The sequence below is a fragment of the Paraburkholderia sp. CNPSo 3274 genome (assembly GCF_024206475.1).
Classification (GTDB): domain Bacteria; phylum Pseudomonadota; class Gammaproteobacteria; order Burkholderiales; family Burkholderiaceae; genus Paraburkholderia.
In genome coordinates, this window is the sequence record NZ_JAMBPR010000057.1 from 1 (window position 1) to 56,123 (window position 56,123).

55 protein-coding genes and 3 pseudogenes (1 of these 58 running past the window's edge) are annotated in these 56,123 nt (G+C 62.9%); 36 read left to right on the forward strand and 22 right to left on the reverse strand.

The genetic code is table 11. The features are described 5' to 3' along the window. Together M3I54_RS30900 and M3I54_RS30905 are read right to left on the reverse strand one after the other, a co-directional pair. Positions 1–158 (reverse strand): annotated as a pseudogene (locus tag M3I54_RS30900) (IS5/IS1182 family transposase); the annotation flags it as partial. Between the two features lie 87 nt (positions 159–245). Next, positions 246–1,031: a GntR family transcriptional regulator gene (locus M3I54_RS30905; RefSeq protein ID WP_254342818.1), complete on the reverse strand. Its 786-nt coding sequence runs from the start codon at positions 1,029–1,031 to the stop codon at positions 246–248. Between the two features lie 167 nt (positions 1,032–1,198). Here M3I54_RS30905 and M3I54_RS30910 point away from each other — a divergent pair, with 167 nt between their 5' ends. The 5 genes from M3I54_RS30910 (at position 1,199) to M3I54_RS30930 (ending at position 6,283) form a co-directional block, all read left to right on the forward strand. Further along, entirely contained in the window at positions 1,199–1,549 is a 351-nt protein-coding gene (locus tag M3I54_RS30910) for a UxaA family hydrolase (protein ID WP_375542244.1), read from the forward strand. Between the two features lie 50 nt (positions 1,550–1,599). After that, entirely contained in the window at positions 1,600–2,775 is a 1,176-nt protein-coding gene (locus M3I54_RS30915; RefSeq protein ID WP_254342819.1) for a UxaA family hydrolase, read from the forward strand. 193 nt (positions 2,776–2,968) lie between these two features. After that, positions 2,969–4,309: a C4-dicarboxylate transporter DctA gene (dctA, locus tag M3I54_RS30920; protein ID WP_302059208.1), complete on the forward strand. Its 1,341-nt coding sequence runs from the start codon at positions 2,969–2,971 to the stop codon at positions 4,307–4,309. Next, positions 4,306–5,280, forward strand: coding sequence for a hydroxyacid dehydrogenase (locus tag M3I54_RS30925; RefSeq protein WP_302059209.1), 975 nt, complete (start codon positions 4,306–4,308; stop codon positions 5,278–5,280). The genes dctA (M3I54_RS30920) and M3I54_RS30925 overlap by 4 nt, the downstream gene beginning before the upstream one ends. A 1-nt stretch (position 5,281) precedes the next feature. Next, on the forward strand, positions 5,282–6,283 hold the full coding sequence (locus M3I54_RS30930) for an Ldh family oxidoreductase (RefSeq protein WP_254342821.1): 1,002 nt from the start codon (positions 5,282–5,284) through the stop codon (positions 6,281–6,283). Positions 6,284–6,308: 25 nt separating this feature from the next. Here the strand turns inward: M3I54_RS30930 and M3I54_RS30935 are convergent, their stop codons facing one another. Beyond that, positions 6,309–7,547 carry a LysR family transcriptional regulator gene (locus M3I54_RS30935; protein WP_254342823.1) on the reverse strand — a complete coding sequence of 413 codons (1,239 nt, stop codon included), beginning with the start codon at positions 7,545–7,547 and terminating at the stop codon, positions 6,309–6,311. Between M3I54_RS30935 and M3I54_RS30940 the strand changes: the two genes are divergently transcribed. The 10 genes from M3I54_RS30940 to M3I54_RS30985 all read left to right on the forward strand — a co-directional run bounded on the left by M3I54_RS30940 (position 7,489) and on the right by M3I54_RS30985 (position 15,893). Continuing rightward, the gene (locus M3I54_RS30940; protein ID WP_254342825.1) at positions 7,489–8,199 is read left to right on the forward strand and encodes a sulfite exporter TauE/SafE family protein; all 711 of its coding nucleotides are present in this window, start codon (positions 7,489–7,491) and stop codon (positions 8,197–8,199) included. The two genes, M3I54_RS30935 and M3I54_RS30940, sit on opposite strands and share 59 nt — an antisense overlap. A 59-nt stretch (positions 8,200–8,258) precedes the next feature. Next, a complete protein-coding gene (locus M3I54_RS30945) occupies positions 8,259–8,540 on the forward strand; it encodes a UxaA family hydrolase (protein ID WP_254342827.1) in 282 nt (93 codons plus the stop codon). A gap of 166 nt (positions 8,541–8,706) precedes the next feature. Further along, positions 8,707–9,981 (forward strand): C4-dicarboxylate transporter DctA, encoded by a 1,275-nt coding sequence (gene dctA, locus M3I54_RS30950; protein WP_254342836.1) that lies wholly within the window; start codon positions 8,707–8,709, stop codon positions 9,979–9,981. Between the two features lie 115 nt (positions 9,982–10,096). Beyond that, complete coding sequence (locus M3I54_RS30955) at positions 10,097–10,813, forward strand: 2Fe-2S iron-sulfur cluster-binding protein (RefSeq protein ID WP_254342838.1); 717 nt, start codon at positions 10,097–10,099, stop codon at positions 10,811–10,813. Then, positions 10,813–11,160, forward strand: a complete 348-nt coding sequence (locus M3I54_RS30960) for a succinate dehydrogenase (protein WP_254342840.1) — start codon at positions 10,813–10,815, stop codon at positions 11,158–11,160. Before M3I54_RS30955 ends, M3I54_RS30960 begins: the two co-directional genes overlap by 1 nt. Continuing rightward, positions 11,160–11,513 carry a succinate dehydrogenase, cytochrome b556 subunit gene (sdhC, locus tag M3I54_RS30965; protein WP_254342842.1) on the forward strand — a complete coding sequence of 118 codons (354 nt, stop codon included), beginning with the start codon at positions 11,160–11,162 and terminating at the stop codon, positions 11,511–11,513. Before M3I54_RS30960 ends, sdhC begins: the two co-directional genes overlap by 1 nt. 67 nt (positions 11,514–11,580) lie before the next feature. Beyond that, positions 11,581–12,456, forward strand: a complete 876-nt coding sequence (locus M3I54_RS30970) for a fumarate hydratase (RefSeq protein WP_254342844.1) — start codon at positions 11,581–11,583, stop codon at positions 12,454–12,456. Between the two features lies 1 nt (position 12,457). Continuing rightward, positions 12,458–13,072: a fumarate hydratase C-terminal domain-containing protein gene (locus M3I54_RS30975; protein WP_254342852.1), complete on the forward strand. Its 615-nt coding sequence runs from the start codon at positions 12,458–12,460 to the stop codon at positions 13,070–13,072. Next, positions 13,069–14,799 (forward strand): L-aspartate oxidase, encoded by a 1,731-nt coding sequence (locus tag M3I54_RS30980; protein WP_254342854.1) that lies wholly within the window; start codon positions 13,069–13,071, stop codon positions 14,797–14,799. Before M3I54_RS30975 ends, M3I54_RS30980 begins: the two co-directional genes overlap by 4 nt. A 98-nt stretch (positions 14,800–14,897) precedes the next feature. Continuing rightward, positions 14,898–15,893, forward strand: coding sequence for a tripartite tricarboxylate transporter substrate binding protein (locus M3I54_RS30985; RefSeq protein WP_254342856.1), 996 nt, complete (start codon positions 14,898–14,900; stop codon positions 15,891–15,893). A gap of 141 nt (positions 15,894–16,034) precedes the next feature. Here M3I54_RS30985 and M3I54_RS30990 read toward each other — a convergent pair whose 3' ends face one another. From M3I54_RS30990 to M3I54_RS31000, 3 genes are all read right to left on the reverse strand, one after another. Next, the gene (locus tag M3I54_RS30990) at positions 16,035–16,193 is read right to left on the reverse strand and encodes a hypothetical protein (protein WP_254342858.1); all 159 of its coding nucleotides are present in this window, start codon (positions 16,191–16,193) and stop codon (positions 16,035–16,037) included. A gap of 174 nt (positions 16,194–16,367) precedes the next feature. Next, positions 16,368–17,927, reverse strand: coding sequence for a tripartite tricarboxylate transporter permease (locus tag M3I54_RS30995; RefSeq protein ID WP_254342860.1), 1,560 nt, complete (start codon positions 17,925–17,927; stop codon positions 16,368–16,370). An 8-nt stretch (positions 17,928–17,935) separates the two neighbouring features. Continuing rightward, positions 17,936–18,361, reverse strand: coding sequence for a tripartite tricarboxylate transporter TctB family protein (locus M3I54_RS31000; protein WP_254342951.1), 426 nt, complete (start codon positions 18,359–18,361; stop codon positions 17,936–17,938). Positions 18,362–18,812: 451 nt separating this feature from the next. On the opposite strand from M3I54_RS31000, the gene M3I54_RS31005 reads away from it, so the two are divergent. Further along, on the forward strand, positions 18,813–20,483 hold the full coding sequence (locus tag M3I54_RS31005; RefSeq protein ID WP_254342862.1) for a thiamine pyrophosphate-binding protein: 1,671 nt from the start codon (positions 18,813–18,815) through the stop codon (positions 20,481–20,483). Between the two features lie 47 nt (positions 20,484–20,530). Here the strand turns inward: M3I54_RS31005 and M3I54_RS31010 are convergent, their stop codons facing one another. Next, the gene (locus M3I54_RS31010) at positions 20,531–21,409 is read right to left on the reverse strand and encodes a hypothetical protein (protein ID WP_375542245.1); all 879 of its coding nucleotides are present in this window, start codon (positions 21,407–21,409) and stop codon (positions 20,531–20,533) included. A gap of 169 nt (positions 21,410–21,578) precedes the next feature. On the opposite strand from M3I54_RS31010, the gene M3I54_RS31015 reads away from it, so the two are divergent. From M3I54_RS31015 to yfcF, 4 genes are all read left to right on the forward strand, one after another. Beyond that, positions 21,579–22,517 (forward strand): S1C family serine protease, encoded by a 939-nt coding sequence (locus tag M3I54_RS31015; RefSeq protein WP_254342870.1) that lies wholly within the window; start codon positions 21,579–21,581, stop codon positions 22,515–22,517. Between the two features lie 42 nt (positions 22,518–22,559). Beyond that, entirely contained in the window at positions 22,560–23,204 is a 645-nt protein-coding gene (locus M3I54_RS31020) for a response regulator transcription factor (RefSeq protein WP_375542246.1), read from the forward strand. A 187-nt stretch (positions 23,205–23,391) separates the two neighbouring features. Beyond that, a complete protein-coding gene (locus tag M3I54_RS31025; protein WP_254342874.1) occupies positions 23,392–23,562 on the forward strand; it encodes a hypothetical protein in 171 nt (56 codons plus the stop codon). 64 nt (positions 23,563–23,626) lie between these two features. Next, positions 23,627–24,271 carry a glutathione transferase gene (gene yfcF / locus M3I54_RS31030; protein WP_302059210.1) on the forward strand — a complete coding sequence of 215 codons (645 nt, stop codon included), beginning with the start codon at positions 23,627–23,629 and terminating at the stop codon, positions 24,269–24,271. Between the two features lie 104 nt (positions 24,272–24,375). On the opposite strand, the gene M3I54_RS31035 is transcribed toward yfcF, so the two are convergent. Beyond that, positions 24,376–25,302, reverse strand: a complete 927-nt coding sequence (locus M3I54_RS31035; protein ID WP_254342878.1) for a glutaminase — start codon at positions 25,300–25,302, stop codon at positions 24,376–24,378. Positions 25,303–25,410: 108 nt separating this feature from the next. Then, positions 25,411–26,979, reverse strand: coding sequence for a DHA2 family efflux MFS transporter permease subunit (locus M3I54_RS31040; protein WP_254342879.1), 1,569 nt, complete (start codon positions 26,977–26,979; stop codon positions 25,411–25,413). A gap of 276 nt (positions 26,980–27,255) precedes the next feature. Here M3I54_RS31040 and M3I54_RS31045 point away from each other — a divergent pair, with 276 nt between their 5' ends. The 3 genes from M3I54_RS31045 (at position 27,256) to M3I54_RS31055 (ending at position 30,323) form a co-directional block, all read left to right on the forward strand. After that, positions 27,256–27,906 (forward strand): alpha/beta hydrolase, encoded by a 651-nt coding sequence (locus M3I54_RS31045; protein ID WP_254342881.1) that lies wholly within the window; start codon positions 27,256–27,258, stop codon positions 27,904–27,906. 339 nt (positions 27,907–28,245) lie between these two features. Continuing rightward, the gene (locus tag M3I54_RS31050; protein ID WP_254342883.1) at positions 28,246–29,301 is read left to right on the forward strand and encodes a rod shape-determining protein; all 1,056 of its coding nucleotides are present in this window, start codon (positions 28,246–28,248) and stop codon (positions 29,299–29,301) included. 236 nt (positions 29,302–29,537) lie between these two features. After that, positions 29,538–30,323, forward strand: a complete 786-nt coding sequence (locus tag M3I54_RS31055; RefSeq protein ID WP_254342955.1) for an alpha/beta fold hydrolase — start codon at positions 29,538–29,540, stop codon at positions 30,321–30,323. Positions 30,324–30,409: 86 nt separating this feature from the next. Here M3I54_RS31055 and M3I54_RS31060 read toward each other — a convergent pair whose 3' ends face one another. After that, positions 30,410–30,811, reverse strand: coding sequence for a hypothetical protein (locus M3I54_RS31060; RefSeq protein ID WP_254342885.1), 402 nt, complete (start codon positions 30,809–30,811; stop codon positions 30,410–30,412). A gap of 361 nt (positions 30,812–31,172) precedes the next feature. On the opposite strand from M3I54_RS31060, the gene gltA reads away from it, so the two are divergent. Together gltA and M3I54_RS31070 are read left to right on the forward strand one after the other, a co-directional pair. Then, a complete protein-coding gene (gltA, locus tag M3I54_RS31065) occupies positions 31,173–32,474 on the forward strand; it encodes a citrate synthase (RefSeq protein WP_254342887.1) in 1,302 nt (433 codons plus the stop codon). 250 nt (positions 32,475–32,724) lie between these two features. Beyond that, positions 32,725–35,004: an amylo-alpha-1,6-glucosidase gene (locus tag M3I54_RS31070; protein ID WP_254342889.1), complete on the forward strand. Its 2,280-nt coding sequence runs from the start codon at positions 32,725–32,727 to the stop codon at positions 35,002–35,004. A 45-nt stretch (positions 35,005–35,049) separates the two neighbouring features. Here the strand turns inward: M3I54_RS31070 and M3I54_RS31075 are convergent. The 4 genes and pseudogenes from M3I54_RS31075 to M3I54_RS31090 all read right to left on the reverse strand — a co-directional run bounded on the left by M3I54_RS31075 (position 35,050) and on the right by M3I54_RS31090 (position 39,247). Beyond that, positions 35,050–35,957: pseudogene (locus M3I54_RS31075) on the reverse strand (asparaginase). Between the two features lie 73 nt (positions 35,958–36,030). Beyond that, positions 36,031–36,945: a bifunctional Delta(1)-pyrroline-2-carboxylate/Delta(1)-piperideine-2-carboxylate reductase gene (lhpI, locus tag M3I54_RS31080; protein ID WP_254342891.1), complete on the reverse strand. Its 915-nt coding sequence runs from the start codon at positions 36,943–36,945 to the stop codon at positions 36,031–36,033. A gap of 46 nt (positions 36,946–36,991) precedes the next feature. Further along, the gene (locus tag M3I54_RS31085; RefSeq protein WP_254342893.1) at positions 36,992–38,233 is read right to left on the reverse strand and encodes an FAD-binding oxidoreductase; all 1,242 of its coding nucleotides are present in this window, start codon (positions 38,231–38,233) and stop codon (positions 36,992–36,994) included. A gap of 102 nt (positions 38,234–38,335) precedes the next feature. Continuing rightward, complete coding sequence (locus tag M3I54_RS31090) at positions 38,336–39,247, reverse strand: LysR family transcriptional regulator (protein ID WP_254342895.1); 912 nt, start codon at positions 39,245–39,247, stop codon at positions 38,336–38,338. A 155-nt stretch (positions 39,248–39,402) separates the two neighbouring features. Here M3I54_RS31090 and M3I54_RS31095 point away from each other — a divergent pair, with 155 nt between their 5' ends. Continuing rightward, entirely contained in the window at positions 39,403–40,428 is a 1,026-nt protein-coding gene (locus M3I54_RS31095) for a DUF1338 domain-containing protein (RefSeq protein WP_254342897.1), read from the forward strand. Positions 40,429–40,438: 10 nt separating this feature from the next. Here M3I54_RS31095 and M3I54_RS31100 read toward each other — a convergent pair whose 3' ends face one another. Further along, entirely contained in the window at positions 40,439–41,062 is a 624-nt protein-coding gene (locus M3I54_RS31100; protein ID WP_254317529.1) for a helix-turn-helix domain-containing protein, read from the reverse strand. 493 nt (positions 41,063–41,555) lie between these two features. On the opposite strand from M3I54_RS31100, the gene M3I54_RS31105 reads away from it, so the two are divergent. The 4 genes from M3I54_RS31105 to M3I54_RS31120 all read left to right on the forward strand — a co-directional run bounded on the left by M3I54_RS31105 (position 41,556) and on the right by M3I54_RS31120 (position 47,138). After that, the gene (locus M3I54_RS31105) at positions 41,556–42,707 is read left to right on the forward strand and encodes a branched-chain amino acid ABC transporter substrate-binding protein (protein ID WP_254342899.1); all 1,152 of its coding nucleotides are present in this window, start codon (positions 41,556–41,558) and stop codon (positions 42,705–42,707) included. A gap of 250 nt (positions 42,708–42,957) precedes the next feature. Then, a complete protein-coding gene (locus M3I54_RS31110) occupies positions 42,958–44,457 on the forward strand; it encodes an aldehyde dehydrogenase family protein (RefSeq protein WP_254342900.1) in 1,500 nt (499 codons plus the stop codon). Between the two features lie 105 nt (positions 44,458–44,562). Beyond that, positions 44,563–45,735, forward strand: a complete 1,173-nt coding sequence (locus M3I54_RS31115) for an FAD-binding oxidoreductase (protein ID WP_254342902.1) — start codon at positions 44,563–44,565, stop codon at positions 45,733–45,735. Positions 45,736–45,917: 182 nt separating this feature from the next. Further along, entirely contained in the window at positions 45,918–47,138 is a 1,221-nt protein-coding gene (locus M3I54_RS31120) for a PLP-dependent aminotransferase family protein (RefSeq protein ID WP_254342957.1), read from the forward strand. A gap of 12 nt (positions 47,139–47,150) precedes the next feature. On the opposite strand, the gene M3I54_RS31125 is transcribed toward M3I54_RS31120, so the two are convergent. After that, entirely contained in the window at positions 47,151–48,059 is a 909-nt protein-coding gene (locus M3I54_RS31125) for a LysR substrate-binding domain-containing protein (protein WP_254342904.1), read from the reverse strand. Between the two features lie 95 nt (positions 48,060–48,154). Between M3I54_RS31125 and M3I54_RS31130 the strand changes: the two genes are divergently transcribed. The 5 genes from M3I54_RS31130 (at position 48,155) to M3I54_RS31150 (ending at position 51,586) form a co-directional block, all read left to right on the forward strand. Continuing rightward, positions 48,155–49,351: an MFS transporter gene (locus tag M3I54_RS31130; protein WP_254342906.1), complete on the forward strand. Its 1,197-nt coding sequence runs from the start codon at positions 48,155–48,157 to the stop codon at positions 49,349–49,351. Between the two features lie 108 nt (positions 49,352–49,459). Next, entirely contained in the window at positions 49,460–49,675 is a 216-nt protein-coding gene (locus M3I54_RS31135; protein ID WP_254342921.1) for a GntR family transcriptional regulator, read from the forward strand. Continuing rightward, complete coding sequence (locus M3I54_RS31140; RefSeq protein WP_254342923.1) at positions 49,672–50,148, forward strand: FCD domain-containing protein; 477 nt, start codon at positions 49,672–49,674, stop codon at positions 50,146–50,148. The genes M3I54_RS31135 and M3I54_RS31140 overlap by 4 nt, the downstream gene beginning before the upstream one ends. A 63-nt stretch (positions 50,149–50,211) precedes the next feature. Next, entirely contained in the window at positions 50,212–50,937 is a 726-nt protein-coding gene (locus M3I54_RS31145; protein WP_254342925.1) for a haloacid dehalogenase type II, read from the forward strand. Positions 50,938–50,947: 10 nt separating this feature from the next. Continuing rightward, positions 50,948–51,586 (forward strand): NUDIX hydrolase N-terminal domain-containing protein, encoded by a 639-nt coding sequence (locus M3I54_RS31150; RefSeq protein WP_254342927.1) that lies wholly within the window; start codon positions 50,948–50,950, stop codon positions 51,584–51,586. A 42-nt stretch (positions 51,587–51,628) separates the two neighbouring features. On the opposite strand, the gene M3I54_RS31155 is transcribed toward M3I54_RS31150, so the two are convergent. The 6 genes and pseudogenes from M3I54_RS31155 to M3I54_RS31180 form a co-directional block, all read right to left on the reverse strand. Beyond that, positions 51,629–52,021: an H-NS family nucleoid-associated regulatory protein gene (locus M3I54_RS31155; RefSeq protein ID WP_309249654.1), complete on the reverse strand. Its 393-nt coding sequence runs from the start codon at positions 52,019–52,021 to the stop codon at positions 51,629–51,631. 71 nt (positions 52,022–52,092) lie between these two features. After that, on the reverse strand, positions 52,093–52,344 hold the full coding sequence (locus M3I54_RS31160; RefSeq protein WP_375542247.1) for a hypothetical protein: 252 nt from the start codon (positions 52,342–52,344) through the stop codon (positions 52,093–52,095). A 37-nt stretch (positions 52,345–52,381) separates the two neighbouring features. Next, complete coding sequence (locus tag M3I54_RS31165; protein ID WP_254342929.1) at positions 52,382–52,684, reverse strand: hypothetical protein; 303 nt, start codon at positions 52,682–52,684, stop codon at positions 52,382–52,384. Positions 52,685–52,872: 188 nt separating this feature from the next. Then, positions 52,873–53,880, reverse strand: coding sequence for a trans-3-hydroxy-L-proline dehydratase (gene lhpH / locus M3I54_RS31170; protein WP_254342931.1), 1,008 nt, complete (start codon positions 53,878–53,880; stop codon positions 52,873–52,875). Positions 53,881–53,898: 18 nt separating this feature from the next. After that, positions 53,899–55,020: a branched-chain amino acid ABC transporter substrate-binding protein gene (locus tag M3I54_RS31175; RefSeq protein ID WP_254342932.1), complete on the reverse strand. Its 1,122-nt coding sequence runs from the start codon at positions 55,018–55,020 to the stop codon at positions 53,899–53,901. 82 nt (positions 55,021–55,102) lie between these two features. Further along, positions 55,103–55,453: pseudogene (locus M3I54_RS31180) on the reverse strand (delta(1)-pyrroline-2-carboxylate reductase family protein); the annotation flags it as partial. Positions 55,454–55,783: 330 nt separating this feature from the next. On the opposite strand from M3I54_RS31180, the gene M3I54_RS31185 reads away from it, so the two are divergent. Beyond that, on the forward strand, positions 55,784–56,123 hold the 5' portion of the coding sequence (locus tag M3I54_RS31185; protein WP_254342942.1) for a FadR/GntR family transcriptional regulator. Its footprint extends 404 nt past the window's final position; the window shows 340 of its 744 coding nt (coding positions 1–340); the start codon lies at positions 55,784–55,786; its stop codon lies beyond the right edge, outside the window.

The following is a 56,123-nucleotide window of genomic DNA, read 5'->3' on the forward strand; positions in this document are numbered from 1 at the left end:
ATGTCCGCTTCGTACATCTCGGCGAACAGTCGATCCATCTTCGCCAGCGCTTCGTTCGCCATTACGCGGATCGAACGCAACGGATGCGACTTGGGGACGAAGTCGTCCAGCTTGCGCACGGAAAACAAACTCTCGGTGAAAGTGTCGGCGCCGCGCATGATCTCCAGTGGGTAAGTGGTGGTTCATCTATCAACGCTTCACGAACTCTGCGCGATGACATGTTTCAGCGGTACTTCAGCAACCTGCTAGAGCGGTTCTTCGTGTGAAGCGGAAGGACCGACGTATTCGTAGCGCGCGGTGTTCACGTGCGAGATGCGAAGCTCGACAGGTTCCTGATGATACGAGTACGCAATCCGCCGGACTTCGAGCAACGGTGTACCGGGCGCCACTTCAAGGAGCTCACTCTCGATCTCGTTGGCCGTCGCGACGCGCAGCCGTTCTTCGGTGCCGACCACGTTGATGTGGAACGCGTCCTGGTAAAAGTTGTAAAGCGTGCTGGGCCGCTCGCGCAATGCGGTTTCGGTCAGTCCCGCGAAACGCTCTTCGGCAACGGTGATGCTGTCGATCATGACTGTCTCGCCATGCAGCGCCAGGCGGTTCACGAACGAGTAGACTCGCGCGTTCGGTTCGATGCCGAGAATCGCGGCGACTTCCCGCGTCGCCTTGGCCTTCGTGAACGACACGAGGCTCACCGTGGGATAGCTCTTCTCGCCGTCCTGGCGCACGACACGGAAAAAACGGAAGAAATAGCGATCGCGCTGGTGTTGCGCGACGAACGTGCCGAGTCCCTGATGGCGCACGAGAATGTTGTCCGCCACGAGTTCGTCGATCGCCTTGCGCAGCGTCCCGATCGACACGCCAAAGCGCTCGGACAGGCGCTTCTCTGAAGGTATCGCCTCGCCGCCTTTCCATTCCTTCGCCGACAGCGCGGCGAGGATCCCGTTTTTCACTTCCTTGTATCGCGTGCCCCCGATGACGGGCGTGCTCGCCGCGCCTGCCGCGTGGGCGGCGCCGTTCTTCAGCGTGTTCATAGCGGTGTTCCCCCTTCCTTGTACTTTCCGGACTTTGACGCGATTTTACTTCATCTGGCTCATTCAACACATATAGATGATATGGTTGACATGGATGAATGAGCTGTCTATGATGCGCAGCATGGCCACGCGCCAGACCCCCCGTGAACAAAACTGGAGACACTCAGATGAGCCAGGCAGCTCAAGCAGCACAGCAGGCTGATTCAACGGCGGCCCATGCCGATCCGGCGCGCAGGACGATTCACATCGTGCTGCACGAGGCGAAGGACACGGTTGGTGTCGCGGTCGTCGAGGGCATCAAGGCGGGCACGCAACTGAACGCGTGGATCATGGACGAGGACGAAATCGTCACCGTCGCGGCGAAGCAGGACATTCCGATCGGTCACAAGGTGGCGCTCAAGGACATGGCCGTGGGCGACACCGTCTACAAATACGGCGTCGATATCGGCAAGGTCGTGGCGCCCATCAAGGCGGGTGAGCACGCTCACGTTCACAACATCAAGACGAAGCGCTGGTAAGGCGCGGGCAAGCCTGCCAGTCGAACCCCTCCCATTCAGAGAGAGACACCATGAGCGTGATTGACCAGAACACCATTTTCCGCGGCTATCGCCGCACGAACGGCCGCGTGGGCGTGCGCAACCACGTCATCATCCTGCCCGTCGACGACCTTTCGAACGCCGCCGCGCAAGCGGTCGAGCACAACATCAAGGGCACCATGGCGCTGCCGCATCCGTACGGCCGCCTCCAGTTCGGCGCGGACCTCGACCTGCATTTCCGTACGCTGATCGGCGCGGGCTGCAACCCGAACGTCGCCGGCGTGATCGTCATCGGGATCGAGGAAGGCTGGACCAAGCGCGTGGTGGACGGCATCGCGAAGTCGGGCAAGCCGGTGATGGGCTTCGGCATCGAACTGCACGGCGACCATGACACGATCATGCGCGCCTCGAAGGCCGCCAAGGAAATGGTGCAGTGGGCGACGACGCTCGAGCGCGAGGAATGCCCGATTTCCGAACTGTGGGTGTCGACCAAGTGCGGCGAGTCGGATACGACGTCGGGCTGCGGCGCGAACCCGACGGTCGGCAATGCGTTCGACAAGCTCTACGGACTCGGCACGACGCTCGTGTTCGGCGAGACCTCGGAGCTGACGGGCGGCGAGCAGATCGTCGCGGCGCGCTGCGCGAACGACCAGGTGCGCGAGCGCTTCCAGTTCATGTTCGACCGCTATCAGGACATGATCAACCGCTGGAAGACCGACGATCTCTCCGAGTCGCAGCCGACGAAGGGCAACATCGCAGGCGGCCTGACCACGATCGAGGAAAAGGCGCTCGGCAATATCCAGAAGATCGGCAAGAAGTGCCGCGTGGACGGCGTGCTCGACAAGGCCGAGGAGCCGACGCATGCGGGCCTGTGGTTCATGGACTCGTCGTCGGCGGCGGCGGAGATGGTGACGCTGTGCGCGGCCTCGGGTTTCGCCGTGCACTTTTTCCCGACGGGGCAGGGCAACGTGATCGGCAATCCGATCGTACCGGTCATCAAGATCTGCGCGAATCCGCGCACGGTGCGCACGATGAGCGAGCACGTCGACGTCGATGTGTCGGGCCTGCTGCAGCGTGAGCAGAACCTCGATCAGGCGGGCGACAAGCTGCTCGAATCGATGCTCGCAACGGCGAACGGCCGCTGGACCGCGGCGGAAACGTTGGGCCATCGCGAGTTCGTGCTCACGCGTCTGTTCGAAAGCGCCTGATCGGCGTAAGCAACGCCCCGCAAGCCCGCCCGCGCGGCGGGCTTTGCGAACGCAGTTCCGCCGCAGTTTCGTCACAGCGCGCACCGCTGCGCAAAGGGCCGTGCACGCACGGCCGCAAAACCGGACCACGGAAGTCCGCGCGCGGTGCGCGAAGCTGTTTCACCAGGCAGCAGCGAGTGGAGGAGACACCACCTTGCGCGTGCTCAGACATCTCTATGCCCAGGTCCTGTTCGGACTTGTGGCCGGTATTCTCGTCGGCTATTTCTGGCCTCACTTCGGCGTTGAAATGAAACCATTGGGCGACACGTTCATTCGCCTGATCAAGATGCTCATTACGCTGGTGATTTTCTGCACCGTGTCGCTCGGTATTGCACGGATGGAAAATCTCAAGCATGTCGGGCGAGTGGGCGTCAAAACGATCGTGTATTTCGAAGCGGTGACGACGCTTGCGCTGGTCATTGGCCTGGTGGTGGCGAACGTGCTGCATCCGGGCGAAGGACTCAATATCGACCCGGCTACGCTCGACACGCAGGCCGTGAGCCACTACGTGAGCGAAGCGCATGCCGCGGCGTCGCAAAGCATCCTCGAAGAGATCGTGCCGAACTCGGTGGTCGGTGCGTTCGCGCACGGCAACCTGTTGCAGGTGCTGCTGTTCTCGGTGCTGTTCGGCGTGGCATTGTCGATCATGTCGCGCCGCAGCCGTTTCCTGTCACGCGTGATCGAGCAGAGCGGCGAGGCGCTCATGCGTATCGTCGAGATGATCATGCGACTTGCGCCGCTCGGTGCGTTCGGCGCCATGGCGTTCACGGTGGGCAAGTACGGCATCGGCACGCTGCAGCAGCTCGGTCTGCTGATCGTGTGTTTCTATCTCACCAGCATCCTGTTCATCGTCCTGGTGCTCGGCACGATCTGCCGCTGGGCTGGCGTCGGCTTGTGGCCGCTGCTCAACTATCTGCGCGAGGAACTGCTCATCGTGCTCGGCACGTCGACCACGGAATCGGTGCTGCCGCGCCTGATGGACAAACTCGAGCGCCTGGGCTGCCCGAAGCCCATCGTCGGTCTTGTGCTGCCAACTGGCTATTCGTTCAATCTCGACGGCGCGGCCATCTATCTCACGATGACGTCGCTTTTCATCGCGCAGGCCACCAATACGCATTTGTCGCTGCTGCAACAGCTCGGCCTGCTCGCCATCCTGCTGCTGACGTCCAAGGGCGGCGCGGGCGTTGCAGGCGCGGCGCTGGTGGCGCTCACGGCCACGCTCTCCACACACAACATCATTCCTGTTGCCGGCATTACGCTGATCATCGGCATCGACCGCGTGCTCAACGAGATTCGCGCGATCGTCAACATGATCGGCAACGCGGTGGCGACGATCGTGGTCGCGCGCTGGGAGGGCGTGTTCGACGCCGAGACGGCGCGCAAGGTGCTGGCGGCGCCACGTGCCGTTCAAGGCGTGAGTGATACGGAATCCGAACTGGTCGAGAGCGTCAACGAAAGAAAGCCAGCCGCGTACGCACAGGAACGCCCGAATTGAAAACCGATCGCAAGAGAATCGTCATCAGCGAGTTCATGGACGCGTCCGCGGTGGCTTCGCTGCGGCGTCATTTCGACGTGCACGCACATGCGTCGCTCGTCGACGAACCCGACCGGCTGCGCAGTCTGCTGGCGGACGCCGACGCGCTGATCGTGCGCAACCGGACACAGGTCACCGCCGCGCTGCTGAACGACGCGCCGCGCTTGTCGGTGGTCGGGCGGCTCGGCGTCGGGCTGGACAATATCGCACTCGGCGCATGCAGGGAACGCGGCGTGCAGGTGTTTCCGGCAACGGGCGCCAACGCGGCAGCCGTGGCCGAGTATGTGATCGCCACGTCGCTGATGCTGCTGCGCGGCGCGTACCTGTCGAGCGCGGCCGTCGCACAGGGGCAGTGGCCGCGCACCGCACTCTCGAACGGGCGCGAAGCGGCGGGCGGCACGATGGCCGTGATCGGTTTTGGCGGCATCGGGCGGCTCGTCGCGCAGCTGGCGCGCGGCATCGGCATGCAGGTCGTGGGCTTCGATCCGCAGCTTCCGGCGGATGCGGCCTGCTGGCAGGAAACGGGCGCTCGAGGCATGTCGTTCGACGACGCGCTGCGCGCCGCCGACGTCGTGACCGTTCACGTGCCGCTCGTCGAGAGCACGCACCATCTGCTCGGCCCGGCGCAGCTGGAGATGCTCAAGCCGCATGCAGTCCTGATCAATACGTCGCGAGGCGGCGTGATCGACGAAAGCGCGCTGGCCGAAGCGCTGACGCAAGGCCGCCTGGGCGGCGCCGCGCTCGATGTGTTCGCCGACGAACCGCTCAAGGCGGGTTCGCCGCTTGCGGGCGTGCCCAACCTGATCCTCACGCCGCACATTGCGGGCTTGACCGTGCAGTCGAACGAGCGCGTCAGCACACTGGTCGCGTCACGCGTGATGGAGGCGTTGCTCGCGGGCGAGCATGACTCAACGAAAACGAAGGAACTCTGATATGACGCGGATATCGTCCGATGATCTTCATGACCTTGCCACGCGCACGATGCTTGCCGCGGGTGCCACGTCGCGCACGGCGGAGGCCACGGCGCGGGCGCTTGTCTACGCCGACGAGCGCGGCCTGTCTTCGCACGGCGTCGCGCGTTTGCCGATGTATGTCGCGCAGTTGCGCAACGGCCGTGTCGATGCGAAGGCAAGCCCGTCAGTGGTCGAATCGCGCAATGCAGCGGTGTTGATCGATGCTGCGGACGGCATGGCGTTTCCCGCTTGCGAACTGGCCGTTGAAACGCTCGTGCACCGCGCGCGGGAACACGGCAGTGCGGTCGCGAGCGTGAAGCGCAGCCACCACCTCGGCGCGGGCGCCTGGCATCTGGAGCCGGTCGGCGCGGCTGGCATGGTGGGGCTTGCATTCAGCAACACGCCCGCTGCGATGCCGGCGTGGGGCGGGCGGCATGCCGTGTTCGGCACCAATCCCGTGGCGGCCGTGTTTCCGCGCCGCGACGGCAAGCCGTTGATGATCGACCTGTCGTTGTCCAATGTCGCGCGCGGCAAGATCATGGTGGCCGCCCGCGAAGGCAAGCCGATCCCCGAGGGGTGGGCGACCTCGCGCGATGGCCGGCCGACGACCGATGCAAAGGCCGCGCTGGAAGGCATGATGCTCCCATTTGGCGGGGCGAAAGGGGCGATGCTCGCGCTCATGGTCGAATTGCTTGCCGCCGCCCTGGCCGGGGCGAACTTCGGCTACGAGGCGGGTTCGTTCCTGACCGAAGAGGGCGAGAAGTCGCGCGTGGGCCACCTGTTCTGGGCGATCGATCCGGGTGCGCTGACGGGCAATGCCGCCTATCTTTCGCGTGTCGAGGCGTTGATCGAAGTGATGTTGCAGGACGCCGATGTGCGGTTGCCGGGGCAACGGCGGGCCGATCTCGCAGATACCGCTGCGCGCGACGGCATCGACATTCCCGAGGCGCTGCTCAATCAGTTGCGAGCGTTGGCAGCGTGAGCGCGTGCGGCGATCGCCAGAGGTGTCAGGCCGCTGTGAAGTAACTTTTGATCGCATCGGTGAATGCCGTACGGCTGTGCCTGGCGCGTTCGAGCAAGCCAACGTGGCGCCGCACGTCGACGCCATCGAGCGACATGACGCGGATTGCGCGATCGTTGTCGAAATCGACATTCGCGAGTTTCGGAACGACCGAAATACCGAAGCCCTGACGCACCAGGGCGACGATCGCCTCGACGGAGTTCAGTTCCATCGCCTCGTTGACTTCGACCTCGCATTGATCGAGCACATTCTGCACGAGGTGTCCGGTCCATGTGCTGCGGTCGAAGCGCATGAACGGCGCATTGCGGAGGATGTCATCCTGCTGCGGCGGCAAATCGAAGTGCGGGGCGCTTGGCATGATGAGAATCATCGGTTCCGAATACAGAGGTGTCCAAAGGAGTGTGGACGCCAGAGGATGCGGAGACTGCGTGACGACCGCCGCATCGAGTTCGCCGACTTCGACCTGGTGCGCGAAATCGCTGGACATGCCTGCGAGCAGATGCACATCGAGGCGAGGATGGTGTTGACGTATTGACCATAAGGCATCCGCGAACGCGCCCATCAGCGCGGAGACGAGTGCGCCGATCACGACCGTCCCCGACATTTCGTCGCCACCGGCGGCGACCTCGAGGAGCTCGTAGCGGCGGACGATTTCTTCGATCTCGGGAATGAGTGCGCGGCCAACCGGATTCAGCACGGCAGCGCGCGCGTTGCGGTCAAAAAGCTGAACATTGAGATCGCTTTCGAGCGCGCGAATCTGCAGGCCGATGGCCGCAGCGGTGAGGCCAACCTTGTTGCCGGCGGCCGCAAAGGTGCCACATCGCGCGACGGAGAGAAATATTTTGAGGGTGCGAATGGATGGCATTGCTCGCGCTTCGCGGAGAAGACATGCTCGCTTCGATCCCCGAAATTTTACGCAACCTAAAGTATTTCCTGGTCTCAGGAAAACCATTACTGCGTTTATCTTTAGCAAGCCGCAAGCGACAATGGACGCAGCAGCGCGGCCAAAATTTCTGGGGCGGTGCAGCTCATGTATCGCCCGCATGCCCCCACAACGCTGAAAGTCGCTCCGGGACTCTTCATCAATGACAGCCTGGTTTAATGCGCAAATCGCCGCCTGCGCCATCGGAATCGGTGTCAGTTCGATCGCGGTGGCAGGAGGTGTCGTGGCGATCGCGTATCTGGTGTACGGGCTGACGGGCTTTGGTTCGTCGATCGTTGCCATACCATTGCTCACGCAACTGGTTCCCCTGCGCACGGCAACCCCCGTGATGCTGGTGCTCGATCTCGTCGCCGGAATGCTCGTGGGCATGCGCAACCTTCAGTTTGTTCAGACACAGGAACTCAAAAGGCTCGGGCCATGGTTGTGCATCGGGCTTCTGCTGGGCGTGAGCGTACTGGTTTGCGTGCCGGAAAAGCCGCTCGAACTCATTCTTGGCGTGTGCCTTTTGACCTACTCGCTCTGGAAGGTCACGTCCCGCGGCGAATTTCGTGAGATTGGCGGACGCTGGGCGGTGCCATTGGGCTTCTTTGGCGGATGCCTCACAGCAGTATTCGGTACCGGCGGCCCGGTCTACACGATTTATCTGGCCGGTCGTCTGCGCGATCCCGACCAGCGGCGCGCAACGATCAGCACACTCACTACCGCCACGGCGGTCGCCCGGCTCGGACTCTTCGCCGTTTCCGGGCTCTATAAAAACCCTGCTGTTCTGCCGCTCGCGAGCTTTCTGTTGCCTTGTGGCGCAGTGGGATTGTTCGCGGGCGCGAGGCTACGCAGCGCCATTTCGGCGTCACGCGTCCTCACGCTTCTCTGGATCGTTCTTATCGTCGCAGCTGTCAATTTGATCATTCGTTCCTTACCCGCTTTGTTCGGCTAGGCCGCTTCCTTGCCAATGCCGGCCCACACATCCGATTCAACTTGAACAAGGAGTAGACGATGATTCACGCGGTGTTGCATGAGTGCGAAGACACGGTTGGCGTCGCCGTGGTTGAGGGTATCAAGGCGGGCCTGGCGTTGAATGCCTGGATCATGGATGACGACAAGGTCGTCGCGATCGTCGCTCAGCAGGACATTCCGATCGGACACAAGGTCGCGCTCAAGGACATGGCCGTGGGCGACACCGTCTACAAATACGGCGTCGATATCGGCAAGGTCGTGGCGCCCATCAAGGCGGGCGAGCACGCTCACGTTCACAACATCAAGACGAAGCGCTGGTAAAACGGCAATCAACATTGAATGCTTGAGACGGCCTGGAAATATTCGCCCGGTAGAGGCGATCTTCAGGTCGTTGCCACAACTGGTCAGAGTGACCGGTCTGCGCGGCCCGGCATCTTTCTCGCCAACGTCGCGTGCACGCGGCGTGGGGCGAGATCAAGGAGACACCATGTTGCGTCGTTTTTGCAGGCATATCTACATCCAGGTCCTGATCGCCATCCTGATCGGGATCGCCGTCGGACACTTCTTCCCGACGTTTGCCCAGTCCCTGAAGCCGTTATCGGATGCGTTCATTCGTCTGATCAAGATGATTACGCCGCCGTTGATCTTCACCACGATCGTATGCGGCGCGTCGCAGATCGGCGAAATGCGCACGCTGGGCCGGATCGCGGGCAAGACCATTATCTATTTCGAGGTGGTGACCACGCTGGCCTTGCTCATCGGCATGTTGATGGTGAACCTGATCGGGCCGGGTGTCGGCATGAATATCGAGCCTGGCACAGCCGATGTGCATGTGCTGGCGCAATATCAAACGGAAGTGCATCACGGCGGCGGCCTCACGGGATTTTTCCTCAACATCATTCCTTCGAGTTTCCTGAGTCCCTTTGCTTCGGGCGACATGCTTCAGATCGTCGTGATTGCCTGCTTGTTCGCGGTGGGATTGTCCTATATCGGCGAGAAGGGGCAGCCGGTCTTGGCGTTCTTCGAAGCAGTGTCGGAGGTGCTCTTCAAGATTGTCGGCTTCATCATGAAGCTCGCACCGCTCGGCGCATTGGGGGCGATGGGCTTTGCAGTCGGGAAATATGGACTGTCGGCGTTGAATTCGCTCGGCATGCTGCTCATCACGATCTATGTCGCAACGATCTTTTTCCTCGTGGTCGTGCTAGGCACCATCTGCCGGATGAGCGGTTTCAGTTTGCTTCGGTTGCTCAATTATTTGAAGGGAGAGATTCTGCTCGTGCTTGCCACGACGTCGTCTGAATCCGTGTTCCCGCAGTTGATCCGCAAGCTCGAAGGCATGGGGTGCCCCAAACAGGTCGTCGGTATCGTGATGCCAATGGGCTATTCATTCAACCTCGACGGGACCTGCGTGGCGCAGGTGATTTGCGCGATGTTCATCGCTCAGGCCTATAACGTACAGCTTTCATGGGGAGATCAGATCGGGCTGATGGTCCTCTCGATGATCAGCTCGAAAGGCGCAGCCGGTGTATCGGGCGCAGGTTTCGTTACGCTGCTCGCGACGCTCACGGCATTCAAGCAGATTCCCATTGAAGGCGCGGCCCTCATTCTCGGCGTGGACCGCTTCATTTCCGAAGTGCGGGCCGTCACCAACATGATCGGGAACGCCGTTGCCACGCTCGTGGTGTCCGGACTCGAAAAGGAACGCGACAACGCGCAAATGGCCACCGTGCTGAAGCTGCGGCGCGTGCGCGGCGAGGTATAGGAAACCTTTAGCTGAACGCCAGAATTATTCGATTTTTCTTGACGATGAATTGCTGAACAATCGATGTACGAAATCCGTTCAATCGTACTGCGTCAGCAGCTATTCGAGAGGCATCGTGAATACCGACAAACTTCGAGTCAGAGTCTGGAGAAGTGTTACGCGTGGGCTCGTCACTTACGACGTCCCGCGTTACGAAAGTCAAACGGTCCTGGACGTCGTGACGTTCATCCAGCGGCAACTGCAGCCCGACCTCGCATACCGGTTCGCGTGCCGCGTGGGCATGTGCGGATCCTGTGCGATGAACGTCAACGGCAAGGCGTGCTGGACCTGCCGCACGCACGTGTCGAAAGTCGCGGTGAACGACGAACTGGAGATCGCGCCGCTCTCCAATCTGCCCGTCATCAAGGACCTCGTGACCGACATGAGCGACTTCTTCGACAAGTGGAGCCGGGCCAAGGGGCAGTTTTCGGGTAGCCGCTCGCGCCACGACGATTTCGCGAGAGTGAGTCCCGAGAGCGCGCAACGAAAGGCGGCGGACGCCGGGATCGAGTGCATAGGTTGTGGCGTGTGCTATTCGTCCTGCGACGTCGTGACGTGGCGCCCGGATTATCTGGGGCCCGCCGCGCTGAACCGTGCGTGGACGCTCGTCAACGACGAACGCGACACGCAAACGCTCGAACGTCTGCGCGCCGTCGCTGGCGACGCGGGCTGTCACTCGTGTCATACCCAGGCCACGTGTACGGAGCGTTGCCCCAAGCAGCTCTCGCCGACAGCGGGCATTGCCGGCCTCAAGCGGATGACGATGAAGGCCGCGCGCGAAGGAGACCTGTAATGCAAGGCCTATCTCTTCGCACTCAGGCTCGTCTTTGGTACTGGCAGCGCATGAGTGCGACTGTGCTCGCGCTCTGCGTGTTTGTTCATCTCGGCGTCATCATCTACGCTGTTCATAGCGGCTTGAGCGCATCGGCCATTCTCGGTCGCACTCGTGGAAATCTGTGGTTTGGCGCCTTCTATACGGTATTCGTGATGGCGTGCACGATCCATGTGCCTATCGGTCTACTCAGAATAGCGGAGGAGTGGCTGCACTGGCGCGGAAAGCCTGCACAGGCCGCCTGTTGCGCATTTTCCGCTGGCCTCGCGCTGATGGGTTTGCGGGCCGTTTATGGAGTCGTCTCGTGATGCGAAAGAACGACTATCGCGCCCGCACGCATCCCGCCTGGTGGGCCTTTCTGGTGCATCGTCTTTCCGGTCTGGCGCTGGCCTTGTTCCTGCCGGTTCACTTCTGGGCACTCGGCCATGCCATAACGGGAGAGGCTTCTCTCGCCGGTTTTCTTCGTGTGACTGACCAGCCACTGTTCAAGTTTGGCGAATGGGGACTCGTGGTTCTGCTCTCGCTTCACATGATGGGAGGGATTCGCCTTTTGCTGATTGAGTTTCTGCCGTGGACCGGCTTGAGAAAAAACTGGCTCGCCTTCGGCTTGGGTGCCAGCACCTGTACGGGCCTCGCGTTCCTGCTCGCGCTCATGCATTAGCCCCGTATCGAGAATCCACGCTGCGCGACAGCCCCACAATTTTTTTACCAATCCGGAAGAGACGGCCATGAAACTTGATCTCGACGTCGTCGAAGAAGCCTCGAAGGAACTGTATATCCGCGCCCTCAAGTTGCTGCCGCCCGACGTGAAAGATGGCATCGAAAGGCTTTCCGCCAGCGAAACGTCGCCGGTCGCGCAGCGGGTTCTCGAAACGATGCGGACCAATATCCGTGTCGCCGAGGATACGGAGAACCTGCTTTGCCAGGATACGGGCATCCCGATTTACAACGTCGCGCTTGGCCGGAATGTCGAGTTCGACGGATTCGAATTGAAGGCGGCTATTCGCAAAGGATGCGAGCGCGCCACGAGGGAGCACCCGCTGCGTTCGTCGGTCGTGCATCCGCTCACGCGCAAGAACAATCACACGTCGTGCGGCATCGAGGTTCCCGTCATTCACGTCGACTTCACGGACGAGAACGAGACCGCAACCATCGAGATGGTGCCGAAAGGCAGCGGCTCGGAGAACAATTCTTTCCTGAAGATGGCCGTGCCTGCCGAGGGTATCGATGCGATCAAAATGTTTGTCGTCGACTGTGTGATCTCGGCAGGCGGCAAGACGTGTCCGCCGACGATCGTGGGCGTGGGCCTTGGCGGCACGTCCGATCTTTCCATTGCGCTAGCCAAGCGTGCCGCGACGCGCGCGCTGGGCACCGCCTGCGCTGACCCAGCGGGCGCCGCACTCGAACGCGAACTGACGGAGGCGGTGAACCGTCTCGGTGTCGGCCCGCAGGGTCTCGGGGGCGATAGCACGGCGTTCGCGGTGCATATCGAACTGGCGTCGACGCACATCACGATGAATCCCATTGCGGTCAACATGCAGTGTCACTCGGCGCGGCGCGCGAAGGCGCGGCTTACCACAGACGGTCTCACTTACGGATTCTGAAATGGCTCACTACGACCTCCATACGCCTGTCGACGAGTCGCAGATCCGCAAGCTGCGGGCGAACGATACGGTGACGTTGCATCAGACGCTTTTCGGTATCCGCGATGCAACGCAGATTCATCTGTTCGACAAGGGGCGCACGACGGAATTCGACCTTCGCGGGCACGCGGTCATTCACACTGCGCCCAACGTGCGCAAGGTGGCGCCAAGCGACGCATTCCCGGCGGGATATCAACCGGTCTGCATTGGCACGACCACGTCGGACCGCATGGAACGCTTCACGCGCCCGCTGATGGAGCAGTATGGCGTGCGCATGATCGTTGGCAAAGGCGGCTTGCGCGAAGGATCGAAGTCGGCGTTCCAGGATCTGGGCGGCGTCTACCTGGCCATTATCGGCGGCACGGCAGCGCTCGAAACGACATGGATCGAGAAGATCGAAGCCGTTGATCTGGATGACCTCAATCCGGAGTCACTCTGGAAATTCCGGATCAAGGGCTTCGGTCCGCTGCTCGTGGCCATGGATAGCCACGGCGGCAGCCTGTACGACGAAGTCAAGGGCAACACCGCCTCGAGACGGGCCGAAGTTCTTGAAAGCTTGGGAGTCCAGATAAAATGAATATCGAGCGCGTCAAGACGGATATCCTGATTCTTGGATCGGGCGGCGCCGGTCTATTTGCCGCGCTTCACGCGCACAAGCAGGCGCCTGACCTATCGATCACGGTTGCAGTGAAAGGGCTGCTCGGAAAATGCGGCTGTACACGTATGGTGCAGGGCGGCTATAACGTCGCGCTGGCCCCCGGCGATTCGGTCGAGCGTCACTTCATGGACACGATTGAAGGAAGCAAATGGTTGTCCAACCAGGATCTCGCCTGGGCGTTGGTGAGCACGGCGGTCGAGCGCGTGCGCGAGCTCGAGAACGAGCTTGGCTGCTTTTTCGACCGTAACCCGGACGGGTCGATTCACCAGAAAGCGTTCGCGGGTCAGACGTTCGACAGAACGGTCCACAAAGGCGACCTGACCGGAATCGAGATCATCAACCGGTTGGCCGAACAGGTGTGGAGCCGCGGTATCCACCGCCTGGAGGAGCACCGGGCCATCGAGCTGATCAAGACCCGCGACGGCAAGCATGTTGCGGGCGTGTTGATGATCGACATGCGCACTGGCAGGTTCGTATTCGTGCAGGCAAGGGCGGTACTGCTCGCCACGGGCGGGGGTCCGACGATGTACAAGTTCCATACGCCGTCCGGGGACAAGAGCTGCGACGGACTCGCAATGGCGCTGCGCGCGGGCCTCACGCTCCGCGATATGGAAATGGTGCAGTTTCATCCTACGGGTCTGCTTGCCGGCAGTCACACGCGGATGACCGGAACGGTGCTCGAAGAAGGACTCCGCGGTGCAGGGGGGTACTTGTTGAACGGCTCGAAAGAGCGCTTCATGGATCACTATGACAAGCGCGGCGAACGCGCCACGCGCGACATCGTTTCGCGCGGCATCTATTCTGAAATGCGTGCGGGGCGGACCTCGCCCAATGGTGGGGTGTACATCCAGATGAGCCACCTTGGCCCGGACAAGGTGCGCAAGCAGTTCAAGGGCATGGTGGAACGTTGCGCGGACTGCGGGTTCGATCTTGCGGGCGGCCTCGTCGAAGTGGTGCCGACCGCGCATTACATGATGGGCGGCGTGACGTTCCACACCGACTGCAGCACCGAGCTGGGTGGCCTTTTCGCCGCGGGAGAAGACACGGGTGGCGTGCACGGAGCGAACCGGCTGGGTGGCAACGGTGTGGCGAATTCCACTGTGTTCGGTGGCATCGCGGGCGACAACATGGCGAGGTGGGTAAAAGCGCAGGGCCAGTTTCACGAACCCGATTCGCTTGCCATCGAAGGCGCCATCAAGGAGGCCGAAGCCCCCTTCACCAAAAACGGAAAAGGGCTCGAGAGCATTCGGGAGTCGCTCTACGAATGCATGTGGACGCATGTCGGCATCATTCGCGATCGCGACGGGCTCTTGCGGGCACGCACGGTCCTGGGCGAACTTCATGAACGATTGATGCTCACTGGCGTCGTGGATGGCGATCGCGCATTCAACGCGCAGTGGCACGACTGGCTGAACCTGAAGAATCTGATTTCAGTTAGCCAGATCATCACCGAGGCAGCCATATCCCGTGAGAATTCGCGGGGCGCTCATTTCCGTGAAGATTATCCGGAGGCCGGCGATCTGGTGATGTCCGCTTACACGACGATTCGCAAGAGTGGAGGAGAGGTCGAGATCAAACAGGAGCCTGTGACATTTAGCCGGGTACGGCCGGGAGAAACGATTCTTTGCGAGCAGATGGCGCAATGAGCGGTGCCGCGTGGCAAGCGCATTTGCGAAAACTGCTTCGCTGTCCACCTTGAATCGAGCCACGGCCGGTCCACACTATTTCAAACGGAGACAACGCAATGCCCCCCAATTTCGTTCGCACGCTTCGGCGCGGGCTCGTGCTCGCTGCCGCAATTTCCGCTGTCCTGCAAGCGCAGTCGGGCGCTCATGCAGAAGACGCGTGGCCTTCCCAGCCGATCCGGATCATCGTCCCCTTCTCTGCCGGCGGTTCGACTGATGTGCTGGCGCGTACGATCGGCCAGGGATTGGGGACGCTATGGAAGCAGTCCGTGGTGATCGACAATCGCCCCGGCGCGGGTGGCATGATCGCTGCGCAAGTCGAAGCGAAGTCTCCGCCTGACGGTTACACATTGATGCTGGCGTCGGGGAGCATGTTCACCGTCAATCAGTACATCTACAAAAAACTCCCGTACACGGGCAAGGACTTCAGCTATATCACGACGGTTGCGAGTAATCCGATGGTCGTTGCCATTGCGCCCTCGCTGCCCATTTCGAATGTAAAAGAGCTGATCGCGTACGGGAAAACGCAACATCCCAAGCTGAACTTTGGTTCGGCCGGCATCGGGAGTCAAGTTCACATGGCCGACGAAGCGTTCTCGGGCGCGGCGGGCATTCCGATGGTTCACGTGCCCTATAAGGGCGAGGTGCTTGCGCTGAATGATCTGATGGCGGACCGCGTGCAGGTCGTGTTGCCCAACATCGCCGCGGCCATGCCCTTCATGAAGGGCAAGACGATCAAGGTGCTCGCCGTGACCGGCGACCACCGTTCGGCTGCTTGGCCCGATATTCCGACCGTGAGCGAAGCCGGGTTGCCCGGTTTCAATGTGACCGGCTGGTTCGCACTCGTGGCGCCGGCCGGCACGCCTGCCAACGTCATCAACAAGATTCAGCAAGATACCGTAAAGGTGCTGTCACAGCCCGATACTCGCCAACACCTGGCCGTGCTCGGTATGGACCCGGTAGGCGACACGCCTCAACAACTTCAGGCCAGGATCGCCACGGAATCGGCGAAATGGCAAAAGGTCGTCAGCTCGAGCCATATCAGTGCAAATTGAACTGCATCGCCATGCTGGACGGATCTTCTGATCGCTGATTTTCGTTGTTCTCAAGTCCGCCGGATGCGATGTCCTGGCGGGCTTTTCATTTTGTCGGCTGATTCTCGGCCCCGTATCGCAAGCGCGGCGGCCGAGCCGAGGTCAGGACTGAATCGAGCGACGATTGACGGCCGCTTTCAGATCGCTGATGTCGTCGTGCAACTCGAGCATCCACCGTGCGGCAGCGGCGAACTGGCGTTGAATTCGTTGGAAGGTATCAGGGGAAGTGCGGGCGGGCGAGGAGGGGGTATTCACGTTCAATCGGGTTTTCGGTTAGGTAGTAACCCGTATTGTACTGGCGTTGCGACGAGCACGTGATCGCACACTACCGATGCTATGGCCTGCTTACACCAGATTCCTGGGCCGCTTTACGCTAACCGGATCGACGGTACCGCCCGGGCAGTTTGCAGCCGGGCGGTCTTTTTACTGCCCCGTTTAATCGCTGCTTGCCCGAGGCATTTCGGCTCGCGTTCCACCCTGGCGTACGCGTTCTGTCTTGCTCGCGCGGCGGCGGTTTCGTTGGGCCGATAGCGTGACCATCACGACGAGCAACAGCGATGCAATGAGGAATCCGCAACTGATGGGCCGATCGACGAAAATGGACATATTCCCGTGCGAAATGAGCAGCGCGCGGCGAAAGTTCTCCTCGATCATCGGTCCGAGGACGAAGCCAAGCAGGATAGGCGCGACTGAGAATCCAAGGTAGTTGAACACGGTGCCGATCAAGCCGAACGCCAGAACTTGCCACACCTCGAAAAGGCTGTTCTGGGTGCTGAACACGCCAACGGCAATAAAGAACATCGCGGAGGGAAAGAGATATCGGTAGGGCAGTCTGAGCAATTTGACCCACACGCCGATCATCGGCACATTGAGCAGAACGAGAAGAATATTACCGATCCAGAAGCTTGCAATGAGTCCCCAGAAAATATCGGGGTGTTCGGAGATCAACTGCGGGCCAGGCGTAATGCCCTGAATAATGAGTGCGCCGAGAATCAGCGCCATCACCGGATCGCCGGGTATGCCGAGGCTCATCGTCGGAATGAAATCGACCTGCGTTTTCGAGTGCGACGACGCTTCGGGCGCCGCGATGCCGGCAATCACGCCGGTGCCGAACGCCTGGGGATTCTTCGAGAGCTTGCGCTCCAGCGCATAGGCCACGAACGTCGTGATCGTCGGGCCGGTTCCCGGCATGGCGCCGAACAGCGCGCCCACGGCCGTCCCACGTGTCATGGGCCAGAAGGTGGCTTTGAGTTCCTCACGCGTGGGGCGCATATCCTTGAAGCGCACGCTGAGCGACTTGCTCGATACCTGCATTCGGTTGACGTTGCACAGGAAATCGGCCACGCCAAAGAGCCCCATGGCGATCGCAACCAGTTCGAGCCCATCGTTCATGTCGGTCAGGCCAAACGTGAAACGGAACGTGCCCGTATTGACATCCGTGCCGACCATGCCGCAAAGCAAGCCGAAAAGCGTCATGGCGATGCCTTTGAGCGCGGAGCCTCTCGACATCATCGAGCCCGCGAGGAGACCCAGCAACATGACGGAGAAGATCTCCGAGGGGCCGAACTTGAATGCCATTGCCGTGAGCAATGGAGAAGCAAAAATCATCAGGATGATGCCGGTCGACGCCGCAAAGAACGAACTCAACATCGTGATGCCAAGCGCCGCGCCGCCTCTGCCGGCCTTTGCCATGGGATACCCGTCCAGGCACGTAATCGCATGCGGAGGGTGAGAAGGAAGATTGAGCAGAATGGCGCCGATCGCGCCGCCATACTGGGATCCGTAGAAGATACCGGCGAGCATCAGGATCGCCGGTACTGGGTGCATGACATAGGTCAGCGGCAACAGGATCGAGATTGCCGACAGCGCGCCCATGCCCGGCAGCACGCCCACCATGTTGCCCACGAGGACGCCAAAGAACGACCACATCAAGTTGGTGCCTTGAAGCGCAACCGAGAAGCCGTAAAAGAGGTCGTGCAAGGATTGTTCGATCATGTTGCTCACTATCCCCAGGCAAATGGCGCCAACTGAAGTTTTAGCGCCCATGAGAAGACAACGAGGGCGATCGCGCACATGACGATCGACAACGCGGCTGCGCGAAACAGGGTATTGGTTCGGTCTCCGAGCGCGGAAATGAAGACGATCGCGAACGTGGCGGGAATCAGGCCGCCGTACTTGCCGAGCAGGATGAAGGCGAGCGTGCCCGTGATAATGCAAACGGCGCCACGCAGGTCGGGCAGCCGCGAATGCGCATCCGCCGTGTTCGAAGCGGGTTTGGGCAGGTCCTTTGCCGCGAGCGCAATCAGAATGCCGATGACAGCCAGAAGCGTGCCCACGGCTACGGGAAAGAAACCCGCACCCATGCTCGTCAGCGATCCAACTTCATACGACATGCCGGCGTACGCGGCGCTCACGCCGATCACGACCATCAGTGCGCCGGCGTAGTAATCCTTGCTGAAAGAAAGTCTGAGGTTCAACGCACACCTCCGCCGCCTGAGCGATTGACATCCGCAGCGCAGCCCGGCGCATGTAGTTTGGAGAGCGAGGTCCGGCAACGTTGTCCGGCCCATGTGTGGCCGGGCAAAAGGTAGCTCTGCGAATCGAAACTTGCTGTGTAACCGTCGCGCGTATGCGGCTCGCAGGGAGCGTCGGCTGTTCGATGAGGTCATACAACTCATATGTATGAGTCGCAATGTAATGTGTTAGCCTTCGGATTGCCATCAGGGAAAACATGGGTGTCGGCGCATCGTGTGCGAGACGAAGCAATTCTTTCGTTGACTTCAAGAATTACTGACTTTTCGCCGTGGTGGATGACGCGAATAATTCACTCGACACCCATTTAATGCGCGAATCAACACGTCTTGAACAGGAGATATCGGAATGTCGATTGCATGCCGCGGCGCTGACGCGCTGGTAAAGGCGTTGTCCAAAGCAGGGGTGAAGCATATCTTCACCTTGTCGGGCAACCACATCATGCCGGTGTTCGACGCTTGCATTGGCGCGGGTATCGAGTTGTTCCACACGCGCCACGAGGCCGCAGCCGTGCATATGGCGGACGCCTATGCACGTTTGACCGGCAAGGTCGGCGTGGCGTTGGTGACCGGCGGTCCCGGTCACGCCAACGCGGTTTCGGCGCTCTATACGGCTCAGATGGCGGAATCGCCCGTTCTGCTGCTCTCCGGGCATGCCCCGCACGACCGGTTGGGCATGGGCGCATTTCAGGAGATGCGGCAGGCGGATGTCGCGGCGCCGCTGGTGAAGATGGCCGCCACCGCACAGCATCCAGACACCCTGGTCGATGAACTGGTCCACGCGATGCGCGCCGCGCAGTCGGGGCGGCCCGGGCCCGTTCACCTGAGCCTTCCAACCGACGTCCTGGAGGGCGCGGCGCACGTGCCCGGTGAGATGAATGCCGAAAGCTTTTTGCCGGTGAGGCAGATGCTTGACGATACAACGGCCAGGCGCCTGGTCTCGAGCCTCGCCGAGGCGTCGCGCCCGCTGATCCTCGTGGGGCCGGCGTGCATGACCCGCGCCGGCCGCGAGCGGACGGACACGCTTGCGGCGGCGCTCGGGGTGCCCGTCATCGGCATGGAGAGCCCGCGAGGCATCAACGATCCAGCTCTGGGGGCGTTCGCCGAGGTTCTGGCGCAGGCTGACCGCGTGATGCTGGTAGGCAAGCGGATGGATTTCACGCTGGCGTTCGGGAAATCGCCCGCGTTTGCGCCGGGTTGCACGTTTCTGCAGGTCGACCCGGAGCCGCAGGAGATTGCACGCACGCGTCGCGCGGTAGGTGAGCGCTTGATCGGCACGGCAGTGGCGGATAGTTTCCCCGCGCTCGACACGCTGGCTACCGTTTGCCGCAATGACTACAAGTGCGATGAACGATGGGCGCGCGACGTGCGGGGCGCGATGGCTTGGCGGCCCGAGCAATGGCGCACGGCGTCATCGTCGCTCGAAAGACGTGTTCATCCTGTTCAGGCGCTCGCGCCGTTCCAGGCGTTGCTCGACAGCCATCCCGATGCGGTTTTCGTCTCCGATGGCGGCGAATTCGGGCAGTGGGCGCAAGCCTGCCTGCGCGCGCCCAATCGCGTGATCAACGGCGTTGCCGGGGCGATCGGCGCCGCGCTTCCGTTCGCGCTGGCCGCGCGCGTTGCATACCCTGATTCGCCTGTCGTCGCCGTGATGGGGGATGGCACGTTCGGCTTTCATGCGGCAGAAATGGATACCGCCGTGCGCTACGGATTACCCTTCGTGGCCGTGGTTGGCAACGATGCGCGCTGGAACGCCGAGTATCAGATCCAGTTGCGCAGTTATGGCCCTGAGCGGCTGATCGGCTGCGAGCTGCTGCCTGCTCGTTACGATCGCGTGACCGAGGCTTTCGGCGGAGCTGGCGCGTTCGTCGAACGTGCGGACGACATGAAAGACGCGATCGAACGGGCGCAGACTGCGCAGAACACGAAGCTGCCAACGTGCGTGAATATCATGATCGAGGGTGTTGCCGCGCCGTCTTTCAAACGCCGCGCGCCAGAAGCTGCACCGCTCGAGCGCTAAGTTGAGATGTTCGCAAACGGACCGGTGACGCCCGTGCGCTGCGCGGACTACTGCGCGACCTGCTGACGTTGATATTCGTTGTGCTTCATTTGCATGTAGTCGGCGCGGCTGACCTCGTGCAATTGCCGCGGATACTGCTCGGTCGAATCGAACCACTCCGTGAGGCGTTTGTCGAGGCGGGCGTCGGGCGGCCTGGAAAGCGCATCGAGATACGCTTCAATGGCGAGGTAATAGCGCATGGTATTGCGTTCGACCAGACCGCGCACGCCGCCGATGTATCGCGTCTCGTTCGTCGACGGATCGCGGGTCGTCGAAAAGCCGACTTTATCGCTGCCTATCGTCGCCAGATAGGCTTTCATGGCAAGCCGCCCCGCCGTGCCGTAACCGTACGCGTAAGTCAGATGAATAAAGGTGCGATCGTTACCCGCGGGTATGGCCTCCAGCACGATCCGGTAGTCTTTCGTACTTAGCGGACCGGTGACGGCGGAAAGCTCCACGCGAAAATAATCAGGGCTACTCACGGCTTGATGCCAGGTGAATTGCACGCGGTAGGATGAGGAAAGCGATTCCTCGGTTTTCTTGCCGATATTCACCGCGAGAACCGTGCCGCTATCGCTGGTCGAGGCATGGCAGTACTTGATGTTCAAGTGCAGGATCAACACGTCGCACCAGTTGCCAGGCCCTTGAGTCGGGTGGTTGAGCGCATCGTTGACCATCGCGAAAGGGAAGTTGACCACACCGTAAATATCGCCCTTGAGTGCCGATGGCAATTCCTGTGATTCGAGGTACAGCGGCCGCTGAAACTGGTTTTGCGCGAGTTGCTGCGTGAGATTTTGATATTTTTCGCGCAGGCCTGTCGCCCTGTCGTCGGCTTGCGCGAAAGCGCTCTGGACCAGGAAACAGAGCGCCGCGGTGATCACGGCCATCCACCACTGGCGCGTGCGCCGGTTGCCTGATGTGGATTTGGCAAGCGTATTCATGGCCTTCCTCCCGCTTTGACTCGGTGTGAGCTGCATCGATCCGACTACCCATTTGGGTGGTGCGCGCCGCCTGTCGTTCTGTCATTGTGAACCCACAACTGGCAGGAGACTTGAAATGGAAACGACATCCTCGAGCGCAAATCCTTTAACGGTTCTATCGGACGGTCTGGCCGACATTGTCGCGCGAGTCGGGCAGAGCGTCGTGGCGGTCCATGGCCGGCATCGCATGCCGTCGAGTGGAGTAATCTGGCGCCACGGCGTCGTCGTGACGGCTGCACACACGATCAGGCGTGAGGAGGGGATCGAAATCACATTGAGCGACGGTCGTAAGGCCGCCGCGGTCCTCGCAGGCCTGGATCTGGGCACCGACCTCGCCGTGCTGAAGCTGGACGGCGTGGACCTGGACCCAGTCGAGTCTGGCGATGCCCGCTCACTCAAGCCGGGTCATCTGGCGCTCGCCGTCGCGCGTACGGACGAACTCGGCATCAGCGCGGATTTTGGCGTGGTCGGCAGCACAGGTGGTCCCTGGCGCACGTGGAGAGGTGGACAGCTCGACGCATTCGTGCGGCTGGACGGCGGTCTGCGCCCGGGTTTCTCGGGCGCGGCCCTCGCTGATATGCGCGGCCAGGTCATGGGCATCTGCACGTCGGCACTGATGCGCGGCGCCGGCATGGTGATTCCCGCGATGACGGTGGAGCGCGTTGCCGATGAACTGTTGGCCAAGGGGCGCGTCTCACGGGGCTACCTTGGCGTCGGCACGCAGCAGGTCAGCTTGCTGAGCGCGTGGGTGAACACAATGAACCTGTCGTTCAGTAGCGGGTTGCTGATCAGTTCGCTTGAGCCAGGCGGTCCTGCGGAACAGGCAGGTGTGCTCATCGGCGATGTGCTGATCGAACTGGACGGCCGACCTTGCCGCGACATGGGCGACTTGCACGCCGCGCTGGGCTCGACGAGCATCGGACAGCCGTTGCCAATCACATTGATCCGCGGCGGCGAGCGCCACGCGTGTGCGGTAACAGTGGGTGAGCGGCCCCAACGGAATTCGTGCAGGTGAGGTCCGGGACGCGGCGAAATGGCGGATGGAAAGATGGAACACATGGGGCCGGTGCGAGTCGCGGTCATTGCGGCATCGCCGCAGGTGCGCGCAAGCCTGCAAGCGATTGTCGAGGCGGAACCGGCACTTGCGTTCCTGGGTAGTGCAGCCGACGCCGAAACGCTCGCCGGATACCTCACCGGTTCGGTCCCGGATGTCGTCGTGGCCGACAACGAACCGGAGGCGAGCGACGCGCTCAAGACGCTATTCGAACCTGGCCACGTGCCACCGGCGCTGGTCCTGTTGCTCGACGACCCGGATAGCGACTGGTTCCTTGACGAGCTACCCGCCGATGCGACGGCGATCCTGTCGCGCGACGTGGTGCCCGCCGAAATCGTCGCGGCCATCGAAGCCGCCGCCGCTGGTCTGTGCGTGCTGTCGCCCGACATTCTCGCAAGGCTGCTGGCCGGACGGAAACCGTTGCGCCAGACGGCGTCGGGCGGACCGTTCGAAGCCTTGTCGTTACGGGAAACAGAAGTGCTGGCGATGCTCGCCGACGGACTCGGCAACAAGGAGATCGCCCGGCAACTCGACATCTCGGACAACACGGTGAAATCCCACCTCTCGTCCATCTTCGGCAAACTCGGCGCGACCAATCGCACCGAAGCGGTGATGCTCGGTATGCGGCATGGATACATCATGGTGTAGACAGACCATAAAAGCGGCACGGGCGGCTCTCAAGAAACCTTCAAACTTGCCGATAACACACGGATATGGCGTTATTCGGCAGCTGTGCCGCCCCTGACTTACGGCGAGAAAGATTCCATGCAGATTCAACCCATTACCGCGACTACGACTGCCTACGGCAGCGGCACGAGCAGTGGCGCCGCCTCGAATGATCAAGGCGCAGATCCAGAGTGCGCAAAACGCGTTGAGCTCGGCGTCGCAATCGGATACGAGCCAGGTCAGTCAGATCGCGTCGCAACTGGCGAGCGTGCAGAGTTCGCTGGCGCAGCTGATGGTGGCCAATGGCAAGACCACGGGGCTGGTTTCGGCGACGGCGTGAGCGGGGCGGGCTGAATCGATCAGCGTGACGGCGGCCGTGCTTGCTACTATCGTCGGCACCAACAATGGAGCCGCCTGTGACCAACCCAACTCTCCACCTCTACGCCGACGCCCAGTACGCCAGTCCCTACGCGATGTCAGTCTTCGTCGCGTTGCACGAGAAGGCGCTCGCGTTCGGGCTTTCAACCGTCGATCTCGGAAAGAGCGAAAACCGGAAGCCGGAATTCGCGGCGAAATCGCTCACGCGGCGCGTGCCGACCTTGATCCACGACGGCTTCGCGCTCTCGGAGTCCTCGGCGATTACGGAGTATCTGGACGAAACCTTCCCCGGCGTGGCGCTCTATCCGGCGGATCGGCGACAGCGCGCCCGCGCGCGCCAGGTTCAGGCGTGGTTGCGCAGCGATCTCATGCCAATCCGCCAGGAGCGGTCGACCGAGGTCGTGTTTTACGGTCCGACTACGGCGCCACTTTCCGGCGCGGCGCAACTCGCGGCAGAGACGCTCTTTGCGATGGCCGAAGCGTTGCTCGCGCAAGGCGAAAAGCATCTCTTCGGCGCATGGTCCATCGCTGACGTGGATTTGGCGTTGATGCTGAACCGTCTGGTTCTGAACGGCGATCCGGTGCCGCATCGGCTGGCGCAGTACGCCCTATCTCAGTGGCAGAGGCCTTCCGTTCAGCGCTGGCTCACGCTCGAGAGACCGCCGCTCTGAGGCTTTGCGTCGTCGTGAAGGGGCTGCGGCGCCTTCTGTGAATGGCGGCGCGACCGGCAAGCGTTACATTGCCGATGCTTGCCGACATGACGTTCACCCCAGGCTCAGAAAATCGAGCGCCCGGTGCGCGTCGTCAACCACTCCAGCGCCAGCGAGCCCACCAGTGAATTCCCCGTTGCGTCGAGGCCCGGCGACCACACGCAAACCGCAAACTCGCCAGGCAGCACCGCGATGATCCCGCCGCCCACACCGCTCTTCGCAGGCAAGCCCACGCGGTACACGAAATCGCCGGCCGCGTCGTAGGTGCCGCAGGTCAGCATCAGCGCAGAAAGGCGCTTTGCCGAACTCGCGTCGAGCACAGGTTCGCCGCTCGCGGGCGAAACGCCGCCGTTCGCCAGAAAGAGCGCCGCGCGTGCCAGTTCCACGCAGCTCATTGAGATTGCGCATTGGCGGCAATACGCGTCGATCACGGTATCGGCGGGCATCTCCAGGTTGCCGAAGCTCGCGATGAAATGCGCCATCGCGCGATTGCGCTCGGCGTGCGCGAGTTCCGACTGCGCGACGCGCAGGTCGTAGCCAATGCCGGGCTCGCCCGAGAGCCGCCGCACGAAATCGACGAGCGCGGTTTCCGCCTGCACGAAGCGGCGGCACAACACGTCGGTCACGACGAGCGCGCCCGCATTGATGAACGGGTTGCGCGGCTTGCCCGCCTCGAATTCGAGCTGCACGAGCGAGTTGAATGCTGTGCCCGAAGGCTCGCGGCCCACGCGCTGCCAGAGCGCGTCGCCGAGCAACTGGAACGCGAGCGTGCAGGCGAACAGCTTCGAAATGCTCTGGATGGAAAAGCGCACATCGGCGTCGCCGGTGCGGTACACCTGGCCGTCCACCGTCACGATAGCCATGCCGAAGTGATCGGCGCGCACCGTGGCTAGTTCGGGAATGTAGTCGGCAACGCGGCCCGTGCCGATATACGGCTGCAGGTCGCGATGGATGGCGTCGAGGATGGGCGTGTAGTCGAGCGTGTGATTCATGGGCGGCGCAGGGCAGTCGCGGCGGAGCGCCCGCCGCGGTCCCCGCGATTGTAGCGGCTCGCGTTGTCCGCTACGGCTTCGCTGCGCGCTTTGACTTGACCACGCGGGTCAATGCGCCCCCGCCGAGCCGCCGCCGCCGCCGCCCTTCGTCGACTTCGTGATCCAGATGAGCGGAATGATCACGAGAAAGATGATCGCCGAGACATAGAAAATGTCGTTCAGCCCCATCATGGCGGCCTGCGAGTTGAGCTGAAAGTCGAACAGCGCGCGTGCGGAGGGCTCGCTCAAATTCAGCACCTTCTGGGTCTGATCCATCGCCTGCACGAAGGTCGGGTTGTTGACCGAAGCCTGTTCTGTGAGCCGCGCGTGATGCAGGATCGTGCGGTTGTTCCATGCGTTCGTCGCGATCGAGGTGCCCACCGCGCCGCAGAACACGCGCACGAAGTTCGAGAGGCCCGCCGCCGCCGGCACGCGGCTCGGCGGCTGCCCCGCGAGAATGATCGCCGTGAGCGGCACGAAGAAGAGCGCCATGGGGATGCCTTGCAGCAGCGTGGGCAGCACGAGATGGAAGGTGTCGATTTCGATCACGTACTGCGATCGCATGTAGAACACCCCCGCGAACATCACGAACGCGATCGTCGCGATGATGCGCGCGTCGGAGCGCGGCAACAGGCGCCCCACGACGGGCGAGAGCAGCAGCGCGAAGATGCCTAGCGGCGCGGTCACGAGGCCCGCGTCCACCGAGCGGTAATTCAGATACTCCTGCATCCACTGCGGCAATAACACGAGATTGCCGAAGAACACGGCATAGGCCACGGAAATCGCAATCGTGCCGCCGAGAAAGTTCCGTTGTCCGAACAAACGCAAGTCGACGATCGGATGTTCCTCGGTCAGCTCCCACACGAGAAAGAACGCAAAGCTGATGAGCGCGACGAGGCCGAGCGTGACGATCACGGGCGAGTTGAACCAGTCGAGATCCTTGCCTTTATCCAGCATGATCTGGAGCGAGGCGACCCAGGCGATCAGCAGGCCGAGGCCCACCATGTCGATAGGCGGTTTGCGCGTGGCAGATTCGCGGTCACGGTAGATCGACCAGGTCACGAAAGCCGCGAAAAAACCCACCGGGATGTTGATGTAGAAGATCCACGCCCAGTTGTAGCTATCCGTGATCCAGCCGCCGAGCGCCGGTCCCGCGATCGGGCCGACGGTCGTGGTCATCGCCCAGAAGGCGAGCGCGGTGGACGATTTGTCTTTCGGCCAGGATCCGAGCAGGATGGCCTGCGAGAGCGGAATGAGCGGGCCGGCCACGGCGCCTTGCAGCACGCGCGCAATCAGCAGGAAAGGCAGGGTCGGTGCGATGCCGCACAGCCACGACGCCAGCACGAACGAGAGGATCGAGGTGACGAACAGGCGCACCTGGCCAAAGCGCTGCGTGAGCCAGCCGGTGAGCGGAATGGAAACGGCGTTGGCCGCCGCGAACACGGTGATGACCCACGTGCCTTCGTCCACGGAAACGCCCATGTCGCCGGAGATGGTCGGAATGGCGACGTTGGCGATCGACGTGTCGAGCACGTTCATGAAGGTCGCGAGCGAGACCGCGATCGTGCCGAGGATCAGACTGCCTCCCTGGAGCGGAGGCGGCGCGGGCGGCGCCGATAATGCGGCAGGCTGGTTCAAGCTCGTTCTCCGCGTATTCGGTTTGCGGCACAGGATACCTGTAATCGTCTTTTGTCATTGCCAGACGCGGAGCATCCCCCTGTTGTGCAGGGTCATGGGGCTTGCGAATGGCTTTCGCGCGCGATTGGGCTGCTGACGCGGCTTTAGGTAACGCCGGGAAATGGAGTCTTTCGTACACGCGGTGCGCGGCGAGCGTATCCTTGCGCCTGCCGTGCGCCGCGCAAAAAGCGTGCGCTGGAGACACAATACGAACGTCAGTACAGGGGAGGTCCGATCATGAGCTGGGAAGCATTCGAAGGGGGCTGGCGTCTGGCGCCGGCCGATGGCGCCGCTCGCGCGCTCGTCGTGCTGCTGCACGGCGTAGGCAGCAACGCACAGGACCTCACGCCGCTCGCCGACGTGTGGCGCGATGCGCTGCCCGGCGTCGCGTTCACGTCGCTCGATGGCAGCGAACCCTTCGACGGCGGCTTTGGCGGACGCCAGTGGTTCAGCCTGCGCGACATCAGCGAGAGCAACCGCGAGGCGCGCGTCGTCGCCGCCTCGCAGGTGCTCGAGCGGCGGCTCGACGCCGAACTTGCCCACTGGGGGCTCGGCCACGACGCGCTCGCCCTGGTGGGCTTCTCGCAAGGCTCGATCATGTCGCTCTACCACACGGCCACGCAGCCGGCGGGCGCGGCGGCCGTGGTCGCGTATGCGGGCCGGCTCGTCACGCCCGTGGTCGCGAAAAGCCGCACGGTGCTCACGCTCGTGCACGGCGAGGACGACGAAGTGATTCCGGCGACCGAACTGGAGCGCGCCGCCGCCGCGTTCAGCGACGCGGGCTTTGCGGTCACCGCTTTCGCGCTGCCGGGCGTTGGCCACACGATCACGCCGCAGGGCGTCATGCTCGGGCGCGACGCGCTGGTGCGCGCGCTCGCGCACGGCTAATCGCGGGCCTGATCCGATCGTTGGCGGGGCAAGGTCTGGCCCCGTTAATCAGCATGCGTCAGCGGGCTAAATCGGTACAAAAGAGCAGTCGCATAAGCCCCAGTGTCGTATTTCGGCCATATTTTCCGGATAACCTATGCAGTTGTTTTTGGACCGGCTAAAGTTCGCGCCGGTCGCGGCCGTTAATACGGGGAGTCGCCGCGACCTTATGGGCCGCGTAGGCCCGTTCCGCCCGGCGCGCGGTTAGTTCGCGCTGCCTGGATGAGGCCGCCATCGGGAATGCCATCCGGCGGCGCTTCGTCTGCCGGGTCGCCAAAAAAAACCGAACTTCAGACCAATATGGCCCGAGCCAAGCCGCATTCCATTTTCTCCAAAAGGCTGTTCCGCCAGGACGTGGCGCTCGATCTCGGTACGGCCAACACGCTGATCTATACCGCCGACAAAGGCATCGTGCTGAACCAGCCCTCCGTGGTCTGCTTCGAACGACGCGCGGGCGCGAGTGAGACGACGGTGGCCGCGGTGGGCCGCGAGGCGAAGGACTTGCTCGGCCGCGCGCCGGCCAATCTGGAGACGGTGCGGCCGCTTTCGCACGGCGTGATCGCCAACTTTACCGCTGCCGAACATATGATGCGCCGCTTCGTGGCGATGGCGCAGCCGCGCCGTCTGCTCGGCCGCCGTGCGGCATTCACGGTGTGCGTGCCGGCGGGCGCGACGCGCGTCGAGCGCCGCGCGATTCGCGAGGCGGCCTTCGCGGCAGGCGCGGCGAGCGTGAACCTGATCGGCGAGTCGCTGGCGTCGGCGCTCGGTGCGGGTTTGCCGGTGCACGCGGCAACGGGCTCGATGGTCGTGGATATCGGCGGCGGCACGACGGAAGTGGGCATCGTCGCGCTGGGCGGCGTGGCGTGCAGCGGTTCGGTGCGCGTGGGCGGCGACCAGTTCGACCGCGCCATCGTCGATCATGTGCGCACGCTCTATGGCGTCGTGCTGGGCGATCAGACCGCCGAACACGTGAAAAAGACGATTGGCTGCGCGCTCTACGGCGAACCCATCGAACGCATCCGCGCGACCGGTCGCAGCATGGAAGACGGTCTGCCGCGCACGGTCGAGATCACGAGCCACGACGTGGTGGACGCGCTGGCCGCACCGTTGCGCGTGGTGATCAACGCGGTGCGGCAGGTGCTCGAGACAGCGCCCGCCGAACTCGTCACCGATATTGCCGATAGCGGCATCGTGCTCACGGGCGGCGGCTCGCTGCTCGGGAAGCTCGACCAGTGCCTCGCCGCCGAGCTTGGCGTGGTCGTGCGTGTGGCCGACGAGCCGCTCACCTGCGCGGTGCGCGGCGCGGGCGCGGCGGCTTCGCTCATGAGCGAGCACGCTTTCGAAATGGTCGAATAACGGCGCAAGCCAGCGGAAGAGGCAACGCCGCTCCGGGAGACTGCCGGCGTGCGGGGTGTTCGCGCCGCGGGCGTGGGACAATACGCCACTTCGCCGGCGTGCGCCGCGATGGACTGCCCTTAGGCCATCGTCCGTTGCAATGCGCCGCTGTCCCGTTGTCTCCACATCGCCCAGCCGTGAATCCAGCCGCTTTTCCGCCACCCGGTACGTTCATCGAACTACCCGGCGGCCTGCCCATGCCTTATGTCGAACGGGGCGAGGGCGAACTCCTTCTCTTCGTGCACGGCTCGCTTTGCGATTACCGCTACTGGCAGCCGCAGCTGGCCGGGCTCGCGCAGCAATATCGCTGTGTATCGGTGAGTCTCACGCACTACTGGCCCGCCGGGGAGGCTGCGCTCGGCCAGCCTTTCAGCTGGCGGCAGCATGCCGATGAGCTTGCGGCGTTCGTCGAAGCCCTGGGCGCAGGCCCTGCGCACGTGATCGGGCATTCGCGCGGCGGCCTCGTGTCATTCCAGTTCGCGCGGCGCCATCCGCAGCACGTGCGCACGCTCACGCTCGCCGATCCGGGCGGCCCAGTCCAGCAGCCGGGCCAGACGCTCGCCACGCTGCCCGAGACCGTCAACGCGCTGCGCGCCCGCGTCGTGGCGCTGATCGAGTCCGGCCAGGTGGACGCGGGGCTGGCGTTGTTCGTCGATTCGGTGAGCCGCCCGGGCTTCTGGGCACGGAGCACGCATGCGTTTCGCCGCATGGCCACCGACAACGCACACACGCTTGGGCCGCAGTTTCAGGATCCGCTGCCTGCGTACACGCGCGAGCAAGCCGCCGAGGTGCGATGCCCCGTGCTGCTGATCGACGGTGAGCTGAGCCCGGAAGTGTTTCACCGTGCCGTGGCCGCGCTCGAAGCATGGCTGCCCGATGCGCGCAGCGCGAGTGTGGCGGGCGCGTCACATGGAATGAATCTGGCGCGCCCCGCGGCGTTCAACGAGTTGATCGATCGATTCGTGAGCGGCCACGGGCGCTGAAGCACGCGGACGCAAAAAGGGCGGCCATGCAATGTGGCCACCCTTTTTGTAGCTGCGAGAAATGTCGCAGTCCGAACGACTCTCGCTTAGTCGCGGCCGTGCGCGTGGGCGTCGAGCTTGTGTTCGGCCGCCTCGCCCACGAGGCCCGCGTAGTAGAGGTGCACGCCGATCGCGAGCGAATCGTTGCGGATTTCGTGGAAGGCCTTCCATGCCTTCGCCGGATCCTTGAACACGAGATAGTGCGCTTCCTGCGAGACGAGGCGGGCGACCTGGTGCAGGCCGTGGCCGTTGAGCGCGTCCACGAGGTGATCCAGGCTGCGGTGCGTGCGCGCGTCGGTGCGCGGATACAGCATGTGCAGCACGGCAACGCGCTCATTGGCGAGCGCAGCCGAGAGTGCGACCACGATGTCCTGGTGATTGAGTGCCGTGACGATGGCGCCCTCTGCTTGTTCGTCTTCTGCGAACAGGGTGTCGACCGAGATGTTCATCTGTTGCTTCCTTACGTTTTGCTTTAAGCGCGTGTGGCGGTGAAAAAAGCCCGCCAGAGACAGCGGGCTAGATTACGAAATGCAAATAATGGAAAACCCTTGCATGTCAAGCAGTATGGCAGAGGTGAGGTGCCGCATGCTGCATTGCAAGAGCAAAATATTGTTGCAGGAATCGACGTTAAGGAAGCCGCAAGCTTGGCAGTGTTGCGGGCTTGAGGAGGGATTGTTGCTGGCTGCGCTATCAATCGATGCTGCACCGCGCCGTAGAATGCGGCAAGCGGTCGCAGCAATGCTGGCCCGGACGAATGGGTGCCCGGCGGCTGCGTCCTGTTGCGAAGTGAAAGCAATTCAAGGACACACAATGATCGACTCGAAGACACACGCCACGCTCACGATCCCCGGCCACGCTGAAGGCGTTCAGTTGCCGGTCTACAAGGGCACCACGGGCCCGGACGTGATCGACATCCGCAAGCTGTACGGCCAGACCGGCATGTTCACGTACGACCCGGGCTTCATGTCCACGGCGGCGTGCAACTCGGCGATCACCTATATCGACGGCGACAAGGGCGAGCTGCTCTATCGCGGCTACCCGATCGACAACCTCGCGCAAAACGCCGATTTCCTCGAAAGCTGCTACCTCCTGCTCAAGGGCGAACTGCCCACGCAGCAGCAGAAGGACGAATTCGTGGCCTCGGTGACGAACCACACGATGGTTCACGAGCAGATGCACTTCTTTTTCCGGGGGTTCCGCCGTGACGCACATCCGATGGCGATTCTGGTGGCGGCGGTCGGCGCGCTGTCCGCGTTCTATCACGACTCGCTCGACATCAACAACGCGCAGCATCGCGAGGTGTCGGCGATCCGCATGATCGCGAAACTGCCGACGCTGGTCGCCATGGCGTACAAGTACTCGATCGGTCAACCGTTCGTGTACCCGCAGAACGACCTCTCGTACAGTGCGAACTTCATGCGCATGATGTTCTCCGCGCCGAGCGAAGAGTACGAGGTCAACGACGTGCTCGTGCGCGCGCTCGACCGCATTCTCATCCTGCACGCTGACCACGAGCAGAACGCTTCGACGTCTACCGTGCGTCTGGCGGGTTCGTCGGGTGCGAATCCGTTCGCGTGTATCGCGGCGGGGATTGCCTGCCTGTGGGGCCCGGCGCACGGCGGCGCGAACGAAGCCGCGCTGAACATGCTCGAAGAAATCGGCTCGGTCGACAACATCCCGAAGTTCATCGAGCAGGTGAAAGACAAGAACTCGGGCGTGAAGCTGATGGGCTTCGGCCACCGCGTGTACAAGAACTACGATCCGCGTGCGAAGCTCATGCGCGAAACGTGCTACGAGGTGCTGAACGAACTCGGTCTGCACGACGATCCGCTCTTCAAGCTCGCCATGCAACTCGAAAAGATCGCGCTGGAAGACGAATACTTCGTGTCGCGCAAGCTGTACCCGAACGTCGACTTCTACTCGGGTATCGTGCAGCGCGCGCTGGGTATCCCGACCTCGATGTTCACGTGTATCTTCGCGATGGCACGTACGGTGGGCTGGATTGCCCAATGGAACGAAATGATCGCCGACCCCGAGCAGAAGATCGGCCGTCCGCGTCAGCTCTTCGTCGGCGAAACGTCGCGCGTAGCCTTGCCGATTTCGCAACGCTGATCCTCACGGCGCGCGCCGCTTCTGGCGCGCGCTCGCATTGCCTCCACGGGCGCCCGCACGTTACGTCGTGCCGGCGCCCGCAATTTTTGCCGCGCACGTTCCTTGCTCGCGCCGCGATTTGCCACTGATTTCGCGCGTAACACTCGCATATTCTTCGCGCATTCGCCGCCAACGCGTGCGCCGAAGCCACTACAATCAACCGCAAGCGAACCGTACCGTAACCCTTTGCATGGGACCCAGGAGGCACGCAATGCAGGATCCTGAAACACTCGGTGGCGTCACGCGCTCAAGCGGCGTGGATCATCCCGGGCAAGACACGCGAGAAACCGACGGCGCGTTCATCGCGCCCGAAACGCCCGAGGTCGCAAGCGCCGACCAGCATGTGCTGAAGTCGGGCGGCACCTTCATCGTCAACGATCCGCTCGGCGACATCACCGGCATCGACGACGGCCTCTTCGTCAACGATACGCGCGTGCTCTCGTCGCTGCGCCTCACGTTCGGCGGACGCGTACCCTCGCTGCTCTCGGGTAGCGTGAGCAGCGACAACGCCGTGTTCACGGCCCACCTGACCAATCGTCCGCTGCCGCCGCTCGGCGGCACCACCACGCCCGAAGGCGTGATTCACGTGCAGCGCGAACGCGTGCTCTCCGGCACGATGCTGACCGAGGTCATCGAACTCACGAACTACGGCACGGAAGACGCCGTGGTGCCGCTTTCCATCTCGTTCGCGAGCGACTTCCGCGACATGTTCGAAGTGCGTGGCCTGAAGCGCGAAAAACGCGGCACGCTCATGCCGCCGCGCGTCGAAGATGGCGAAGTACGGCTCGAGTACATCGGCCTCGACAAGGTGGCGCGGCGCGTGCGTATCGAGTTCTCGCCCACGCCGAACAAACTCCTCGCCGATCGCGCCGACTTCACGGTCGACCTGCCCGCGCAGGCCTGCGTCTCGATCTATCTCACGGTGGCGATCGAAGTCGAGGCCATGCCCGACGCCGCGCCCGGCACGCAGAGCGCGGGCATCTTCCAGCCGCCCCATTGCCTCGCGAACTCGCAGGAGCAGCGCGTGGGCCGCGCCGCTGTGCGCGCCGCGCTGGTCGACTCGCATATCGTGATGCGCGAACGCCGCCGCGCGGCGGCGCGCTTGCGTTCGAGCAATCCGCTCTTCAATGCGTGGATCAACCGCTCGATTGCCGATCTGGGTCTGCTCACCACCGATCTGCCGACCGGTCCGTATCCGTATGCGGGCATTCCGTGGTTCTCCACGCCGTTCGGCCGCGACGCGATCATCACCTCGCTGCAAACGCTGTGGCTCACGCCCGCGCTCGCGCGCGGCGTGCTGCGTTTTCTCGCGGAGCATCAGGCGCGCGAGGATTCGGCGTTCCGCGACGCGGCGGTCGGCAAGATCATGCACGAAATGCGCAAGAGCGAGATGGCCGCCACGGGCGAAGTGCCGTTCGCGCTCTACTACGGCGGGGTGGACACCACGCCGCTCTTCGTCGTGCTGGCGGGCGCTTACGTCGAACGCACGGGCGACCTCTCGCTGATCGACGAGTTGTGGCCTGCGCTCGAGCGCGCAACGGCCTGGGTCGCAGGTGTGTGCGACCGCAACAAACTCGGTCTGCTCGACTACCGGCGCGAATCGGAAGGCGGGCTCGCGAACCAGGGCTGGAAGGACAGCCACGACTCCGTATTCCACGCGGACGGCCGTTTCCCCGATGGCCCGATCGCGCTCGTCGAAGTGCAGGCGTACGCGAGTGCGGCGTTCGAAACGATGTCGCGTTTCGCCACGCATCGCGGCCAGGTGGAAGACGCGGCACGCTACGCCGCACGTGCCGCAATCATCCGCCGCTGCGTGGAAGAGAAGTTCTGGATGCCGGAGTCGGAGTTCTACGGTATTGCGCTCGATGGCCACGGCGATCTTTGCCGCGTGCTCGCGTCGAACGCGGGGCATCTGCTCGCCTTCGGACTGCCCCAGGAGGAGCGCGGCCGCGCCGTGGCAGAAGTGCTCGAATCGGCGCTGTTTCACACGGGTTGGGGCGTGCGTACGCTCGCGGCGGGCCAGGCGCGTTTCAACCCCATGGCGTACCACAACGGCTCGGTCTGGCCGCACGACAACGCGCTGTGCGCGCGCGGTCTCGCGCGCTATGGCCGCAAGGCGGCAGCGGTGCGCCTCTTGCAGGCGCTGTTCGAGGCCGCGGTGACGTTCGACATGCGTCTGCCCGAACTCTTCTGCGGTTTCCCGCGCCGGCGCGGCGAGCCGCCCACGGCGTATCCGGTAGCCTGCCTGCCGCAAGCCTGGGCCGCGGGCTCGCCGTTCATGATGCTCGAAGCGTGTCTTGGCGTGACGATCGACGCCGCGCGCAACGAGGTGCGTGTCGAGCAGCCCATGTTGCCCGAAGGCATCGACTGGCTCGAAGTGGGCGATCTGCGCGTGGGCAAGCATACGGTGACGCTCATGTTCCGCCGTGTGGACGGCAAGGTCGTGGCGTCGGCCGATCGTAGCGACGTGAAGGTCGTCGCGTTGCTGTGAGTCTGGGCGCGGGCTTTCAAAGCCTGCGCCTGGCTCATCGATTCCTTACTTGCCTGGCGGGTGATCGAAGCGTTCCAGCGTGAACTGCGGCGCGACGTAACCCGTCTCGACGCCCATCGTGTTGACGATGCGCGGGGCGTCGAATTGACTCAGTTGTGCAAGCTGTTCCGTCGTGCCGATGCCCAGTTGCCTGAGCACTTCGACGACGGTGGCATGGAGCGCGGTCAGATCGCCGTCCTCGATCTTCACCGCGATACCCAGTGCCGGGCCGCTCGTGTGCGGTGCGGTCGCCGCGCTTGCGCGTACACCCATCGCATAACTGCCCGCCGCGCCCAGCTTGCCGACGAGCGCGCCTTCGAACGCGTGCATGAGCGCCGTGCAGAAGCGGCCTTCGCCCGCCACGAGTTCCGGATACGAGGTCATCGCGCGATAGATGTGGGCGAGCGCCCGCGAGCGCGAGTTGGTCGCAGCCGAGCCTGGGGAATCCGCGCGGTCCTGCGCATCGGCGAGCTTCACGAACAGGCGGGCGAGCCGGTCGAGCGGAAAGGCCGGCGTGGGCAGATTGCAGCCGTCGATGCCCCACTCGACGCCCGTCTCGGGAAGATCGCAAACCTCGGCCACGACACGCTTCACATGTTGCTGCAAGAAGCGGACACCTTGGCGAGCATCGCGCGCGTACGCTCGATATGGCGGTCCTCGCTGCTATGCGAGGCGCACATGAGCGCGAGATCGGCGTCGTCGAAGTGAAAGCGTTCGAGCGCGCCTGTTTCGACCACGGCGAGCGCCTGCGCGGGCTTGGCCGCCGAGCGCACGAGCGTCATGCGATGCGCGTCGCCGAACGCGTAGAGCAGCCGGCCCTGGGCGTCGACCACGGCAATGTGGGCGATATGCGTGGTTTCGATGACACCGCCGCGCAGGACTTTCACGGCGGGTTGGGGAGCGCTCGTCGTCATTGTGCGTCTGCCTCGGGTCTCGGATGGGATCTTGCTGCGCGGTCGATGTGCGATTCTAGTCCGCGCATTCGAGTTAGCGCATTTCGCGCGCCACGCGGCACGCTGCGAGATCCCACGCACCGCTGCCGACCGTCTTCAGCAGCACTGGAGTACCGTCATGTGTCGCTGCCGCGCCGTCCGCCACAGCGGAGCCGATCGTGCGCACGTTCGCCCAGTCGATGCCGGCCTGCAACAGGTCGCCGGCTTCTTCGCGCGCGGCTGCCAGATCGTCGACGAACACGCGGCTCGCACGCACCGTTTCCTGCGCGATTTCGGCCGCGTCCGGCGTGAAGGCGCCGACGCCGATCACGAGCCGGTCCTTGCGCGCCGCGTCGTCGTACACGGGCGTCTTGCTCGTCGTCGCGGCGATGACCACGTCGACTTCTTCTGGTACAGCACCGTGCGTGGGCGTCACGTCTACGCCAGACTGCGCGAAGTGGGCGCGGAATGTCTGTTCGGACGCTTCGGTCCGGCCTTTCACGTAGAGCGTCGCCGCCGGATAAAGCTGGCCGATCGCCTCGGCATGAAAACGCGCCTGCTGTCCGGTGCCGATGACCAGAAACGCGCGCGGCGCGCCGGGGTGAAAGAGGCGCACGCCCAGCATGGAGAGCGCCGCGGTGCGCCGCCCGGTCACGGTCGGGCCGTCGAGGATGAACTCCGGCTGCCCCGTCGCGCCATTGCACACCGTCACCGCGCCGAAGATGGTCGGCATACCGAGCGCCGTGTTGGCCGGGCACACGCTCACGAGCTTGTGGATGGCGATGTCGTCGGCGCTGGCGGGCATCGAGAGCATGACGCCGTTGCCCTTGAGCGGCACGCCCGTGCGCACGGGTGCGTGAATGCGGCCCGCGTCGTGGTCCTGCGCGGCCGTGGCGAGGGCGTCGAGCAGCACGCCGAAGTCGAGCAGGCGCGCCGTGGCGGTTGCGTCGTAAATCGCGATGGGCTCCATCGAATGTTCTCTCCTGATGAATGATGCGTGGTGTGGCCGCGTAGCCTCAAAAGCGGTCGATGCGAAACGGCGCGAGATCGACGGCGGGCGTGTCGCGCGCCATCAATTGTGCGACGAGTTCGCCGCTGAGCGGCCCGAGCGTGAGGCCCAGATGCTGATGGCCGGTCGCGACGAACACATTCCGCGCGCCTGACAGCTCGCCGATCATCGGCAGATAGTCGGGCAGCGTGGGGCGCTCGCCGTACCAGCGGCTTGCGACCGGCGCAGCGCGTGCGCCTGGAAAGAGCGTCTGGAATTGCGTGGCGAGCAGATCGGCGCGGCGCCAGTCGGGTGCGCCGCGCGCGCCGAGTTCGACGGTGCCGGCAAGCCGGATGCCTTGCGCCATCGGGTTACAGGTGAAGCCGCGCTCGACGAAGCTCACGGGCATGCGCAGCGTGTCTTGCGAGGGCGCGCCGAGCTGGACGTGATAGCCACGCTCGTTGGTCAGTGGAATCCTGGCTCCCAGTTGCTGTGCAAGTTCGGCGCTGCGCGAGCCGGCCGCGATCAGCACCTTGGCGGCTGGGTGCGTCCCGCCGCTCAGCGTGACGCCGATACGGCCATCGGGCAGGGCGCGCAATGCATCGACGGAGGCGCTCGTGAATCTCGCGCCCGCGGCGAGCGCGGCCTGGAAAATGCGCTCGACGACCTGCTGCGGATTCGTGACCGAAGCCATGCCGGGAAAGTAGCGCGCATGGCTGATACGCGGCGTGAGCGACGGCAGATAGTCGCGCCGCACCTGCTCAGCCGTGAGATTTTCGTAGCGCACGCCATGCTGGTCGAGCAGATCGAGTTGCGCGCGTTCCGTTGCGTGCGCAACGGGTTGCTCGAACACGTAGAGCGAGCCGATGTCGCGGAAAAGTTCGTCGGCGATGTGCTGATCCAGCAGACGACGCCAGGCTTGCGCCGCGCCGGTCACGAGGCTCGCGAGCGCGCGTGTATTGCGGCGAAAGCGCGGGCGCTGCGCCTGCGCGGCGAACTCCAGCACCCACGGCGCCATGCGGGGCAGGCTGCGTTTGTGCAGGCGCAGCGGGCTGTCGCGGCGCAGCAGCATGCGGGGCAGGCCGGCCATCGTCTCGGGGCTTGCGAGTGGCGCGACATGGTCGACCGCGATCAGGCCCGCGTTGCCGAACGAGCAGCCCGAACCGGGTGGGGCGCTGTCGACGATATGCACGCGCATGCCACGCTGCGCCAGGTTGAGCGCGGCGCAGACCCCGATGATGCCCGCACCGATGACGACGACGTCTTCCATGTCAGTCTCGCGACGAAGAAGTGATTTCGTCCGATGCTAACCCAACTATTTCCTATAGGAAACTTTTTTCTTATCGTGCATCTCGCGTGCTCGACCCGTCGATCAGCGTTGCTCTTGCGACGCGTTGTAGGCGCTCGCCTGCTCGAGCAGCCACGCGCGGAACAGTTCCAGTGGCTTGCCGTGGCTGAGTTCGGTGGGATAGACGAAGTAGTAGCCGCCATCGGCAATAGCAGGGGCTTCGAACGGGATGACAACGCCAAACCGCTCGAGCTGGCCTTCCACGAAGAACTTCGGCACGAGCGCCACGCCGAGGCCGGCGGCGGCCGCCGCGATCAGCATCGTGTGCAGTTCGTAGCGCACGCCGTGCATGGTGGCGTTGTCTTCCACGCCGAGGTCGGAGAACCAGCGCGTCCAGGCGTCGGGGCGCGTGGTGGAGTGCAGCAGCGGGTAGGCGAGCAGTTCATGCGCCTTCTTGATGGGTCGCGCGAGCAGCGACGGCGAACAGACGGGCACCACTTCCTCGCCGAACAGAAAGTCGGACGACGTGCCGGGCCAGGTTGGCTTGCCGTAGTGGATCGCGGCTTCGAAATGCGATTCCTCGAACGAAAACGTCTCGGTACGCACACCCATGTTCACGCGCACGTCGGGCGTACGGTCGTGGAAGTCCTTGAGGCGCGGAATCAGCCATTCGGAGGCGAAGGTCGGCAGCACGGCGAGTTCCAGATAACCGCCGCCGCTGCCGTGCGCAATGATGGAGAGCGTGTCGCGATCCAGGTTTTCGAGCGCGCGGCGGACCTGAGTGCTATAGAGACGGCCCGCGCGGGTGAGCACGACCCGCTGTTTGGCGCGCACGAAGAGGCGCACACCGAGATTCGATTCGAGCGTGGCGATCTGGCGCGAAACCGCGCTTTCGGTGAGGAACAGCTCTTTGGCGGCGTGAGTGAAGCTCTCGTGCCGCGCCGCGGCTTCGAAGGCCGTGAGCGCGCCAATGTTCGGGATTTTGAACTTGCGCATGTTGATTCCAGAAACTCATCAAGTGACAATTTAATCTCGCTTTACGCGGTGCGCAACCATTCGAATAATGCGTTCTACGTATAGCTGGCCAAAGCCAATGGCCAGAGGCCCGTTTGATGACCGCTGCAACGCGGTCGTTTCCTGTGAGATTGGTGATGCGCAATTCGAACGTAGAACGCTTGTTGTCCGCGCTGCTTGGCCGCGAGAAAACCGAAACCCTCTTTGCAACGCTCAACTTCCCTTCGATGCTCGAAGACTGGGAAAGCGGCACCGTCACGCGCGCCGAACTCGCCCAGGCGATGAACATGGCGCTGTTCGAAGACCTGCTGGAGCGCTCGCCCAACGGCCGCACGTACACGAACGATGCGGTGGCGCAGGGCGGCGCGGTGTACTTCGACCATGGCGCGCTGCGCACCGTGCGCTGGGCGCACAACGGCGAGCTGCCGCCAGGCGAAGCGGCGTTCACGCGCATCCTGCGTCCGCTCGGCTTTCGCCTGAACGGCCGCTATCCGCTGGACAAGCTCGGCATGACGGGGCGCGCTTATGCCCACGAAGACGCGCCCGACGAGATCGCGCAGTTCTTCGTGAGCGAGCTGCACCCCGAGCGCTTTTCGGCGGCGTTCCAGCAAGCCGTAACGAACGTGGTGGGCGCGTCGAAAGATCCGCTCACGCCGCTGGCCATGGCACAGCTCTCAGAACTCGAACGCGACGGCTCGCTGCCGCTCGATGCAGCGCTGCAGCTGCTGCCCGTGACCGTCGGGGCATTCGCGCGGCAGCACGATGTGCCGTCTATTTCGGACTACGAGACATTGCTGCAGGAATCGGCGGAAATGGCGTGGATCGCAACGGAAGGCAACGCCTTCAATCACGCGACCGACCGCGTGGAAGACGTCTTCCAGCTTTCGGACGACGAGAAGGCCAAGGGGCGTCCGATGAAGCCCAGCGTCGAGACCTCGCGCTCGGGCCGCGTGTTTCAGACGGCGTATCGCGCCGACACCGTGGCGCGCGAATTCCGCGCGGCGGACGGCCAGCGCGTGATGCGCGAGGTGCCGGGCTCGTTCTACGAGTTCATCACGCGCAAGCGCACGTTCGATCAGGTCACGCGGCGCTGGCAGACCGATTTGCGCTTCGACGCGGGTAACGCCACCGGCATCTTCAAGATGACCGCGAACGCTGCGTAAGCTTGAAGGTTCAAACGCCCGGCGCGCCGTCCTGCGTGTCCGGGTGCGGTTCGTTGATGAGCCAGAGGACTTCCGCGTCTTCTTCGCTCGTGGAGACGGCCGCATGCCCTGTGCGGCTGTCGAAGTAGAGGCTGTCGCCGGCTTCGAGATGCGTCGGTGCGTACAGCTCGGAGTAGAGGCAAACCGAGCCGCTCAGTATGAAGAGAAATTCTTCGCCTTCATGCCGGCCCCATTCCGTGAACTCATCCAGCGAGTGCGCAGTCACGCGGATGCGGAACGGGTACATCGCCTTGTGCGCGAGTTCCGTTGCCAGCAACTCCATCTGATAGCAGCCCGCCGAATGCTGCTGCCCGCCGCCCTTGCGGGTGAGTGCGCGGCGTCCACTCGCGCGCGGCCTGGGCGCCGAGCCAAACAGTTCGCCGAGGTCGATCTTCAGGCCGTGAACGATCTTCTGCAGCACGTCGAACGTTGGCGACATGACGCCGTTTTCCACCTTCGAGAGCGTGGAGCGCGACACGCCGCACACGCGGCTGGCGGCCTCGAGCGTGTAATCGTGCTTCAGCCGGGCCGCCTTGACGCGCTTGCCCAGCTCCGCCGAAGCGTTCTCGGCGGGCTTGAGGGACGGGGTTTCCATTCGGGAACTCGAGATGTTCGTTGATTGTTCGCGGGTGTTCGCGGGTGTTCGTATCGTACTCTATGTTTCCGATCATAACATTTGCGTATCGCGCGACGTTCGTCACGCGTTGCCGCGATTAACAAGCATGGCTAAGTAAATTGCCCGCCTGGAAGTTGATGATTTCTCACGCAAACCCAGACGGCGCAAGGCATGGCGCGCGCACAATCCGTTCTCGCATGCCATCCATGCACAAGCAGGCATATCGGCGCTATCGGGTATCTCCCAATGCCTGCGATGCCGCGTCACGCGTTGCCGTATCCCCGCGTGGACGGGCTTGATGAGAAAAACGCATTACCTGGTGATTAGATTTCGTTTGATGCCTCCGAAACGGCTGCCGACAATCCGTTCATGTCCCGCCGTCCTGCGGCGCGAGACGAATCCTGTGCGCCGAAGGTCCTCGCGACCATTCGGACGCATCCCCTGCCGGCTTCAGATACCGAAGGAATATCGCATGCATCCTCGTTTCCTCGCTTCTCGTCGTGGCTGCGCGATCGCAGCGTCGTTGATGTTGGTTGCCGGCGCGGTGAACGCGCAGGAAATGGTCGTGAAGATCGGCGTGGCCAGCCCGCTCACGGGCGGCGGCGCAGCGTATGGCAAGGACATCGAGAACGGCGTGCGTCTGGCCGTGGATGAAGCCAACGCCGCGCATCCCACCATCGGCGGCAAGCCGGTCAAGTTCGTGATCGACTCGCAGGATGACCAGAGCGATCCGCGCATTGGTGTGCAGGTCGCGCAGCAACTCGTGGACGACAACGTGGCCGTTGTGATCGGCCACTTCAATTCGGGCACGACGCTGCCGGCCTCGAAGATCTACGCGAAGGCGGGCATTCCGATGATCACGCCGGCGGCGACCAATCCGGCCATCACGCAGGGCGGCTCGCCGACCATCTACCGCGTGATCGCAACCGACTCGCAAAACGCCGGCAACGCGGGCAACTATGCGGCGACGGTGACGAAGGCGAAGCGCATTGCCATCATCGACGACCGCACGGCCTTCGGCCAGGGCGAAGCCGACGAGTTCGAAAAGGCCGTGAAGGCGAGCGGCGGCACGATCGTCGCGCGCGAGTTCACGAACGACAAGGCCGTGGATTTCAGTGCCCAGATTACGAGCATCAAGCGCACGAGTCCGGATCTCGTGTTCTTCGGCGGCCTCGACGCGCAGGCCGCCATGATCGTCAAGCGCATGCGCCAGCTTGGCCTGAAGGCGCAATTCCTCGCGGGCGGCGGCGTCATGGATGCCAACTTCATCAAGCTCGCCGGCGATTCCGCCGATGGGGCTTCGGTGTGGGAATACGGCCAGCCGCTCGGCACGTTGCCCAAGGGCAAGGGGTTCGAGGCGAAGTTCAAGCAGAAATACGGCATCGACATGCTCGCCTACGCGCCGTTCGCCTACGACGCGGCGTGGGTCGCGATCACGGCGATGGAGAAGGCGGGCTCGGCGACTCCGGCGCAGTTCAACGCCGCGCTGAAGGCCACGAACTACGACGGCATTACGGGCAAGATCGCTTTCAATGCCCAGGGCGACCTGAAGAGCCCGAGTTCGACGCTGTATCAGGTCAAGAACGTGGCGTGGGTGCCGGTCACGACGCGAACCGCGGACTGATATCACTCGCCTCTGCTACCGTGAAGGGCGCCGCCTCTGTCGGCGACCAATGCATTGTTTCCAATAGGAAATCGAGCGTGCGCCCGCAGGGCAGCCGCATGTCATCTCGATGGCGGAAAGCCGGGCGGATGCGATACACGCGGCATGGCGAAATTCCCGTGGATTTTCGTGTTGTCGCAGCAAAATTGCGCGTGTATAGTTTCCTAAAGTAGCAATGTTTCGTATCGGAAATTTTTAAGGGATTCTACCTATGAAAGCCTCCACCATCCTCTCGGATCTCGGTATTTCCCAGCTCGCGGAAGCGGGCGACATCGCCGTGCATTCGCCAATCAACGGCGAACTGATCGGCCGCGTCGCGAGCCAGTCGGCGGCCGACGTCGACGCCGTGCTCGCGAAGGCACAGGAGGCGTTCAAGAGCTGGCGCAACGTCCCCGCGCCGCGCCGCGGTGAACTCGTGCGCCTGCTGGGCAACAAGCTGCGCGAACAGAAGCGCGCGCTCGGCAGCCTCGTCTCGCTGGAAACCGGCAAGATTTTCCAGGAAGGTCTCGGCGAAGTGCAGGAAATGATCGACATCTGCGACTTTGCGGTCGGCCTCTCGCGTCAGCTTTACGGTCTGACCATTGCTTCGGAGCGCCCCGGTCACCGCATGGCCGAATCGTGGCATCCGATGGGCGTGTGTACCGTGATTTCCGCCTTCAATTTCCCGGTCGCCGTGTGGTCGTGGAACGCCGCGCTCGCGCTCGTGTGCGGCAACGCCGTGGTCTGGAAGCCTTCGGAAAAAACGCCGCTCACCGCGGTTGCCGTCAACAAGATCATGCAGGACGTGTTGAAGGAATTCGGCGATGCGCCCGAAGGCCTCACGAGCCTGGTCGTTGGCGGCCGCGAAGTGGGTGCGAAGCTTGTGGCGGATCCGCGTTCGAACATCGTGAGCGCAACCGGCAGCACCGAAATGGGCCGCACCGTCGGCGTGGAAGTCGCGCGACGTTTCGGCCGCTCACTGCTCGAACTGGGCGGCAACAACGCCGGCATCGTCTCCGCGACTGCCGATCTCGAACTCGCGCTGCGCGGCATCCTGTTCTCGGCGGTCGGCACGGCGGGCCAGCGCTGCACGTCGCTGCGTCGGCTCTTCGTGCACGAGAGCGTGTACGACAAGGCAGTCGAGCGCCTGAAGACGCTCTACGGCAAGGTTGTGATCGGCAATCCGCTGGAACAGGGCACGCTGATGGGGCCGCTCATCGACGAGCAGTCGTTCGCTCGCATGCAGTCGGCGCTCGAGCAGGCAAAGCGCGAAGGCGGCAAGGTGTTCGGCGGCGAGCGCCACACGGTGGCCGGCAACGAAAAGGGCTTCTACGTGCGTCCGGCGATCGTCGAGATGCCGTCGCAAACCGAAGTTGTCCTGAGGGAAACCTTCGCACCGATTCTTTACGTCCTCAAGTACAGCGACTTCGGCGACGCCATCGATGCGAACAACGCGGCCCACCATGGCCTCTCGTCCTGCGTGTTCACGACGGACCTGCGCGAGAGCGAGCGCTTCACGTCGGCCTCGGGCAGCGATTGCGGTATTGCGAACGTGAACATCGGGCCGAGCGGCGCGGAGATCGGCGGCGCGTTCGGTGGCGAAAAGGAAACAGGCGGCGGGCGCGAGTCGGGCTCCGACGCGTGGAAGGCTTATATGCGTCGTGCGACCAATACGGTCAACTATTCGTCGGCGCTGCCGCTCGCACAGGGCATCGATTTCAACGTCGAATAAGCGCAGTGATGTACGTGACCGGGCGCTTTGTGCACCCGGTCGATGGATCGATTCGCGCAAACCCAATCCATGCGCGCCTCAGTTATCCGCAATCTGGAGCAAGTCGTGAGTTCTCAAGTCGTTATCGTTGGCGGCGGGGTAATCGGTAGTTCTATTGCTTACTTTCTGCGCGCAGCCGACCCAACGGTTTCCGTGACAGTGTTCGAGCGCGACCCGAGTTACGCGCGCTCGTCGTCGGCGCTTTCGGCCGCGTCGATCCGGCAGCAGTTTTCCACGCCGTTGTCGATCCAGATGTCGCTATTCGGCATCGAGTTTCTGCGTGGCATTGGCGAGCGGCTCGAAGTGAACGGCAGCCGTCCGTCGATCGATCTGCATGAGGGCGGCTATCTTTTCCTGGCCACGGAAGCGGGTGATGCGACGCTGCGCGAGAATCACGCGCTGCAAACGCGTCTTGGCGCGGACATCGAACTCATGTCGCGCGACGCGTTGCACGCGAAGTTTCCCTGGCTCAACGTCGAGGATCTCGCAAGCGGTGCGTATGGCCGCAGCGGCGAGGGCTGGTTCGACGGCTACGGCCTCGTGCAGGCGTTGCGCAAAAAGGCGCAGTCGCTCGGCGCGCGCTATGTGCCGGCCGATGTGACTGGCGTCGTGCGCAGCGGCCGCAAGGTCACGCACGTGATCGCGAGCGACGGCGAACGCCATGCGTGCGACACGCTGGTGAACGCAGCCGGCGCGTGGGCGCGCAAGCTCGCGGAAATGATGGACATCGACATTCCGGTTTATGCGCGCCGCCGCAGCATTTTCAACGTGTCGTCGCCGGCACGGCTTACCACCTGCCCGTTGCTGATCGATCCGTCTGGTGTGTATTTCCGCCCCGAGGGCAACACATACATCACCGGAACGTCGCCGAGCGCGGCAAACGACCCCAACGATCTGCCGCTCGACGAAGTCGATCATGCCATCTTCGACGACGTGATCTGGCCCACGCTTGCGCATCGCGTGCCGGGGTTCGAGGCGCTGCGCGTGGAGAACTGCTGGTCCGGCTATTACGAGTACAACGTGCTCGACCAGAACGCCATCATTGGTTATCACCCGGCCATCGACAACTGCGTGTTTGCCAATGGTTTTAGCGGGCACGGTCTGCAGCAGGGGCCGGCAACCGGGCGCGGCGTGAGCGAGCTGATCCTCAACGGCAGGTACACGACGCTCGATCTTGCTTCGCTCGACTGGTCGCGCGTGCTTGAAAATCGGCCGATCGTCGAAAAGAACGTCGTGTGACGGCGGGTAGTCAGGCCGCGCAAAAAAAGCCCGTGATTTCACGGGCTTTTTTATTGCTCGACGGCTTGATGAGCAAACCGCATGACATGGTGATTAGATTTCGTTTGATACGCCCGTGAGGGCTGACCACAATCGAAGCTTGTCCGTTGCCGCGCCTAACCGCCATCGACTCCATGTCCGCCATTTACGATTTCACCGCGCCCTTTCAGCATCCCGCCGGCTCGCCCATTCGCGAGCTTTTCAAGTACCTGGGAGAACCAGGCATGATTTCCTTCGCTGGCGGCTATCCTGCCAGCGACCTGTTCGATGCCGATGGACTGCAGGCGGCAGCGGCTCAGGCATGGCAGGCTTCCACGCGCTGCCTTCAATATGGCCCGACCGACGGGTTGCCTGAATTGAAAACGCAACTGCTCGCGCTGATGGCGCGCCGTGGTGTGACCTGCGCGCTCGAAGAGATGCTCGTTACGACAGGGTCGCAGCAAGGCCTCGATCTCTTGTTGCGCGTGCTGCTCAATCCGGGCGATACGGCCTTGACCGAGCAGCCGGCGTATCCGGCCACGCTGCAGGCGCTCAGGCTCCAGCAGGCGCATGTCGTGACGGTACCGGTAGACGGCGACGGTCTCGACGTGGACGAACTCGCCGCGCGGCTCGCTTCGGGCGCGATTGTCCGGCCCAAGCTGCTGTACACGGTGCCGACCTTCGCGAATCCCACCGGGGCCACGCTCACGCGCGAACGGCGCCTTGCGCTCTTGCGTCTCGCCGTTCAATACCGCTTCGTGATCGTCGAGGACGATCCATACGGCGATCTGCGTTTCGCGGGCAATGCTGTGCCGTCGATGCTTGCGCTGGCAAGCGAGGTGCAGGGCGCGCGCGATTGGATCGTGCACTTCTCGAGTCTTTCGAAAGTCGTCGCGCCTGGCTTGCGCGTAGGCTGGACTATCGCGCCCGCTGAAATCGCGCGGCGCTGCGTGATCGCCAAGCAGACCGTCGACCTGTGCAGCACGCCGTGGACCCAGGCGATCGCCGCGCACTATCTGGAAGCAGGCTCGCTCGAACGGCACCTTCCGCACATCACGCAAGCGTATCAGCGCAAATGCGAAGCGCTTTGCGATGGCTTGTGCGCGCAGTTCGGCGACGGAATCGCGTTTCATCGACCCGAAGGCGGCATGTTCGTTTGGGCGCGTATTCCGGATCTGGCGATCGATGCGCTCTTGCCGAATGCAATTGCCAACAAGGTGATTTTTGTTCCGGGCAAGGCGTTTTTCGCTGATGAGCCGGACGCCGCGTCGCTGCGTCTTTCTTTCGCCGCGCCGAACGTGGATGAGATTCGCGAAGGCGTGGCGCGTTTGAAGCGGGCCGCGCATGGCACGCGAGCGGCGAGCGCGGCGTCGGCACCTGTTTGAAATTCGCGCCATTCAAAAGCCGCGCGTTTCCCTTTGCGCAACCGACTGCGCAAGCTCGACGAAGCGCTCCACGCATGTCGAGGTGAACGGCTCGGTCCACGAGACAGTCTGGTCGAGTGCAGGCGCACCGCGCAACGGCACATAGGCCACGCCCGAGCGCTGCAGCGCCATCGTGAAGGCCGGCACGATGGCGACGCCGCGCTCGGCCGCGACGAGCGATATCAGCGCTGCAGTTTGCGAAGCGGTCGGCCCGATGCGCGGCTCCATCCCTGCTTGCGCGCACAACGAATCTAGCGCTGCAGTCAGCGCCGACCCAGATCCCGGCGGAAAGATCAGAAACGTCTCGTCGCGAAGCTCGGCGAAGTCGATCGACTGCTTGCGCGCATGCACACTGCCGCTCGGCACGGCGGCGATGAGCGGCTCGTGCGCGATCACGAGCGAACTCAGACTGTCTTCCTGGGCGTTCGCTGCTGACCAGCCGAAGCCGATATCGAGTGCGCCCTCAACGATCTGCCGATGCTGACTCGCGGTGGCGACCTCACGAAAGGTCAGTTCCACCTCGGGCAGCGCGCGGCCTGCATTGCGCACGATTTCCGCGAATGCGTCGGACATGGGAATCGAGCTCGTGTAGCCGATCGCAATGCGGCCTGTCACGCCCTGCGCGAGCTTGCGTGCGGTGGCCTGCGCCTCGCCAACGGCATGCAACACGCCGCGTGCTCGCTCGAGGAACAAAATGCCTTCTGGCGTGAGTTTGACGGCGCGCGTCGAACGCTCGAAAAGGCGAATGCCGAGTTCGGCTTCCAGCGCCGCGATATGACGCGTTAGCGGCGGCTGCGCAATGTTCAGGCGCACGGCGGCGCGCCCGAAGTGCAGTTCTTCGGCAACGGTGACGAAATAGCGGAGGCGGCGCAGGTCGAGCATTCTTGTTCTGGCGGTATCAATGGCGACGAAAACGGTATTGGCCCGCGCGTTGGCCGGTCCTCAGACTGTCAGTTGGACCAGACAGGGCGTCAAGCATGAAAGACAAATCCATTCGAGCCGCGTTCTTCCTGTGCGGCTTCGCGGCCTTCATCAATCTCTACGCCACGCAAGGCATTCTGCGCGAACTCGCCGTCACGTTCGGCGTGAGCGCGGAGCGCGCCGGGCAGGGCGTGAGTGCAACCACGCTGGCCGTCGCCATTATCGCGCCGTTTGTCGGCACCCTGGCGGCGCGCTTCGACAGGCGGAACGTGATTGTCGCCGCCGCGCTCGCATCGGCGGTGCCCGTTGTCTGGTCCGCGCATGCGCCGAGTTTTGCGTCCTTCCTCACGGCCCGTTTCGCCGCGGGCGTGCTGATGCCGTTCATTTTCGCCATGTCGATTTCGTACATCGGCGAACGCTATCACCGCGAGCGCGCCACCGAGGTGAGCGCAATCTTCGTGGCAGGCACCACGCTGGGCGGGTTCGCCGGACGTTTCGTCACCAACCTGCTCACTTCGATGCTCGGCTGGCGTCACGCGCTCGACATCGTGGCGGTGCTCAGTTTCGCGACGGGTCTCGCGATCTATGCGAGCCTGCCTGCATCGGGTGCTGTGCGCGCAGAAGGCGGTTCCGCAACGAAGGCGCAATGGAAACTGGCGATGCGCGGCCCGGTGCTCGCCTCATTCGCCGTGGGCGCATGCGTGCTCGCCTCTCAAGTCGCGACGTTCACCTTCGTGGGCCTGCGGCTCACGCGCGCGCCGTTCGAATTCTCGACGGCGGGCATCGGCGCGATTTATGCCGTGTTCCTCGTTGCGGTGGTCGTCACGCCGATCTCGGGCCGCATCGCGAGGCACCGGGGGCCACGCGACCTCGCGCTCGCAGCGGTTGGCCTCGCCATTGCGGGCAGCCTGCTGACGCTGCCAGACAGCGTCGGCGCGATCCTCGTTGGGCTCGCGCTCGGCTCGACGGCGGTTTTCGTCGAACAGGCCTGCGCCAACGCGTTTATTTCGCATGCCGCCGCCGGGGCGCGGACTACGGCGATCGGAATCTACCTCTCCTGCTATTACTTCGGCGGCAGCCTCGGCTCCGTGTTGCCGATTCCAGCATGGCATCGCTGGGGCTGGGTGGGGTGCGTGGCGTTCGTCGTGGCCGCTCAGGCCCTTGTCGGGCTGCTCGTGTTCGGGTTCTGGCGGCCCGAGCGCGCCGCCGCACGGAGCGATGCGCGCGGTGCGCCAGGGCAATCGCCTGGTTGACAGCGTAAATATTGGCTTCTTACTATGAATACAGCATTGCACACAAAATGATATGCAGAGTTGTGTGGCGTCGGCATCGTGCATGGCCACGACGACGGCGGGAAGACCATGAGCAAAGCGACCAACGAGGCAGAGGCGGGTGTCCGCCGCCATGGCGGACGATACATCTATGAAGAGCTGCGCAGACAGATTCTGACGCTGCAACTCAAGCCTGGTGCGCCGCTGGACGAGGTATCGCTCGCTGAGCAATTCGGCCTTTCGCGCTCGCCCGGCTCATTAGCGAGGGGCTCGTCACGATCCTCCCTAATCGCACGACGCTCGTGACGCCGCTGGAAATCGAGGAATTTCCCAAATACGTTTCGGCTCTCGACCTCATTCAGCGCGCGGTGACCCGGCTCGCCGCGCTGCATCGCAGGCAAGAGGACCTCGCGATTCTCAAGAAAGCCGACGCCGCGTATATGAAAGCGGTCGAGAGCGGGGATGCCGAGGCGTTGACCGAGAGGAACAAGCAGCTGCACATGGCCATTGCGCATGCGGCAAACAATCCGTATTTCGTGGGGTATTACGAACGGCTGCTGGGCGAGGGGCAACGCCTGACGCATCTTCACTTCGACTACACGGTGACCTCGCCTCACGCGACCAAGCTGGGGAATGACCATAGCGAGATCATCGATGCCATTGCGCGTAAGGACGCCGATCTGGCCGAGAAGCTCGCACACGAACACACGATGCATTTCCAGAAACGGTTCCTCGACTACATGCGCCAGAACATGACGGAATCGATCGCCATTGTGTGATTCGCGGCGTCGAAGCGGCCTGGACACTGTGATCGCCGCCATGCACTTCCAGGAGGAGTAACCGTGGAATTGACCGACTTCGACACACTGACTTTTGACTGCTACGGCACACTGATTGACTGGGAAAGCGGCATCTTCGCTGGCCTTAACGCCCTGATCGAACGGGCCAGGACGCCGCTGTCAAGGGACCAGGTTCTCGAGGCACACGCGCGGCACGAGTCGTCGCAGCAGAAATACACGCCGGCCAAGCGATACCAGGAACTGCTGCCCATCGTCTACAAGCGGCTGGCCGAGGAATGGGGACTGTCGTTCACGCACGAGGAGTGCGTGGACTACGGGCGGTCGGTGCGGAACTGGCCGGCATTCGAGGATGCCGTAGCCGCGCTGCATTACCTGAAGAAGCACTACAAACTGGTCATACTCTCCAACGTCGACAATGAGACGTTCAGCTACAGCAACGCAAGGTTGCAGGTAGAGTTCGACGCAATTTTCACGGCGGAAGATGTCGGCTCATACAAGCCATCGGCGCGAAACTTCGAATACATGTTCGAGAAGCTGAGTGAGCGTGGCATCCAGAAGGAAAAGATCCTTCACGCTGCCGAAAGTCTCTTCCACGATCACAAGCCTGCCAGTGAGTTTGGTTTGGCGTCGTGCTGGATCTATCGCCGTCATTCGCAGCCGGGCTTTGGCGCGACCATGAATCCCGGATGGCAGCCGAACGTCGCCTTCCGCTTCAACAGCATGGCAGACTTCGCGAAGGCGCATCAGGAAGCCGCGGCGAAAAAGTAAGGCGGTATTGATGTCCACGCCTGTCAATCAAGAATCGCTGAGAGCACGTCTTGCGCAGGCGCGCCGGCTACGGGCACTTGCGCAATCGGGTTTGCACTACGCGACGAGCGCCTTCGACAAGGAAAGGTACGCGGAAATCGCCAGCATCGCGCATCAGCAACTCGCGGAAATGGCGTCCATGCAAGCAAGCGAAGTCGCCGCGCTCTTTGCTTTAGAAACGGGATACGCGAATCCTAAACTCGATGTGAGGTGCGCCGTCTTCAATCCGTCCGGTCAAATCCTTCTCGTGCGGGAGGCCGTGGATGGTTTGTGGTCTCTGCCCGGCGGCTGGGCCGACGTAGGCGTTTCGCCCGCGGAGAACGCGGCAAAAGAGGTTCGTGAAGAAAGCGGCTACACGGTGAACATCGTTCGGCTGCTGGCCGTGTGGGATATGCTCAAGCACGGACATCCGCCTTCCGTGTTTCACATCTGGAAACTGGTTTTCCTTGGGGAAATCGTGCGCGCGGGTGAAATATCCGGAGCCGAAACCGACGCCGTTCAGTTCTTTGATATCGATAACCTTCCAGCCTTGTCGCAAGGCCGAATTCTGCCGGAACAAATTCGACGACTGGACGCACTGCGCAATAACAGTGACGTCGAATTCGACTGAAGTTTCTCTTTGACGCCGGGGCGGCAGCTGACGGCGATGCCTTCAGGCGGCGCCGGAGTGTTCCGTTCTGACTGTTTCCAGGCGGCTGCCGGCAAATGGGTCGTGCCGCCAGTCCACGCTTGGGGTTTTCACTGGCTGCTGTACAGCCGTTTCGCCGATTGCAAAATGCTCGAGCGACTGCCCGGCGCTTGTTGCCTGCACCACCCACCGCGGGGCGTCGCCCTTGCCGTCCCACGTGTGGCCAGCCGCATCACGGTAACGTGCGGCGCGCATTTGCGCGGCATCTGCAGCCATTGACGCGGCGATATCTTCCGGTTCGATACCAAATTCGGCCATCCGACGCTGCAGATAGGCCACGATGCTTTCGCGTTTTCGTTCGTCCATTTCTAGTTGTGCTTCGCTCTGAATGCAACTCTTGAGCAGAATATAGCGCAAGTCGCGTGCCGCCAGGATATCACAGCTTGAACGGGCGTCTCTGGCGGCTGTAGCGAAAGGCTCGGCGGGAATCAGGTGTTTAGCTTCTGGGAGCGCTCGGCTTCGTGTTCTGCGGCCCGTTCTTCCGCATGCTTTTTCGCAACATGATGGCCCACGATGCAGCCGCCAACGGCTCCAGCAACGGCGTGGTGGCCCGCATAATGTCCGGCTACGCCACCCACGACAGCGCCCTTAAGGCAGCCGGCGGCATGTGCGGTTCCGGCTGCCGCCAGTCCTAAAGTGGCAGCCGCGGCAAGCATCCTGATTCGATTATTGACGTTCATGATAATCACTTGTGTGAAATTATAACTGCAAACCGGCTCAATAGCCCCAGCGGCCATGGTCGTGCCACTCGCGCTCACGCCATTGGTGTTCGCGCCGCTCGTGTTCTCGCCATTCGTGTTCCCGCCAGTCACGCGCGCGCCAGCCGTCGTCGCCGCGCCAGGCCACCGCGACCGGAGGAGGCGCATAGGCGGGCGGCGGAGCGACGTACACCGGCTGAGCCGGGGCGTAGACAGCGCCAGGCAGGTCGACCCCCAAGGCCACATCGACATGCGCAAACGCTGCACTCGACGCTGCCAGTGCGGCCGCGCCCAGTACCACGCCGAGAATCGTCCTTTTCATTTCACTACTCCTCCGCACGTGTCGTGCGTTTCTGGTAAGCACGGTTCGGAGTGTAGGCGGCGGGCCCGGACACAGGTGCAACTGCGGTGCGAGTTTCGTAACGGCGCGTTATTTCGAGTGTTCTGATGCGAAGCGCGGACGCTCATTCAAAGCGTTCCGCGCTAACGGGTACCACGAGGAGGAAGCGTCTACCGGACAAGGAACCCGTAAGTCAGAGGGTCACGCTCGTCCACAATCCAGGTCGCGAAGCCGCAAACAAACGCGTTACCTTCGACTTCCGGGATCACTGCCTTGAAGTCGCCGACTGTCGTCTCGCTGAGCACGCGTCCTTTGAAAACAGTGCCGATAATAGACTCGTTTACAAGGGTCTCGTCTTTGCCGAGTTCGCCCCGCAGGTACAACTGGGCGACGCGTCCACCTGTGCCGGAGCCGGTCGGCGAGCGGTCCACTTCGCGGTCCGCGAATACGCAGCAGTTGGCTTGCGTCGAGCCTTCGTGCCGCGGTGCGTTGGCGATGATGGTCCCGTAAATGTGGTTGATTTCGGGGATCTCGGGATGCTCGACAGGATATGCCTTGTTCGCGGCTTCCTTCACCTCGGCGCCGAAGCGGATGAGTTCCTCGACCGACGTCTCGCGTACTGCGAGGCCATGCGGCTGCCCATCGGTATAGAAATAAAACGCACCGCCGAAAGCGATGTCGCCCTTCACCGTACCAAATGACGGCGTCTCGACAGTCACATCCCGCTTCCAGATGAACGATGGAACATTCACGAATCGCACGTTGCCGGCGTGTTCGCCATCCCACTGAACGAATGCTTCGATAAAGCCACAGGGAGCGTCGATGCCGACACGCGTTTCCGGAACACTGCGTTGGACCCAGCCAAGTTCGACCGCAGCGGTAGACAGCGCGATCACGCCGTGTCCGCAGTGGTCGCTATAGCCCTCGTTATGGAGGAAGATGATGCCAAAGTCGGCGGTTGGGCTGACCGGTTCGGTCAGATAGCCACCGTACATATCGGCGTGACCGCGCGGCTCGAACATCAACGCGGTGCGGATTTCGTCGGCGTTTTCCTTCAGCCACGCGCGACGCTTCACGATCGTGTCGCCGGGCAGGCGAGGCAATCCGCTGGTGACGATACGGAACGCTTCGCCGCCGGTATGAACTTCGACGGTCGTTATGGTACGAGTAGTCTTCATGATGTTTGTGCTATTGGCTCACTGACCGTACGGAACCGGCAGGCCGTCCTTGATGATGTAGACGGTCGTCGGTGCGCCCACGAGGTCGCCGTTTGCATCGAAAGAGTAAGTGCCCGCGACGCCCTTGTAGTCGGTCTTAGCCAACTGGGCAACAAGCCTGGCTTTATCGGTGGTGGTGCCCGCCTTGACCATCGCGTCGGCGAGCAGTTTCACGCCGTCGTAGTAGTTGACGGCATAGACCTGCGTGTCGGCGTGGTAGGCGTCCTTGTACTTCTTCAGGAAGTCACGGCCGGCTGCAGTCTTGTCCAGCGCGACGCCGCCCTGCGCGCAATACACGATCGACGCTGCCTCACCCGCAACCTTGCCCATGTCGGCCGAGCAGATGCCATCGCCGCCCAGCAACTTTGCGCGCAGTCCGCGCGCGCGCATCTGCTTGGCCATTGGCGCACCCTGAGCCGCGTATCCGCCGAAGAAGATGACGTCGGGGTTCTTCGCCTTGATGGTGGTGAGGATGCCCAGGAAGTCAGTCGCCGCAGAGTTGGTGAACTCCTGGTCGACGATCTGGATGCCGTTCGCCTTCGCCTCCTTCACGAACTGCTCCGCCACCCCTTGGCCATACGCCGTGCGGTCGTCGATAACCGCTGCAGTCTTCGCCTTCAACGTCTTTGCAGCGAACTGGCCCATCGTCCCGCCCAACTGCTCATCGCTTGCGCCAATACGGAAGATGGTCTTGAAGCCTTGTTTCGTCAGCGCCGGATTCGAAGCAACGGGGAGAATCGGAATACCGGCGGCGTTATAGACACGTGATGCCGGAATCGCCACGCCGGAGTTGTACGGACCCATGACGGCGACCACGCCGCTGTCGACAAGCTTTTGCGCGACCTGGACGCCGACCTTCGGGTCTGCCTGGTCGTCTTCCGAATCCAGTTTGAAGGTCACCTTCTTGCCATCGACCGTCACGCCGCTCTTGTTCAGTTCGTCGATGGCGAGGCGAGCGCCATTCTCGTTGTCCTTTCCGTTCGGCGCCTGCGGGCCCGTAAGCGGCGCCGAGTGACCGATGGTGACGACAGTTTGAGCATGAGCGGTGAGGCAGAAACCGGCGGCCGTGAGGACGGCGAGGGTGGTGGCGGTGTAGCGCATGATGTCTCCAGATTATTGGACTGCCAGGCGAAAGCGGGCTTGAACTGCTGCTGTGGTTGCGAGGCGCCGTTGCGAACGACGTTTATCGCAGGGCGTCGCGAGCGACCCGGCAAGCCGCCAGGTCCCATGCTGCACAGCCTACGCTTTTAAAGAGAATGGGTTTCGTTGTCCTGAAGTCACCGGCGAGGGCTATGGCCAGCGGGGAAACGGCGGTCCAGTCCACGGTGGCCTGGATGAGATCTCCGGCTTCGTGTTTTGCGCCGACTGGGTCGTCGACCACCAAAGCACTGCCGTCGACGGTTTGGCTGGAAATTTCCGCCGCATCGGGCGTGAATGCGCCGACGCCCACGACCAGGCGGCCCGTACGTGCAGACTCCGAAGGCACCGGCGTTTTGCTGGTAGTCAGCGTGATGACGACGTCTGCGGTCTCCGGATTTCGGATGTCGCGTGAGGTCATTCGGAAGCCTTTGGTTCTGGGTGTCAGAAAGCTGATGCATTTGGCCAGGTCGGTTTCTGGCTCAAGTCCGCCCAATTTCCTGGGTTCGGTGTGGAACGAATTTATACCGCTAGTGGCTGAATGGCAAGCCAATTTACGCCGTTTTGGCGCCGTCGTGGACTTCTATTGGACCAAAAAGCGTGGTGTGGCCGGGGCAGACTGGTGCGGAGTTCCCCGCTTTTTAGCGCATACGCCCCACGGCCATCAGGAAGTGGTCGCGAAAGTGGTATATTTTGGAACCACCTCGCGGCGCACTGAGAACTCACGATGGCATCCGCTCGCTTCGAACTTGAAGGCAACTTTCGGCCACTGCAGATTTACGAGCAGGTGTCGGAAAAGATTCGGGCCGAAATCCGAAGCGGCCGATTCCTGCCGGAAGCCCGGCTGCCGTCGGAGCGTGAACTGGCCACGCTCTTTGGCGTCGGGCGGCCTGCCGTGCGTGAAGCCATCGGGCAATTGCAAAACGAAGGCCTGGTTGTCACGAAGCGCAACTCGGGCACTTACGTGGCTGCCGCGGCCAACCAGATTCTTGCCGCGGCGCCGAGCGTAGAAACTCAGGCTGGGGAATCCACGTCGGACTTCAGCCCGTCGGCTACGCTCGACGTGC

What these genes read in the sequence shown, in the direction of transcription:
- M3I54_RS30905 (WP_254342818.1), bottom strand. Translation starts at nt 1,031, where the DNA reads ATGAACACGCTGAAGAACGGCGCCGCCCACGCGGCAGGCGCGGCGAGC.
- M3I54_RS30910 (WP_375542244.1), top strand. Translation starts at nt 1,199, where the DNA reads ATGAGCCAGGCAGCTCAAGCAGCACAGCAGGCTGATTCAACGGCGGCC.
- M3I54_RS30915 (WP_254342819.1), top strand. Translation starts at nt 1,600, where the DNA reads ATGAGCGTGATTGACCAGAACACCATTTTCCGCGGCTATCGCCGCACG.
- M3I54_RS30930 (WP_254342821.1), top strand. Translation starts at nt 5,282, where the DNA reads ATGACGCGGATATCGTCCGATGATCTTCATGACCTTGCCACGCGCACG.
- M3I54_RS30935 (WP_254342823.1), bottom strand. Translation starts at nt 7,547, where the DNA reads ATGGCAACGATCGACGAACCAAAGCCCGTCAGCCCGTACACCAGATAC.
- M3I54_RS30945 (WP_254342827.1), top strand. Translation starts at nt 8,259, where the DNA reads ATGATTCACGCGGTGTTGCATGAGTGCGAAGACACGGTTGGCGTCGCC.
- dctA (WP_254342836.1), top strand. Translation starts at nt 8,707, where the DNA reads ATGTTGCGTCGTTTTTGCAGGCATATCTACATCCAGGTCCTGATCGCC.
- M3I54_RS30960 (WP_254342840.1), top strand. Translation starts at nt 10,813, where the DNA reads ATGCAAGGCCTATCTCTTCGCACTCAGGCTCGTCTTTGGTACTGGCAG.
- sdhC (WP_254342842.1), top strand. Translation starts at nt 11,160, where the DNA reads ATGCGAAAGAACGACTATCGCGCCCGCACGCATCCCGCCTGGTGGGCC.
- M3I54_RS30970 (WP_254342844.1), top strand. Translation starts at nt 11,581, where the DNA reads ATGAAACTTGATCTCGACGTCGTCGAAGAAGCCTCGAAGGAACTGTAT.
- M3I54_RS30975 (WP_254342852.1), top strand. Translation starts at nt 12,458, where the DNA reads ATGGCTCACTACGACCTCCATACGCCTGTCGACGAGTCGCAGATCCGC.
- M3I54_RS30980 (WP_254342854.1), top strand. Translation starts at nt 13,069, where the DNA reads ATGAATATCGAGCGCGTCAAGACGGATATCCTGATTCTTGGATCGGGC.
- M3I54_RS30985 (WP_254342856.1), top strand. Translation starts at nt 14,898, where the DNA reads ATGCCCCCCAATTTCGTTCGCACGCTTCGGCGCGGGCTCGTGCTCGCT.
- M3I54_RS30995 (WP_254342860.1), bottom strand. Translation starts at nt 17,927, where the DNA reads ATGATCGAACAATCCTTGCACGACCTCTTTTACGGCTTCTCGGTTGCG.
- M3I54_RS31000 (WP_254342951.1), bottom strand. Translation starts at nt 18,361, where the DNA reads ATGGTCGTGATCGGCGTGAGCGCCGCGTACGCCGGCATGTCGTATGAA.
- M3I54_RS31005 (WP_254342862.1), top strand. Translation starts at nt 18,813, where the DNA reads ATGTCGATTGCATGCCGCGGCGCTGACGCGCTGGTAAAGGCGTTGTCC.
- M3I54_RS31010 (WP_375542245.1), bottom strand. Translation starts at nt 21,409, where the DNA reads ATGGCCGTGATCACCGCGGCGCTCTGTTTCCTGGTCCAGAGCGCTTTC.
- M3I54_RS31015 (WP_254342870.1), top strand. Translation starts at nt 21,579, where the DNA reads ATGGAAACGACATCCTCGAGCGCAAATCCTTTAACGGTTCTATCGGAC.
- M3I54_RS31020 (WP_375542246.1), top strand. Translation starts at nt 22,560, where the DNA reads ATGGGGCCGGTGCGAGTCGCGGTCATTGCGGCATCGCCGCAGGTGCGC.
- M3I54_RS31025 (WP_254342874.1), top strand. Translation starts at nt 23,392, where the DNA reads ATGATCAAGGCGCAGATCCAGAGTGCGCAAAACGCGTTGAGCTCGGCG.
- yfcF (WP_302059210.1), top strand. Translation starts at nt 23,627, where the DNA reads ATGGAGCCGCCTGTGACCAACCCAACTCTCCACCTCTACGCCGACGCC.
- M3I54_RS31035 (WP_254342878.1), bottom strand. Translation starts at nt 25,302, where the DNA reads ATGAATCACACGCTCGACTACACGCCCATCCTCGACGCCATCCATCGC.
- M3I54_RS31045 (WP_254342881.1), top strand. Translation starts at nt 27,256, where the DNA reads ATGAGCTGGGAAGCATTCGAAGGGGGCTGGCGTCTGGCGCCGGCCGAT.
- M3I54_RS31050 (WP_254342883.1), top strand. Translation starts at nt 28,246, where the DNA reads ATGGCCCGAGCCAAGCCGCATTCCATTTTCTCCAAAAGGCTGTTCCGC.
- M3I54_RS31055 (WP_254342955.1), top strand. Translation starts at nt 29,538, where the DNA reads ATGCCTTATGTCGAACGGGGCGAGGGCGAACTCCTTCTCTTCGTGCAC.
- M3I54_RS31060 (WP_254342885.1), bottom strand. Translation starts at nt 30,811, where the DNA reads ATGAACATCTCGGTCGACACCCTGTTCGCAGAAGACGAACAAGCAGAG.
- gltA (WP_254342887.1), top strand. Translation starts at nt 31,173, where the DNA reads ATGATCGACTCGAAGACACACGCCACGCTCACGATCCCCGGCCACGCT.
- M3I54_RS31070 (WP_254342889.1), top strand. Translation starts at nt 32,725, where the DNA reads ATGCAGGATCCTGAAACACTCGGTGGCGTCACGCGCTCAAGCGGCGTG.
- lhpI (WP_254342891.1), bottom strand. Translation starts at nt 36,945, where the DNA reads ATGGAGCCCATCGCGATTTACGACGCAACCGCCACGGCGCGCCTGCTC.
- M3I54_RS31085 (WP_254342893.1), bottom strand. Translation starts at nt 38,233, where the DNA reads ATGGAAGACGTCGTCGTCATCGGTGCGGGCATCATCGGGGTCTGCGCC.
- M3I54_RS31090 (WP_254342895.1), bottom strand. Translation starts at nt 39,247, where the DNA reads ATGCGCAAGTTCAAAATCCCGAACATTGGCGCGCTCACGGCCTTCGAA.
- M3I54_RS31095 (WP_254342897.1), top strand. Translation starts at nt 39,403, where the DNA reads ATGCGCAATTCGAACGTAGAACGCTTGTTGTCCGCGCTGCTTGGCCGC.
- M3I54_RS31100 (WP_254317529.1), bottom strand. Translation starts at nt 41,062, where the DNA reads ATGGAAACCCCGTCCCTCAAGCCCGCCGAGAACGCTTCGGCGGAGCTG.
- M3I54_RS31105 (WP_254342899.1), top strand. Translation starts at nt 41,556, where the DNA reads ATGCATCCTCGTTTCCTCGCTTCTCGTCGTGGCTGCGCGATCGCAGCG.
- M3I54_RS31110 (WP_254342900.1), top strand. Translation starts at nt 42,958, where the DNA reads ATGAAAGCCTCCACCATCCTCTCGGATCTCGGTATTTCCCAGCTCGCG.
- M3I54_RS31125 (WP_254342904.1), bottom strand. Translation starts at nt 48,059, where the DNA reads ATGCTCGACCTGCGCCGCCTCCGCTATTTCGTCACCGTTGCCGAAGAA.
- M3I54_RS31130 (WP_254342906.1), top strand. Translation starts at nt 48,155, where the DNA reads ATGAAAGACAAATCCATTCGAGCCGCGTTCTTCCTGTGCGGCTTCGCG.
- M3I54_RS31135 (WP_254342921.1), top strand. Translation starts at nt 49,460, where the DNA reads ATGAGCAAAGCGACCAACGAGGCAGAGGCGGGTGTCCGCCGCCATGGC.
- M3I54_RS31150 (WP_254342927.1), top strand. Translation starts at nt 50,948, where the DNA reads ATGTCCACGCCTGTCAATCAAGAATCGCTGAGAGCACGTCTTGCGCAG.
- M3I54_RS31160 (WP_375542247.1), bottom strand. Translation starts at nt 52,344, where the DNA reads ATGAACGTCAATAATCGAATCAGGATGCTTGCCGCGGCTGCCACTTTA.
- M3I54_RS31165 (WP_254342929.1), bottom strand. Translation starts at nt 52,684, where the DNA reads ATGAAAAGGACGATTCTCGGCGTGGTACTGGGCGCGGCCGCACTGGCA.
- lhpH (WP_254342931.1), bottom strand. Translation starts at nt 53,880, where the DNA reads ATGAAGACTACTCGTACCATAACGACCGTCGAAGTTCATACCGGCGGC.
- M3I54_RS31175 (WP_254342932.1), bottom strand. Translation starts at nt 55,020, where the DNA reads ATGCGCTACACCGCCACCACCCTCGCCGTCCTCACGGCCGCCGGTTTC.